Annotated in this window: 53 protein-coding genes and 2 pseudogenes (1 of these 55 running past the window's edge); 26 read left to right on the top strand and 29 right to left on the bottom strand. The window is 66.2% G+C overall.

The features are described from left to right. Positions 1-283: 283 nt before the first annotated feature. Positions 284-499, top strand: a pseudogene (locus WH5701_RS16555) (CPP1-like family protein); the annotation flags it as partial. 72 nt (positions 500-571) lie between these two features. Here the strand turns inward: WH5701_RS16555 and WH5701_RS02350 are convergent. The 6 genes and pseudogenes from WH5701_RS02350 to WH5701_RS02325 form a co-directional block, all read right to left on the bottom strand. Continuing rightward, positions 572-1,264, bottom strand: a pseudogene (locus WH5701_RS02350) (N-acetylmannosamine-6-phosphate 2-epimerase); the annotation flags it as partial. A gap of 10 nt (positions 1,265-1,274) precedes the next feature. Then, positions 1,275-2,588 (bottom strand): hypothetical protein, encoded by a 1,314-nt coding sequence (locus WH5701_RS02345; protein WP_156776497.1) that lies wholly within the window; start codon positions 2,586-2,588, stop codon positions 1,275-1,277. Continuing rightward, positions 2,585-3,457 carry an ABC transporter permease gene (locus tag WH5701_RS02340; RefSeq protein ID WP_006170292.1) on the bottom strand — a complete coding sequence of 291 codons (873 nt, stop codon included), beginning with the start codon at positions 3,455-3,457 and terminating at the stop codon, positions 2,585-2,587. The genes WH5701_RS02345 and WH5701_RS02340 overlap by 4 nt, the downstream gene beginning before the upstream one ends. Before the next feature lie 60 nt (positions 3,458-3,517). After that, complete coding sequence (locus WH5701_RS02335) at positions 3,518-4,525, bottom strand: daunorubicin resistance protein DrrA family ABC transporter ATP-binding protein (RefSeq protein WP_006170291.1); 1,008 nt, start codon at positions 4,523-4,525, stop codon at positions 3,518-3,520. 52 nt (positions 4,526-4,577) lie between these two features. Next, complete coding sequence (locus WH5701_RS02330; protein ID WP_006170290.1) at positions 4,578-5,576, bottom strand: heme o synthase; 999 nt, start codon at positions 5,574-5,576, stop codon at positions 4,578-4,580. After that, positions 5,569-6,573, bottom strand: a complete 1,005-nt coding sequence (locus WH5701_RS02325; protein WP_006170289.1) for a heme A synthase — start codon at positions 6,571-6,573, stop codon at positions 5,569-5,571. Before WH5701_RS02325 ends, WH5701_RS02330 begins: the two co-directional genes overlap by 8 nt. A 200-nt stretch (positions 6,574-6,773) precedes the next feature. Here WH5701_RS02325 and WH5701_RS02320 point away from each other — a divergent pair, with 200 nt between their 5' ends. The 4 genes from WH5701_RS02320 (at position 6,774) to WH5701_RS02305 (ending at position 10,696) form a co-directional block, all read left to right on the top strand. After that, positions 6,774-7,673, top strand: coding sequence for a cytochrome c oxidase subunit II (locus WH5701_RS02320; RefSeq protein WP_037979431.1), 900 nt, complete (start codon positions 6,774-6,776; stop codon positions 7,671-7,673). An 87-nt stretch (positions 7,674-7,760) separates the two neighbouring features. Then, positions 7,761-9,431, top strand: a complete 1,671-nt coding sequence (gene ctaD, locus WH5701_RS02315) for a cytochrome c oxidase subunit I (RefSeq protein WP_006170287.1) — start codon at positions 7,761-7,763, stop codon at positions 9,429-9,431. Positions 9,432-9,598: 167 nt separating this feature from the next. After that, positions 9,599-10,165, top strand: coding sequence for a cytochrome c oxidase subunit 3 (locus WH5701_RS02310; protein WP_006170286.1), 567 nt, complete (start codon positions 9,599-9,601; stop codon positions 10,163-10,165). Between the two features lie 96 nt (positions 10,166-10,261). Beyond that, positions 10,262-10,696 carry an AbrB family transcriptional regulator gene (locus WH5701_RS02305; protein ID WP_006170285.1) on the top strand — a complete coding sequence of 145 codons (435 nt, stop codon included), beginning with the start codon at positions 10,262-10,264 and terminating at the stop codon, positions 10,694-10,696. 27 nt (positions 10,697-10,723) lie between these two features. Here WH5701_RS02305 and WH5701_RS02300 read toward each other — a convergent pair whose 3' ends face one another. Both WH5701_RS02300 and WH5701_RS02295 read right to left on the bottom strand, forming a co-directional pair. Further along, positions 10,724-11,320, bottom strand: coding sequence for an HdeD family acid-resistance protein (locus tag WH5701_RS02300; RefSeq protein WP_006170284.1), 597 nt, complete (start codon positions 11,318-11,320; stop codon positions 10,724-10,726). 44 nt (positions 11,321-11,364) lie between these two features. Continuing rightward, the gene (locus WH5701_RS02295) at positions 11,365-12,015 is read right to left on the bottom strand and encodes a riboflavin synthase (protein WP_006170283.1); all 651 of its coding nucleotides are present in this window, start codon (positions 12,013-12,015) and stop codon (positions 11,365-11,367) included. Positions 12,016-12,070: 55 nt separating this feature from the next. On the opposite strand from WH5701_RS02295, the gene WH5701_RS02290 reads away from it, so the two are divergent. Both WH5701_RS02290 and WH5701_RS02285 read left to right on the top strand, forming a co-directional pair. Beyond that, the gene (locus tag WH5701_RS02290; RefSeq protein ID WP_006170282.1) at positions 12,071-12,679 is read left to right on the top strand and encodes a bifunctional nuclease family protein; all 609 of its coding nucleotides are present in this window, start codon (positions 12,071-12,073) and stop codon (positions 12,677-12,679) included. Next, positions 12,645-13,823, top strand: a complete 1,179-nt coding sequence (locus WH5701_RS02285; protein WP_232201765.1) for an aldo/keto reductase — start codon at positions 12,645-12,647, stop codon at positions 13,821-13,823. The genes WH5701_RS02290 and WH5701_RS02285 overlap by 35 nt, the downstream gene beginning before the upstream one ends. Here the strand turns inward: WH5701_RS02285 and WH5701_RS02280 are convergent. Genes WH5701_RS02280 through topA form a run of 5 tightly spaced genes read right to left on the bottom strand, consistent with a single transcriptional unit; the run spans position 13,820 to position 20,065 of the window. Next, positions 13,820-14,854, bottom strand: a complete 1,035-nt coding sequence (locus WH5701_RS02280; protein WP_232201764.1) for a twin-arginine translocation pathway signal — start codon at positions 14,852-14,854, stop codon at positions 13,820-13,822. The two genes, WH5701_RS02285 and WH5701_RS02280, sit on opposite strands and share 4 nt — an antisense overlap. Before the next feature lie 53 nt (positions 14,855-14,907). Further along, positions 14,908-16,062 carry a nicotinate-nucleotide--dimethylbenzimidazole phosphoribosyltransferase gene (locus tag WH5701_RS02275; RefSeq protein WP_006170279.1) on the bottom strand — a complete coding sequence of 385 codons (1,155 nt, stop codon included), beginning with the start codon at positions 16,060-16,062 and terminating at the stop codon, positions 14,908-14,910. 6 nt (positions 16,063-16,068) lie between these two features. Continuing rightward, entirely contained in the window at positions 16,069-16,728 is a 660-nt protein-coding gene (locus tag WH5701_RS02270) for a DUF2232 domain-containing protein (RefSeq protein ID WP_006170278.1), read from the bottom strand. 11 nt (positions 16,729-16,739) lie between these two features. Next, the gene (locus WH5701_RS02265; RefSeq protein ID WP_006170277.1) at positions 16,740-17,312 is read right to left on the bottom strand and encodes a hypothetical protein; all 573 of its coding nucleotides are present in this window, start codon (positions 17,310-17,312) and stop codon (positions 16,740-16,742) included. Then, entirely contained in the window at positions 17,312-20,065 is a 2,754-nt protein-coding gene (topA, locus tag WH5701_RS02260; RefSeq protein ID WP_006170276.1) for a type I DNA topoisomerase, read from the bottom strand. The genes WH5701_RS02265 and topA overlap by 1 nt, the downstream gene beginning before the upstream one ends. Positions 20,066-20,187: 122 nt before the next feature. Here topA and WH5701_RS02255 point away from each other — a divergent pair, with 122 nt between their 5' ends. Beyond that, on the top strand, positions 20,188-21,753 hold the full coding sequence (locus WH5701_RS02255; protein WP_006170275.1) for an NAD(P)H-quinone oxidoreductase subunit N: 1,566 nt from the start codon (positions 20,188-20,190) through the stop codon (positions 21,751-21,753). Further along, entirely contained in the window at positions 21,750-22,481 is a 732-nt protein-coding gene (locus tag WH5701_RS02250; RefSeq protein WP_006170274.1) for an ABC transporter ATP-binding protein, read from the top strand. The genes WH5701_RS02255 and WH5701_RS02250 overlap by 4 nt, the downstream gene beginning before the upstream one ends. Before the next feature lie 28 nt (positions 22,482-22,509). Here the strand turns inward: WH5701_RS02250 and WH5701_RS02245 are convergent, their stop codons facing one another. The 5 genes from WH5701_RS02245 to WH5701_RS02225 all read right to left on the bottom strand — a co-directional run bounded on the left by WH5701_RS02245 (position 22,510) and on the right by WH5701_RS02225 (position 26,908). Then, positions 22,510-23,691: a M23 family metallopeptidase gene (locus tag WH5701_RS02245; RefSeq protein WP_006170273.1), complete on the bottom strand. Its 1,182-nt coding sequence runs from the start codon at positions 23,689-23,691 to the stop codon at positions 22,510-22,512. A gap of 64 nt (positions 23,692-23,755) precedes the next feature. Further along, positions 23,756-24,514, bottom strand: a complete 759-nt coding sequence (locus tag WH5701_RS02240) for a biotin--[acetyl-CoA-carboxylase] ligase (RefSeq protein WP_006170272.1) — start codon at positions 24,512-24,514, stop codon at positions 23,756-23,758. Positions 24,515-24,521: 7 nt separating this feature from the next. Further along, entirely contained in the window at positions 24,522-25,751 is a 1,230-nt protein-coding gene (locus WH5701_RS02235; RefSeq protein WP_006170271.1) for an aminotransferase class I/II-fold pyridoxal phosphate-dependent enzyme, read from the bottom strand. Continuing rightward, positions 25,738-26,058 carry a co-chaperone YbbN gene (locus WH5701_RS02230; protein WP_006170270.1) on the bottom strand — a complete coding sequence of 107 codons (321 nt, stop codon included), beginning with the start codon at positions 26,056-26,058 and terminating at the stop codon, positions 25,738-25,740. Before WH5701_RS02230 ends, WH5701_RS02235 begins: the two co-directional genes overlap by 14 nt. A gap of 73 nt (positions 26,059-26,131) precedes the next feature. Continuing rightward, positions 26,132-26,908, bottom strand: coding sequence for a PspA/IM30 family protein (locus tag WH5701_RS02225; RefSeq protein ID WP_006170269.1), 777 nt, complete (start codon positions 26,906-26,908; stop codon positions 26,132-26,134). A 90-nt stretch (positions 26,909-26,998) separates the two neighbouring features. On the opposite strand from WH5701_RS02225, the gene WH5701_RS02220 reads away from it, so the two are divergent. After that, entirely contained in the window at positions 26,999-27,532 is a 534-nt protein-coding gene (locus WH5701_RS02220) for a DUF721 domain-containing protein (RefSeq protein ID WP_006170268.1), read from the top strand. Here the strand turns inward: WH5701_RS02220 and WH5701_RS02215 are convergent. The 3 genes from WH5701_RS02215 to WH5701_RS02205 form a co-directional block, all read right to left on the bottom strand. Continuing rightward, positions 27,526-29,322, bottom strand: coding sequence for a glycosyltransferase family 39 protein (locus WH5701_RS02215; RefSeq protein WP_006170267.1), 1,797 nt, complete (start codon positions 29,320-29,322; stop codon positions 27,526-27,528). The genes WH5701_RS02220 and WH5701_RS02215 overlap by 7 nt on opposite strands. A gap of 85 nt (positions 29,323-29,407) precedes the next feature. Beyond that, on the bottom strand, positions 29,408-30,499 hold the full coding sequence (locus tag WH5701_RS02210) for a glycosyltransferase (protein WP_006170266.1): 1,092 nt from the start codon (positions 30,497-30,499) through the stop codon (positions 29,408-29,410). Then, positions 30,496-31,461 (bottom strand): DMT family transporter, encoded by a 966-nt coding sequence (locus WH5701_RS02205; protein WP_006170265.1) that lies wholly within the window; start codon positions 31,459-31,461, stop codon positions 30,496-30,498. The genes WH5701_RS02210 and WH5701_RS02205 overlap by 4 nt, the downstream gene beginning before the upstream one ends. A gap of 53 nt (positions 31,462-31,514) precedes the next feature. Here WH5701_RS02205 and sppA point away from each other — a divergent pair, with 53 nt between their 5' ends. The 10 genes from sppA to WH5701_RS17930 all read left to right on the top strand — a co-directional run bounded on the left by sppA (position 31,515) and on the right by WH5701_RS17930 (position 37,997). Next, the gene (sppA, locus tag WH5701_RS02200; RefSeq protein ID WP_006170264.1) at positions 31,515-32,327 is read left to right on the top strand and encodes a signal peptide peptidase SppA; all 813 of its coding nucleotides are present in this window, start codon (positions 31,515-31,517) and stop codon (positions 32,325-32,327) included. Next, on the top strand, positions 32,324-32,704 hold the full coding sequence (aroH, locus tag WH5701_RS02195) for a chorismate mutase (protein WP_037980073.1): 381 nt from the start codon (positions 32,324-32,326) through the stop codon (positions 32,702-32,704). The genes sppA and aroH overlap by 4 nt, the downstream gene beginning before the upstream one ends. 105 nt (positions 32,705-32,809) lie before the next feature. Further along, positions 32,810-33,442 (top strand): DUF2808 domain-containing protein, encoded by a 633-nt coding sequence (locus tag WH5701_RS02190; protein WP_006170262.1) that lies wholly within the window; start codon positions 32,810-32,812, stop codon positions 33,440-33,442. A 53-nt stretch (positions 33,443-33,495) separates the two neighbouring features. Continuing rightward, positions 33,496-33,633, top strand: coding sequence for a 50S ribosomal protein L34 (gene rpmH / locus WH5701_RS16550; protein WP_006170261.1), 138 nt, complete (start codon positions 33,496-33,498; stop codon positions 33,631-33,633). Between the two features lie 25 nt (positions 33,634-33,658). After that, a complete protein-coding gene (locus WH5701_RS02185) occupies positions 33,659-34,048 on the top strand; it encodes a ribonuclease P protein component (protein ID WP_006170260.1) in 390 nt (129 codons plus the stop codon). After that, complete coding sequence (locus tag WH5701_RS02180) at positions 34,045-34,473, top strand: PH domain-containing protein (RefSeq protein ID WP_006170259.1); 429 nt, start codon at positions 34,045-34,047, stop codon at positions 34,471-34,473. Before WH5701_RS02185 ends, WH5701_RS02180 begins: the two co-directional genes overlap by 4 nt. A 120-nt stretch (positions 34,474-34,593) precedes the next feature. Next, a complete protein-coding gene (gene yidC, locus WH5701_RS02175) occupies positions 34,594-35,730 on the top strand; it encodes a membrane protein insertase YidC (RefSeq protein WP_006170258.1) in 1,137 nt (378 codons plus the stop codon). Further along, positions 35,730-36,269 (top strand): DUF177 domain-containing protein, encoded by a 540-nt coding sequence (locus WH5701_RS02170; protein WP_050751365.1) that lies wholly within the window; start codon positions 35,730-35,732, stop codon positions 36,267-36,269. The genes yidC and WH5701_RS02170 overlap by 1 nt, the downstream gene beginning before the upstream one ends. Further along, positions 36,266-37,768 (top strand): AAA family ATPase, encoded by a 1,503-nt coding sequence (locus WH5701_RS02165; protein ID WP_006170256.1) that lies wholly within the window; start codon positions 36,266-36,268, stop codon positions 37,766-37,768. Before WH5701_RS02170 ends, WH5701_RS02165 begins: the two co-directional genes overlap by 4 nt. Positions 37,769-37,838: 70 nt before the next feature. Continuing rightward, on the top strand, positions 37,839-37,997 hold the full coding sequence (locus WH5701_RS17930; protein ID WP_006170254.1) for a hypothetical protein: 159 nt from the start codon (positions 37,839-37,841) through the stop codon (positions 37,995-37,997). 28 nt (positions 37,998-38,025) lie between these two features. Here WH5701_RS17930 and WH5701_RS02160 read toward each other — a convergent pair whose 3' ends face one another. From WH5701_RS02160 to WH5701_RS02145, 4 genes are all read right to left on the bottom strand, one after another. Then, the gene (locus tag WH5701_RS02160) at positions 38,026-39,144 is read right to left on the bottom strand and encodes an acetate/propionate family kinase (RefSeq protein WP_006170253.1); all 1,119 of its coding nucleotides are present in this window, start codon (positions 39,142-39,144) and stop codon (positions 38,026-38,028) included. A 2-nt stretch (positions 39,145-39,146) separates the two neighbouring features. Next, the gene (locus WH5701_RS02155) at positions 39,147-41,570 is read right to left on the bottom strand and encodes a phosphoketolase (protein WP_006170251.1); all 2,424 of its coding nucleotides are present in this window, start codon (positions 41,568-41,570) and stop codon (positions 39,147-39,149) included. 224 nt (positions 41,571-41,794) lie between these two features. Then, positions 41,795-42,778 carry an IS5 family transposase gene (locus WH5701_RS02150; RefSeq protein ID WP_006170118.1) on the bottom strand — a complete coding sequence of 328 codons (984 nt, stop codon included), beginning with the start codon at positions 42,776-42,778 and terminating at the stop codon, positions 41,795-41,797. A 107-nt stretch (positions 42,779-42,885) separates the two neighbouring features. Further along, a complete protein-coding gene (locus WH5701_RS02145; protein ID WP_232201763.1) occupies positions 42,886-43,101 on the bottom strand; it encodes a hypothetical protein in 216 nt (71 codons plus the stop codon). Positions 43,102-43,291: 190 nt separating this feature from the next. Between WH5701_RS02145 and WH5701_RS02140 the strand changes: the two genes are divergently transcribed. The 5 genes from WH5701_RS02140 to WH5701_RS02120 all read left to right on the top strand — a co-directional run bounded on the left by WH5701_RS02140 (position 43,292) and on the right by WH5701_RS02120 (position 49,209). Beyond that, complete coding sequence (locus WH5701_RS02140) at positions 43,292-44,203, top strand: cation transporter (RefSeq protein ID WP_006170249.1); 912 nt, start codon at positions 43,292-43,294, stop codon at positions 44,201-44,203. Positions 44,204-44,477: 274 nt separating this feature from the next. Further along, positions 44,478-44,990 carry a hypothetical protein gene (locus tag WH5701_RS02135; protein ID WP_006170248.1) on the top strand — a complete coding sequence of 171 codons (513 nt, stop codon included), beginning with the start codon at positions 44,478-44,480 and terminating at the stop codon, positions 44,988-44,990. A 287-nt stretch (positions 44,991-45,277) separates the two neighbouring features. Then, entirely contained in the window at positions 45,278-45,877 is a 600-nt protein-coding gene (locus WH5701_RS17400; protein ID WP_156776496.1) for a hypothetical protein, read from the top strand. 254 nt (positions 45,878-46,131) lie between these two features. Next, positions 46,132-47,142: a 2-hydroxyacid dehydrogenase gene (locus WH5701_RS02125; RefSeq protein WP_037980059.1), complete on the top strand. Its 1,011-nt coding sequence runs from the start codon at positions 46,132-46,134 to the stop codon at positions 47,140-47,142. Between the two features lie 18 nt (positions 47,143-47,160). Next, complete coding sequence (locus WH5701_RS02120) at positions 47,161-49,209, top strand: glycogen-debranching protein (RefSeq protein ID WP_006170245.1); 2,049 nt, start codon at positions 47,161-47,163, stop codon at positions 49,207-49,209. On the opposite strand, the gene WH5701_RS02115 is transcribed toward WH5701_RS02120, so the two are convergent. Together WH5701_RS02115 and WH5701_RS02110 are read right to left on the bottom strand one after the other, a co-directional pair. Next, positions 49,210-50,721, bottom strand: a complete 1,512-nt coding sequence (locus tag WH5701_RS02115) for an inorganic phosphate transporter (protein ID WP_006170244.1) — start codon at positions 50,719-50,721, stop codon at positions 49,210-49,212. 81 nt (positions 50,722-50,802) lie between these two features. Further along, entirely contained in the window at positions 50,803-51,492 is a 690-nt protein-coding gene (locus WH5701_RS02110; RefSeq protein ID WP_198005116.1) for a DUF47 domain-containing protein, read from the bottom strand. 525 nt (positions 51,493-52,017) lie between these two features. On the opposite strand from WH5701_RS02110, the gene WH5701_RS02100 reads away from it, so the two are divergent. Further along, positions 52,018-52,938: a polyphosphate kinase 2 family protein gene (locus WH5701_RS02100; protein ID WP_006170240.1), complete on the top strand. Its 921-nt coding sequence runs from the start codon at positions 52,018-52,020 to the stop codon at positions 52,936-52,938. A 27-nt stretch (positions 52,939-52,965) separates the two neighbouring features. On the opposite strand, the gene WH5701_RS02095 is transcribed toward WH5701_RS02100, so the two are convergent. Together WH5701_RS02095 and WH5701_RS02090 are read right to left on the bottom strand one after the other, a co-directional pair. Beyond that, positions 52,966-54,831, bottom strand: coding sequence for a V-type ATP synthase subunit A (locus WH5701_RS02095; protein WP_006170239.1), 1,866 nt, complete (start codon positions 54,829-54,831; stop codon positions 52,966-52,968). Next, positions 54,831-55,093, bottom strand: the final stretch of a protein-coding gene (locus WH5701_RS02090; RefSeq protein ID WP_006170238.1) for a DUF2764 family protein. Its footprint extends 433 nt past the window's final position; the window shows 263 of its 696 coding nt (coding positions 434-696); the start codon falls outside the window, past its right edge — the gene reads right to left on this strand; it ends in the stop codon at positions 54,831-54,833. The genes WH5701_RS02095 and WH5701_RS02090 overlap by 1 nt, the downstream gene beginning before the upstream one ends.

Genomic DNA, 55,093 nt, shown 5'->3' with positions numbered 1-55,093 from the left:
GATTACGTCCGCTTTCTGCCCAGCCAGGAAGCCGTGGAAATCCGCGAAGGCAGCCACCTGCCCCCCCAGTTGCCCCTGCTCAAGAGCCGCCACTGGCTGGCGATCGACGAAGCCGAGGCCTGGCGTCTGGAGTTGCAGCAGGACGCGGGCTACCACTGCAGCGAGCCCCTGTTCTGAGCCGCAGCAGCAGGGCCGGCAGGTCTCAATCGCCCCCTGACGCACAGCCACACGCCTCGCGCCTCGATACGCTCGGGCCACGACCCAGCCCCACGCACCGGAGGCCATGACCAACGGTTCTGAACCCGCCCCCAGCGGCAGCCCCTACGAACGGCTTGGCGTCACCCCCGACGCCAGCTTCGATGAGGTGCAGATGGCCCGCCAGCGTCAGCTGGAGGCGGTCGCAGGCGACCCCCAGGCTCGCGCCAAGGTGGAGGCCGCCTACGACGCGGTGGTGATGGAGCGGCTGCGGGAGCGGCAGCAGGGCAAGGTGAGCAGCGGTGCGGTCACCGCCTCCAAGCGCGAGGAGATCAAGCCGGCGCCGGCGAGGGTTCCTTCGTGGCCTTCCCGCGGCCATACGCTCCACGTAGGCGGCCACTTGCAGATCCACCCCTGTGATGGCGGTGCCCACGACCACAGAGTCCGCTCCCGCCGCCAGAGCCCTGGCCGCCTGATCTGCGGAGGAGATTCCCCCTTCGCAGATCAGAGCGGTTTCAGGTGGCAACTGCTGGCGCAAAAGCGGTAGCAACTCCCAGGCCGGGGGGCGTTGATCAGCTGTGGATTCGGTGTAACCGAACAAGGTGGTTCCCACCCACTGACAGCCGCAAGCCGCCGCGCTCAGTCCATTCTCGAGGCTGTCGGCATCAGCCATCAGCGGGGCCCCCAGATCGCGCTGGGACCGCTCGATCAGACTGGCCAGATCCTCCCCGCCCGGGCGGAACCTGGCGGTTGCATCGATCGCCACGATGTCGGCCCCTGCCGCCCACACAGCCCGCACCTCCTCCCAGCCCGGAGTGATGTACACGGAGCTGTCGGGGTAGACCCGCTTCCAGAGGCCAACGATCAGGGCCCCGGGGCAGCGCTGCCGCACGGCACCGATGTGCTCTGGGCTCTCGAGGCGAACCCCGACAGCACCATTGGCCAGGCTGGCCTCCGCCATCGCGGCGATCACCGAGGGATCACGCATCGGAGATCCCTGGGGAGCCTGGACCGAAACGATCAGACGGCCCTGCAGCGCTCCTCGAAGAAGGCGCGGATCAACGACCATGGTCAGGGCCTCAGGAGGCCTGACGATGGTCGTCCTGCTCAAGAGTGTCCGGCAGCCAGGAACGCAGCGAGTCGAGGGCGGGATGACTGGGAGCGGGCGCGGGCGATGAAGTCGACGGCCGGTTCGCCCGAGCACCGCGGCCTGCGGCGCTGCCGGATTCGTTACGGCCCCGCCGCTGGGCCTGCCGGGTGGGCTGAGGCGGCTGCTGCAGCGCGAAGGGAGGCGGAGCGATCGGGCCCCGGGAAGCAGGCTGCTGGGCAGGGAAGGAATCCACCAGCGGGTCAGGAGGTGTAAAGGCCCCAGGGACAGCCTGGTACTCGCTCAGCCGCGGAGTCTGGGCTGAGGCAGCCGCAGGTTCCTGGGGCATCAAGGACTCCTCCTCCTCCTCGTTGCCAAAGGTGCTGACCACCTCCTCGACGCAGTCCTTGAACAGGCCGCGCAGGCGGGAGAAGGGATTGCGCCGAGGCCCAGCGGGCTTTTCAGGGGCCGCTTCCGCCGGAGTGGGATCAGCCGGAATGGCGAAAGCCTCGGTTGGAGCCTCCTCCTGGAGTTGAGTCTGGGATACAGACAGGGGTTTAGCCTCCACCGGCGGAAAGGCCTCCAGTTGCAGCTCCGCGGGCGGGGCCATCAGCGGCGGAACGATCGGGGGAGCCAGGGGCTTCTCCGCCAACTCCGACTGCATCGTGAAGATGGCCTGCACGTTGAAACTGGGCAGCGGTTCGAGGCCGGGAATCGGGCCGAAAGCTTCCGCCAGGGGGGGCAACGGCTCAGTGACCGAAGCAACTGCCGGCTCAGGAGCAGCCTCGTCAAAGGCGACAGGCTCAAAAGCAGCAGGTTCGACGACTGCCACGTCCTTGGGCTCAGGCTGAACGGTTTCCCCGTCGTCACCGGCTACCGCGGGCTCGGACTCAGGCTCAACCGGCTGGTCAAGGCCGGTCGGCACCAGCCACTCTGCGGGCAGGGGGACGGAATCCTCCAGCACGGGAGGGGTGAGCAACGGCTCCATCGCCGGGGAGATCGTGGCACCCCCTTCAGGCCTGGAACCATGGAGAGCTTCGGTGGCAACAACGGCCGCCGGGGTTGGACGCACCAGTTGTTCGCGCCACCAGAGCCGTGCCGTCTCATCGATAGCCTGGCCCTGGATCAGGCACTCCAGCGCTTCAACCCCATGGCGGTGGGCCCAGCGCAGGGAGTGGGCCGCGAGCAGGGCACCATCCCGCTGCTCCAGAGCCTGGAGCAGGTCCTGCGGAGAGAGCCTTGAGCTGCCATGGGACATCGGGTCAGCAGCAAGGAGGGGATGGGTGGTGGACACGGAGAGACTCAACTGAGTTTGCGATCCAACAGAGGCCGGATCAGGAGAAAGAGGCCGATGGCGAGGGCGGCGAGTATTCCCAGGCAGGTCAGGCCGGTGAGATCCCCGTAGGGAGCTTCGAGCACAACGGCCTGAAGGGAGAAGCTGCCGGCGTAGGCAGCGCGAATGGGTTCTATGGCGAAGGTAAGTGGATTCAGGGCCGCAAGCCAGCCCAGCCAGGTGGGCATGAAGGAAATCGGTGCCAGCGCGGTACTGGCGAACAGCAGAGGCAGGTTGGCGACGAAGATCACCGCGATCAACTCGATGTGCCCCGGCAGGGCGAAGGCCAGCCCCAGGCTGAGGGCGGTCACAGCAAAGACCAGCAGCAGCAGGGTCACCAACACCAGCAGCAAACCGGCGCCTCCCGGCCAGCCATATCCCAGCAGGGCTGCAGTGACCATGATTGCCAGGCTCTGGATCAGGCTGAGGCTGGTGATGTAGAGGACCGAGGCCAGCACGATCGAGCTGCGCGAGCGCAAGGGGGCCACCAGCAGCCGGTTGAGGAAGCCGAATTCCCGGTCGAACATCACCGGCAGGCCGGCGTTGAGGGCCGCACTGAAGGCGGTGAACACGATCACCCCTGCCCCCAGGAAGCGGCCGTAGCTCATGCCATCCGGCAGCAGGCCCTCCGGCGCCTTGGCGAAGAGCGCCCCGAACAGCACCAGCCAGATCAATGGCTGCAGCACGCCAGCCACCAGGGTGGAGGGGCGCCGAGCCAACTGAAGGAACAGCCGGCGGGTGAGGGCCAGCGTCTCCTGGCAGAGGTCCGCGAAGGCGGAACGCTGAGCCGGGACCTGATCGGGCGGTGCGGCGTTGAGCGTCAGGGGCGAGGCGCTGGTCATGGCCGGGGGACGGGAGAAGCGGGAGGGCAGGAGATCGGGCGGGACATCACGACAGGGAACTCAGCGCATGGCCTGTTTGCGCTCGGCCTTGGGATCACGGCTGCCGACCACCTCCAGTTCGGCATCCATCAACGTACGGCCGGTGGCCTGGAGGTAGACGTCGTCGAGGCTGGGACGGCTCTGGGACATGGAGAACACGGGCAGCTGAGCCTCACTCAGCTGACGACGCAGCTGATCGATCACGGCCTCCCCATCCACCACCAGGTTGAGGGAATGGCCCTGAGCGCGGTTCACCACCACCTGGCGCACGCCCGGGCAGCCCTGGAGCACCTGCTGAACCCGGGCTGACTCCGACTCATCACTGAATTCACGCACCCGCAGGGTGACGCGATCACCTCCAAGAGCGCGCTTGAGCTCGCTGGGGCTGCCCTCGGCGATCACCCGGCCCCCGTCGAGGATCGCCAGCCGGTCGGCGAGGGCATCGATCTCCTCCAGGTAATGGCTGCTGAGCAGCACCGTGGTGCCGGCGTCTCGCAGCTGCCTCAGCACCTGCCAGATCACGGCTCGGCTTTCGATGTCGAGCCCCACGGTGGGTTCATCCAGCACCAGCACCGAGGGCTGGTGTAGCAGGCCGCTGGCAAGATCCAGGCGGCGACGCATGCCTCCGGAATAGGTGCCGCAGCGACGGTCGATCCACCCACCCATGCCCAGCAGCTGGATCAGTTCGTCGATCCGCTGACGCAGGTGAGGCGTAGCCAGGTGATACAGGGCGCCCTGGAGGCGCAGCATCTCCCGACCAGTGAGGATCTTGTCGATGGCCACCTCCTGGGCCACGTAGCCCAGTCGCTCCCGCACCTGGCGGGGCTGCTGCAGAGCATCGAGCCCAGCCACGCGAACACCACCGGTATCCGGGGCCAGCAGGGTGCAGAGGATGCGCAGGGCCGTGGTCTTGCCAGCCCCGTTGGGTCCGAGCAGGCCATAGAGGCTGCCGGCCGGAACACGCAGGTTGAGGCCATCGAGGGCCGTGACCGGCCCGTACGTCTTGCTGATCTGATCCAGCTGGATCATGGCTTCTGGCTGCGCTGCTGACACTCCTGCCCGGCCAATGGACGCTTGCAATCTAGAAAGCGGGGGAGGGGAGATTGAGCTCAGCCAGCAATTCGCCGGTCTGGAGGCTGAAGATCTCAGCACCGGGAAGCCTGGCCAGCAGCAGCAGCAGGCAGATGCCGAAGAGATAGAGGATCGACCAGCGGAACAATCCCCGGGCCGGGGCCACCTCATCGGGATTGAGGCCCAGCGTGTGGGCCATCTGCAGCAGCCTGGCATTGAAGGGAATGACCAGCAGGCCGTAGAGCCAGCCACCAGTGGGGAGGGCCAGCACCCCCAGCAGGCTCACCAGCACGGTGGCCCGGGCGTAATGGCCGATGGCCTCGGCGGTCACCTCGGTTCCTTTCACCACCGGCAGCATCGGAATACCGACCGAGCGGTAGTCCTCCTTGAGCAGCAGGGCCAGCGCCCAGAAGTGGGCGGGTGTCCAGAGCATCACCAGCCCGAACAGCCACCAGCCGCCCAGGCCCACATGGCCGGTGGCCGCAGCGGCGCCCACCAGGGGGGGGATTGCTCCAGCCACGCCGCCGATGACGATGTTCTGGGTGGTGCGGGGCTTGAGCAGGGCGGTGTAGAGCAACACGTAGCTGCAGAGGCCCAGCAGGGAAAGCGCGGCAGCGAGGCAGTTGACGCCGCTCACCAGCAGTAGGGCAGCCGCACAGGTGAGGGAGACCGCCACGGCGAAGGCGGTGCCGGCCGAAAGCCGACCTGAGGGGAGGGCGCGGCCGCTGGTGCGCACCATGCGCCCATCGAGCTCCTGCTCCCAGAGGCAATTGAGCACTCCGGCGGCCGCGGAGGCCAGGGCGCCGCCGCCGAGGGTGCAGGCCAGGCGAGGTGCCGTCATCGGCCAGCCCTCAGAAAGGGCCATCCCCCCAAGGGTTGTGGCCAGGAGCAGGGGAATCAGCCTTGGTTTGGCGATTTCGAGCCAGGGGGGCAGCCGCACCTTGGAGCGGGAAGGAACCACCTGGTCGCGGCTGCTGAGCTGGGGGCTGAGGCTGGTGGCGCTAACCATGGCAGGACTCGAGGCGGGGGGTCTGGAGCTGAACGGGGGAGATCGCTGCGGAAAGGGAGATCGGCCGGTGGCGCATGGCCAGGGCACTGAGTACGGCCACCAGCAGGGCCGCCGTGAGCTGGTGGGCCACGGTGACCAACGGCACCGCGAGGGAGAGGCGAAGGGTGAGCACCCCGAGGGCGATCTGCAGGCACACCAAAAGCAGCGCCGCCAGGGCATAGGAACCTTGACGGGCCCGTTTCTGGCTCACCAGCAGATGGGCAATCGCCAGCACCACGACCGCAGCGGCCACCGGCGTGGCCAGGTGACGGTGCAAGGCCAGCCAGCTGCAGGCCACCCCTGACTTCAGGCAGCTGCCGGAGGCCCACTGGGTGGCCATCAGGGCACCGCTGACCGCCTGGACGAAGACCGCCAGAGCGGTGACGGCCGAGGCCAGCCACCAGCCATGCCGCCTCAGCCAGGCCAGAGGCGAAGCACCGAGCGGGTCGAGAACCTTGGCGGCGCCAGGCTGGGACATGACGGACTGGGACACGGCCGAGAGGGCCTGTCGTTCAGGTTCGGCCAGCCCTTGGTGGATGGCACTCACCAGGGCGACCAGCACCAGGGCGGTGGAGAGATGGGCCGTGACCACATCGAAACGGAGCAGCTGGGTGACCGTGAGAGCACCGAGCACCCCCTGGAGGGCCACCAGACCAAGGGCTGCGGCGCTGGCGGCAATCAGCCAGGCCGGACGCCGGCTGGCGGGACGCCTGAGCACCACCAGCTGAAGGGCCACGAGCGCCAGACCGACAAGAAAGGCATCCAGCCGGTGGAACCACTCCAGGAACACCTGCAGATTCATCTGACGACCCGGCAGAAAGGTGCCGTAGCAGAGGGGCCAGTCGGGGCAGGCCAGACCGGCTTCCATGACCCTGGTGGCGCCGCCGATGCCCACAAGAGCGATCAGCGCCACCACCAGATGGGAGGTCAGGAGAGTGGTGAGGCGGGCGGATTGCATGGGGGAAAGCTAGCGATCACGGCCGGTGATGCCGTTCGGTTGTGGGGAAGCACGCACGTGTCCGTGCAGGGCCGATCCGCAACGACTCGCCATCATGTGCTGAGTTCCGCACAGGTTTTCGCGGCACACCGAGAGCTTGGGGACGACCCCGAGCGCTGTGCCGGCGATCCCCATATGGTGGAGAGAGCTTTGTCCCAGTCGTGCCGATCCCGTCTGCCGTTCTCAGCCTCGTTGTGGGAATGGCCCTTGTGCTCAGTGGCCTCTGGATTGGCCAGAATGTCGAGCTGCTGCCGGTGGCAGCAAGCCTGAATGCTCCGATTTACGACCAACTCTTCAAGGTTCTCTTCAGCATTGGCAGCATCCTTTTCATCGGGATTTTTGGGCTGCTGGTGTTCAGTCTGATCCGTTTTCGCCGCCGCGAAGGTGAATCCGGAGACGGTGTGGCCGTGGAGGGCAATCTGCAGCTGGAAATTTTCTGGACCGCCATTCCAGCGATCGTGGTGCTGTTCGTGGGCATCTACAGCTACGACATCTATGACCGGATGGGCGGCATGGTTCCCCTCAGCGACCCCCACGCCATGCACGGGGCGATGATGGCTTCGAATGAGAACGATGGCAGCGGCAGTGCCGTGATCCAGGCCTCAGTTCTTGGCACTCCCCCCGAGCCATCCAAGCGGATCTGGGGGGGGATCGGTTCCGGCCAGGTGTCGCCTGGGGCAGCGCTCCCCGTGGAAGTCACCGCGCTCCAGTTCGCCTTCCTCTTCCATTATCCCCAGGGAGACATCACCAGCGGCGAGCTGCATGTGCAGAAAGACCAGCCGGTGGAGCTGCGCATGGAGGCCCGCGATGTGATCCATGCCTTCTGGGTGCCCGAATTTCGTCTCAAGCAGGACGTCATCCCCGGACAGCCCACCCTGTTGACGTTCACTCCGACCAAAACCGGCAGCTATCCGATCATCTGCGCTGAGCTCTGCGGCCCCTACCACGGCGGCATGCGCTCCACGGTGGTGGTGCATGAGCCCGATGAGTTCGCCACCTGGTTCGAGAAAAACAACACCGCAACCGTGGCCATAGCCCCAGGCTCCAACTCCACCGGCTGAGCGAGCAGCCGCACTGAGAGGGCCTGAGGCCCTCAGAATCCGGCCATCCAGCCCCTGAGTCTTCCCCAACGCACCCCGCTCGCCTCCATGACCATCGCTCTTCCGCCCCAGACCAGTTCGTCGCCGCCTGGGCTTCAGCCCGAGGGCTGGCTGCGTTACCTCAGCTTCAGCCTTGATCACAAGGTGATCGGCCTGCAATACATGGTGGCCGGCTTTTTCTTCTATCTCGTCGGCGGGGCGCTGGCCGGGATGATCCGGGTTGAGCTGGTGAGCCCGATCTCGGATTTCCTTGGCCGGGAAACCTACAACGAGGTGCTGACCCTCCATGGCACGGTGATGATTTTCCTCTGGATCGTGCCAGTGGTGAACGGTGCCTTCGGCAACTATCTGATCCCGTTCTATGTCGGTGCCCGCGACATGGCTTTCCCGCGGCTCAACGCTGTGGCCTTCTGGCTGATCCCGCCAGCCGGATTCCTGCTGATCGCCAGTTACTTCATCGGCGGCGCGGCCCAATCAGGTTGGACGGCTTATCCACCCTTGAGTCTGACCACACCGGCGGCCGGTCAGGTGGTCTGGATTCTGAGTGTGCTCCTGCTGGGAGGCAGTTCCATCTTCGGCGGCATCAACTTCATCGCCACGGTCCTGAAGATGCGTCGCCCGGGCCTCAAGATGATGCAGCTGCCGATGTACTGCTGGGCAATGCTCGGCACCAGCATTCTGGTGGTGCTCTCCACTCCGGTCCTGGCGGGCACCCTGGTGCTGCTCAGCTTCGACATCATTGCCCACACCGGTTTCTTCAACCCTGCTCTGGGCGGCAATGCGGTGGTGTATCAGCACCTGTTCTGGTTTTACTCCCACCCTGCCGTATACATCATGGTGCTGCCGGCCTTCGGGCTGGTGAGTGAAATCCTGCCGGTACACGCCCGCAAGCCCCTGTTCGGCTACACCACAATGGTGTATTCGATTCTGGCCATTGTCTTCCTGGGCTTGATCGTGTGGGCTCATCACATGTTCACCAGTGCCACACCGCCCTGGATGCGCCTGTTCTTCACCATCGCCACGGCCTTCATTGCCGTGCCCACCGGCATCAAGTTCTTCAACTGGCTGGCCACCCTCTGGGGAGGCAAGATCGCCCTGAACAGCGCGATGCTGTTCTCCTGCGCCTTCATCGTCCACTTCGTCTTCGGCGGTATCACCGGGGTGGCACTGGCCCAGGTCCCCTTCGACATCCACGTGCACGACACCTACTTTGTTGTGGGTCATTTCCACTACGTGGTGTATGGCGGAACCGTGTTCGTGATCTTCGGCTCGATCTACCACTGGTTCCCTAAATTCACAGGCCGGATGCTGAATGAGGATCTCGGTCGGTTCCACTTCCTGATCACCTTCATCGGCTTCAACCTCTGCTTTGCCCCCCAGCACTGGCTCGGTCTCAACGGCATGCCCCGCCGGGTGGCGGAATACGACCCCCAGTTCACTCTGGTGAATCAGATCAGCAGTGTCGGCGCCCTGCTGATGGCGCTCAGCACCCTGCCGTTCCTGATCAACGTGTTCTGGAGTGCCTTCTCAGGCCGAGTCGCTGGTGACAATCCCTGGAATGCCCTCACGCCGGAGTGGCTCACCAGTTCGCCGCCGCCGGTGGAGAACTGGAAAGGAGAAGCCCCCCTCGTGACACACCCCTACGGCTATGGGATTCCTCCTGGCCAGATCGATCTCGGGGCAGCCACCGGCCGCGAGCTCTGGTCCAGCGGTCAATGACCTTTCCATGGCTCGGTAGTCGCGATGACTCCCGGGCCAGCCTCGTTTCCAGTCGTCCCTGATTTCCTCCTCCATCGCCAGGAGCCGCCATGACAGCTTTCTCCCCAAGCTCGGATCAATCTCCCTCCGACACCCTTGCCGCGCCTCTGGCCGAGGGATCAGCGACGATGGCCCACGGCTCGGCCGAGGAGGGCCACCCCGACCACCGCATGTTCGGCCTGGCCACCTTCCTGGTGGCCGACGGAATGACCTTTGCCGGCTTCTTCGCCGCCTACCTGACCTTCAGGGCCGTGAATCCCTTGCCTGATGGTGCGGTTTACGAGCTGGAGCTGATCCTGCCCACGATCAACACCGTGCTGCTGGTGCTGAGCAGCTTCACCTTTCATCGCGCGGCCAAGCAGTTGCGCCACGACCAACTCGGGGCCTGCCGCCTCTGGTTGCTGATCACCGCCGGCCTTGGCCTGGCCTTCCTGGGCGGCCAGATGGTGGAGTACTTCTCCCTTCCCTTCGGCCTCACCGACAATCTCTACGCCAGCACCTTCTATGCCCTGACGGGATTTCATGGGCTGCACGTGTCGCTGGGGGCTCTGATGATCCTGATCGTCTGGTGGCAGGCCCGCACCCCTGGGCGATTCACGGCCGATCATCACTTCGGCGTAGAAGCCGCCGAGCTCTACTGGCACTTCGTCGATGGAATCTGGTTGATTCTCTACGGGATTCTCTACCTGCTCTGAAGGGAGGACCCTTGCCGAATCTGCATCCTCCTGGCCACAATCGGGGGTAAGACTGTCCCAACCATGCCGAATGTCATGCCGTCTCTCGGCAGAACCATGCTTCAGGGCAAAGAGTTGCTCGACAAGGCCCGCTCCCTGAGCAACTGCTCCGAAGATGAAATCGCCCGGGGATGCGGCTATGTGAGCCCGGGTGGACGGCTGCTCAAGAAGAGTTTCTACCGGGCCCTCGTGGAAGCCAAGGGCTACCGGCTGGGTGGAGCCGCGGCCAGTTCCGGAGCAGGGAAAGGTCGCCAGGCTGAGTTCCGCACCCGCGTGCATGGCAACGGCAACCTGCTGATCGGCCATGCCTACACCCGCCGCATGGGGCTGGAGCCCGGCCAGGAGTTCCACATCCAGATCCACCACGAAACGGGCTCGATCTGGCTCCTGCCCGTCGATGGCAACAGCAGTTCCAGCGAACCCGTGGATGGAGCCGGCGGCGATCCTGATGCCGGCCCAACCAGCGCTCCGCCCTCCCCTCCGCATCCCTGAAAGGCGTGGCGGCAACCGGGCCGGACTTCAGTCCTCATCTGGATGGAAGCTGGCGCCGAAGGCCAGCAGGTCGACACCGCTGAACAGGAAGCTGACCCCCACCAGGATCCCAAGCACCGAGAGCTGACCAGCCAGTTTCATCGAGAGGATCAGGGCGCCGAGCACCAGGGTGACCAGGCCGTTGAGCAATCCCCAGGCCCAGCCGGGTGCACCCCGGTGGCTGATCGCCACCAGTGCCGCCACCAGACCCTCCACCAGAAACACCACCCCCACCGCCAGGGACAGGACCGCCACCTGGTCGGCCACCTGGATCGGCCCGCCGCGGAACTGGGAGATCATCCAGCCGCCGGTGACCAGGAACAGGGTCGAGACCACCAGCCGCCAGAAGGTGTGACGGCGGCTGAGCTGACGTGCCCTGACCAGGTTGTCGATCCAGCCCACCAGCCCCCCCACCAGGAAGGCCAGGGCCACCATTGCCGTGATCCAGAAGGAGGCAACAACCGGGAACACCAGCGCCAGCACCCCCAGCACCACCATCAGCACCCCTTCGGCGATGGTGAAGGTGCGCAGGGCAGTCACCTGGCGCCGCTCGAGAGGACGCAGGGGTGGAAGCGGCGAAGTCATGGAGTCCTATTCAGCGGCTTGGTGGGCCAGGCTACGGCGAGTCTTCAGCCCCAGCCGTGCTCCGCCAGCCAGGCCCGATCCAGCGGTGGCTCTGATGCCCGACGCTGCGGCTCCTGCTGCAGCAAGCGTTCGGTGTACTTCGCCAGCAGATCCGCCTCCAGGTTGACCCGGTCGCCCACCTGCCGCTCCAGCAGCGTGGTGCTCCCCCAGGTGTGGGGGATCACGGCGATCCAGAAGCGCTCCCCGGCCAGGCTGCTGCCCGCCACCGTGAGACTGATGCCATCGACAGCCACGCTGGCCTTGTCGCAGACGTAGCGGCCATAGGCAGGATCCTCCCAGGCCAGCTCCAGCCGCCAGGCGCCCGCGTCCTGCGTCACCGCCAGCACCTTGCCAAGGCCATCGACGTGGCCGCTGACCAGGTGCCCCCCCAGGCGATCCGAAAGCCGCAGCGCCGGCTCCAGATTCACGGCCGCACCGGCTTCGGCCTTGGCGGCCAGGGTGCTGCGCCGCAGCGTCTCCTCACTGACATCGGCGCGGAAGGCATCCGCCATCAGCGCACTGACCGTGAGGCAGACCCCATCGACCGCAACGCTGTCACCGAGGGCCAGCGGATCCAGGCCGCTCAGTCCCTCGATGGTGACGCCGTGGGCATGGCGCCGCAGGCGGCCCACCGCCTGAACCAGACCGGTAAACATGGGGGGCTGCGGCGCTGCTGGCCATAATCGGACAAAGGGTCAGCGCTTCAGAACCATGGTGGAGATGCGCGTTGCCGGAATCGCCCTGGATGCGGCCAGCCGCAGTCCGATCGTGCTGCTGCGGGACCCGTCCGGCCGCCGGCAGGTGCCGATCTGGATCGACCAGGCCCAGGCCCAGAACATTCTCGCGGGCCTGGGGGGAACGACCCCGCCCAGGCCCCTCAGCCACGACCTGATGGCCGCGCTGATGGCCGTGGGCGGGGTCAGCCTGGAGAGGGTGATCATCCACTCGATCGAGGACGCCACCTTCCGGGCCGTGCTCAAGCTCACCGATTCCGACGGCGAGGCCAGCGAACTCGACTGCCGGCCCAGCGATGCGATCGCCCTGGCCCTGCGCACCGGCAGCGGCATCTGGATGCTGGAGGAGGTGGTGGCCGATGCCTCGATCCCGGTGGATTCCGAGGCCGATGCCGAGGAGAAAGCCGATTTCCGCCGCTTTCTCGACCAGGTGAGCCCCGCCGAGCTGATCCGCAATCTCAGCAGGGCCCAGCGCCAGGAGAGCCCTGACGTCGACGACGACGAGTCGGGCCCAGACACTGCAGGCAACGGTCCCACCAACGGCCCAATGGATGAACCGCCAGCCCCCTCCTCCAGCAACTCCTGAGGCCGGCGTGCCACCAGAGCGGCGCCCGTTCGGCACGGGCCCTGAGGTCTCCCTGTTCACCCTGGGCACGATGCGGGCCCTCGGCAGCCCCGAGCAGATGCTGGAGGTGCTGGAGGCTGCCCTAGATGTGGGGATCAACCACATTGAGACGGCCCCCTCCTACGGGCCGGCGGAGGTTTACCTGGGCCAGGCCCTGGCCCGGATCGGTGCCTGCCGCCCCAGTGAGCGCGGCGATCTGGTGCTCACCAGCAAGATCCTGCCCGGTGCCTCCCTCGAGAGCGGCCAGGCCCAGCTGCGCGCGAGCCTCGAGCGGCTCGGGGCAGGCCGCCTCGACAACCTCGCGGTGCATGGGATCAACAGGCCCGAGCACCTGGACTGGGCCCTCCATGGGGCGGGGGCCCGGCTGCTGGAGTGGGCCCTGGCGCAGGGGCTGGTGGGTCAGCTGGGGTTCAGCAGCCATGGCTCCACCCCCTTGATCGAGCAGGCCCTGGCCAGCGGGCGGTTCAGCTTCTGCAGCCTGCACCTGCATCTCTTCGATCAGGAGCGGCTGCCGCTGGCCCAGCGGGCCCTGGCCGGGGGCCTCGGGGTCTTGGCCATTTCACCGGCCGATAAGGGCGGGCGCCTCTACGACCCTCCCCCGGAGCTGATCGCCGACTGCGCGCCCCTGGAACCCCTGCGGCTGGCCTACCGATTCCTGCTGGCCCAGGGAATCAGCAGCCTGACCCTCGGGGCCGAGCGAAGGCAGGATCTGGAACTGGCCAGGCAACTCACGGCCGCTGCCGGCCCCCTGGAAAACGAGGAGCTCAGTGCCCTCGACCGCCTGGAGGCCAGCGGCCGCGCCCGCCTCGGCGCCGAGCGCTGCGGCCTATGCCGGGCCTGCCTGCCCTGTCCCAGCGGCGTACCGATCCCCGAGCTGCTGCGGCTGCGCAATCTGGCCCTGGGCCATGGCATGGAGGCCTTCGCCAGCGAGCGCTACAACCTGATCGGCAGGGCAGGCCACTGGTGGGAAGCGCTGGATGCCAGTGCCTGCCGATGCTGCGGCGCCTGTCTGCCCCGCTGTCCCCATGGGCTGGAGATCCCAGCCCTGCTGGCCGACACCCACCGGCGCCTGGCAGCGGCCCCGCGACGCCGGCTCTGGGGCTAGGAGCCGCTGCGGTCCCAGAGCGATTGCAACTGGCGACGCTGGTCCTCCGCCAGCGGCGGCAGGGAGGTGCAGCGCGCCAGCACGGCCGGCTGCGGATAGAGCAGGGCGGCCACCGCTGGCGGCCAGCTGGAGAGCGCAGCGGCCAGGAGCTCCCGGCGCAGTGGCGGCACCCAGCCGGCCGCCAGCAGGCGGTTGAGCAGGGGCATCTCCCGCGCCTGCAGCAACCAGCGCAGCGGCGGGACTTCCCGGGTCTGGGCCGGGCGCAGCAGCAGGTTCCACCAGAGGGCCGACCCGCTGGCAGGAAGCAGGGCGGTCAGGCGGGTGTCGCTGCGCAGCAGCGGCAGCACCCTCTGGCTGGGCAGCACGGCGGCCTCCACCCGGCCGGAGAGCAACAGGTTGAGGCCATCGCGATCATCGAAGGCGGCGGCCTGGCGGCGCAGCCGGCTGAGCTGATCGCCCAGGCGGAGGTCCCCGAGGCTGGCGCGATCGCCCGGAGGCAACCCCAGCTGACGCAGGGCCAGATCAATCACCAGCCGCGGCGAGGAGGGCAGCAGCAGCTCCCCCCGCAGGCTGGGATCCAGCAGCAGCGACCAGCCCTCAGCCGCCCGGGCCACCAGATCACGGCGGTTGCGCAGCACCAGCAACCAGGTGCCGAAGGCCCAGGGATAGGCCAGGGGTGCGGCTGGTTCAGGGCGAAACAGGCGGCTGAGCGGCTGGGCCTCGGGCGCCAGCCCCTCCCACAGCTCAGCAGCGGCTGGGGATCCCGCAGACACGAACGGCTGCCAGTCCGTGGCTTCCCTCGCATCCAGCCAGCCGTCCCCGAGCTGCACCAGGGCTGCTGCATGGGCCGAGAGAACCGCTGCGGGGCCATCCACGGGCATGGCCCGCCAGGGATCCGGAAGACGCTTCGCCCAGGCAGCGGGCAACTCCCCGCGCCCGTAGACCAGCTGAACAGCAGAATTCCTGCCGCAGCCCCCGACCAGGCCCAGGCCTGCCAGGGCGGAGAGCTGCAGCAGCCTGCGGCGGCTCATGGAGCAGCTGAGGGGGCGGGGATCGGCCTGCATGGCTGGACCCTAGGAGGCGATCAGGTGCTCTCCTCCAGCCTCTCCATGGCTTGATCACAGGCGGCAGCCAGGGCCCCTGTGGAGCGGCCGCTCAGCTCCCAGAGCAGGGCCAGACCGCCTGCCCCCACCCCCTCCTTGACGTACCCCCGCTCGTAATCGCGCAGGGCGGCGCTGCGGCAGTGGCCAAAGCGCAGGGAACTGGCAAAGGCCATCGGCCTCACCCCCCAGCGCTCCCCGAGGCGTTCCAGCAACAGGCTGAGGTCGCTGCCGGGTTCCTGGGCCACCCAGGCGGTGGTGGCGAGGGCCCCATATTCCGCCAGACAGGGGCGCTGGTGGGCCGGCGCCAGGGCCAGGGCCAGGGCCAGCACGGCGGCCATCTGGCTGCCACCGGCCAGCAGCACCGGCACCCGCCGGCCTGCGGCCCCGAGCAGCACCCCCGCCGCCAGAGCCTGCATCGGGTCGCCCACGGCAGCCAGCACCGCCTGGGGATCCAGCGCCAGCAGTGCTCCGGGAACCGGTCCAGCCGCCGCTGCCGCCAGCCCCCGAGCCGTGAGCTCGCGCTTGAGCGCATGGGCCGGCTGGCGCAGGCTGCCGCTCACCAGGCCCGCAGCCTCCACCCCCAGGCCGGTGAGCACTGCCTGGGCCGTGCTGGTGCCCCCAGGGACGCATTCGGCGATCAATACAGGGGCCGGCTCGCCGGTAGCGGTGTCGTGGCGGGCCGCCACCCAGCGGGCTGCCCAGCGCTGCCCCAGGCGCAGCAGCCGCTCCACCCGTTGCCGCGGCATCGCCGCACCGCTGCTGAGGCAGCGGGCCGGTGTGCCGCCCAGGCGCAGATGGGGCACCGCCGGGGCCACCGCACAGCCCAGGTCGGCCACCAGGGGCACCAGGGCCAGCTCCCGGCAGACCACATGGGAGATCAGGGCCGGGCTGACCCCGGCGGGGAGGGGTGGAAGGGCATGGGGCCGCAGCCCTGACGGGCCGAGCAGGAGCAGTTCGGCGTCGGCGGCCGCCGTACGACGACGCACCTCAGGGGTGGCCCCGGCTGCGGAGATGCCCGGCACCTCGGCGGTGTCGGTGCCGGCGAGCAGCAGCAGCACCTGGCTGGCGGGCCAGTCGCGCGCAAGGCGCTCGCACCAGCGGCGTGACTGGTCCGGGTCACCGCAGAGGCTGATCAAGGGGAATCAGAGGGGATCGAGCGCCACCAGGGAACGCAACTGGGGCGGCGGCTCACTGATCGGGGCCTGCAGCCGCGGAAAGATCCAGTACGCCACCGCATGCAGAGCGAGCACGTAGATCAGGTTCTGCACCAGCACCAGGACCAGGGCCATGAGCTGCACCTGCAGCAGGTCAGGGCCGACCCCCAGGTTGAGCAGGGAGCTGAGGCGCTCGAGCAGGCCGGCGGCGGCGGCGGTGATCAGCACCCAGAGGTTCTCCCCCAGCAGCAGCGAGAGCACGGCCACCCGCACCAGAAAGCCGGCACTGCCGATCAGCAGGCCCACGCTCCAGGTGAGCCACCAGCTGCGGCGCTCGGCCCAGCCCCATCCCAGCCACAGGGCCAGCAGTCCGTAGGGGAACAGCACCAGCGGGCCCCGGATCGGGCCCATCAGCGCCACCAGCAGCAGAGACGCCACCACCGCCCCCTCCCAACCGGGCCGCCAGCCCTGACGTACCTGCAACAGGGCCAGGGGGAGGGGCAGGGCGAGGCGAAACAGGGCTCCGCCCACGGGCAGGTAGTACAGACCTGCCCAGAGCAGGGCGGTGGCGGAGGCCAGATAGGCGGTTTCCACCAGCTGACGGGCCTGGCGGCGGCTGAGGCTGGTGTTGGGAGACGGCGGAGGCATCACAGCGGGACTCAGCGGGGGGCCGGGGCGGGGCTGGAAGCCGGGGCGGAAGGACTGGCACCAGCAGCGGCGGCGGCACGGCCTCCCTCGGAGGGCATCCGCTCGATCGTCTCCACTTCGAAGCTCACCCCGGCGGCCCGCAGGGCCTCGGTGACCACCTCGGCGGGGGCGGAGGGGTCAGCCCCGGGCAACTTGATGGTGATCCGGTAGGCGGCGGAACTGGCGGTGGACCTTGGGGGAGACCCTGAACCCTGGGCGCCTGCGGCTGGCTTGACCGGCTTGGAGGCAGAAGCTCCATCGGGCTTGGTGGCGGCAACCCCACCGGGCTTGGCCGCTCCGCTGGCCGCAGCCGTGGCCGCCGGCGGGGAGGGCGACGTGGACGGGGATGTCGCAGCGGCTTGTCCGGCAACTGGGCTGGGAGAAGCAGTTCCAGTGGCTGTACCTGCGGCGGCAGGCGTGGCCGGTGCGCCGAAACTGCCGGAGAGCCGCTCACCCAGCGGTGTGCCGCTGCAGCCGGCCAGGCAGGAGAGGAGGACAGCCGCCAGCCCAACCTGGCTCAGGCCACGGGCGAGGGGCCGGGCCATCAACTCTGGCCGGCCTGGATGATCCGCACCGCGCTGGCCCTGGGGCGACCGGTCTTGGTGGTGGAGGGGATCTTGGGCTTGGTGGCGGCGTCGGCTTTGGCTTTGGCCTTGGGCTGAGCTTTCGGCTTGGCCTTGGACGCGGTGGTGCTGGCTTTGCTGGCGGCGGCTTTCGTCGCAGCGGTCTTGCCGGTCTTGCCCTTGCCGCTGGCGGCCTTGGCAGCCAGCAACTCCACAGCCTGCTCGATGGTGATGGCCTCGGCGCCCATGCCCTCGGGCAGAGAGGCGTTGACCTTGCCCTGCTTCACATAGAGGCCGTAAGGGCCATCGAAGACCTGGATGGCTTCGCTCGCTCCCTCGGGGGTGCCCAGATCCTTCAGGGCGGTGCGCCCACCCCGACCACGCTTGGGCATGGCCAGGAGCTCCAGGGCCCGGGAGAGGCCCACCACCAGCACATCGTCCTCGGCCTTGAGCGAGCGGTAATCCTTTTCGCCCTTGCCCTTGTCGTGCACCACATAGGGGCCGAAGCGCCCCAGGCCCGCCTGCACCTTGCCGCCCTCGGGGTGCTCCCCCAGCAGCCTCGGCAGCCGCAGCAGGCCGAGGGCATCCTCAAGACTGAGCTCGTCAGGTTTGATGCCCTTGGGCAGGGAGGCCCGCTTCGGCTTGGGGATCTCATCGCTCGCCTGGCCCCGCTGCAGATAGGGGCCGTATTGACCGAAGAGCAGGTAGATGGCCTCGCCGGTTTCCGGGTCGACGCCGATGGACTCGGGACCTTCGCTCTTCTGGCGGAGGATCAGCTCAGCCTGCTCGCCGTCGAGTTCTGCCGGGGTGATCTCCTGGGGCAGGGTGGCCTTGATCAGCTCTTCGCTGCCGTCGTCGGCCACCTTTTTGGCCTCGAGGTAAGCACCGAAGCGGCCAATCCGCACCACACAGGGGAGACCCTCCAGCTCGATCGTGCGTGAGACGGTGGGGTCGATGTCGTCCTCCCGCTGCTGCACCTGGGTTTCCAGGCCCTTCTCCCCTTTGTAGAAGTCGGTGAGGTAGGGGAGCCACTCCAGCTTGCCGGTGGAGATCTCGTCCAGGCTCGACTCCATCCGAGCGGTGAAGCTGGTGTCCACCAGGTCGGGGAAATGGCCCTCCAGCAGAGCGGTCACGGCAAAGGCCGTGAAGCTGGGGGTCAGGGCATGGCCCGCGAGAGTGGCGTAGCCCCGATCGACGATGGTGCCGATGATGCTGGCGTAGGTGGAGGGGCGGCCGATGCCCTCCTTCTCCAGCATCTTCACCAGGGCAGCCTCGCTGTAGCGCGCCGGCGGCTGGGTCTGGTGGCCGAGGGCTTCGACCCCGGCGCAGGCTGGCCGATCATCGACGGCCAGGGAAGGCAGAAGCACCTCCTGGCCTTCGAGGGCGGCGTCTGGATCGTCGCTGCCCTCCACATAGGCCCGGAAGAACCCCGGAAAATCGATGCGCTTGCCGCTGGCGCGGAAGCTGGCTTCAGCCACCTGCAGCTCCACGCTCAGCATCGTCAGCCGCGCCTCGGCCATCTGGGAGGCCACCGTGCGCTTCCAGATCAGCTCGTAGAGGGCCAGATCCTTGCCATCCAGGCCAGTGTCCCTGGGGGTGCGGAAGGCATCGCCAGAGGGGCGGATCGCCTCGTGGGCCTCCTGGGCGTTGCGGGCCTTGGTGGTGAATTGGCGCGGAGCCGGGCTCAGATACTCGGTCCCGTACTTCTCGCTGACACAGGCGCGGGCGGCGTTGATCGCCTGATCGGAGAGATGCACCGAGTCGGTGCGCATGTAGGTGATGAAGCCGCGCTCGTAGAGCCCCTGGGCGGTGCGCATGGTGTCGCGGGCCGAGAGGCGCAATTTGCGGTTGGCCTCCTGCTGCAGGGTGCTGGTGGTGAAGGGCGGCACCGGCTTGCGCGTGGTGGGCTTGGCCTCCACCTCCGCCACCCGCCAGGGCTGGCTGAGCACCGCTTCGCGCAGGCTGCGGGCTTCCGATTCCTCCAGCAGGCGCACCTTGCTGCCGGCCTTGAGAGCACCGGTGGTTTCATCGAAGTCGGAGCCCCCGGCGATCTTCTCGCCGGCGACATGGGTGAGCCTGGCCTCGAAGCCACTGCCGTCATGCTCCAGGCGGGCCTTGAGATCCCAGTAGGAACCGCTGCGGAAGGCCCGGCGGGCCCGCTCCCGCTGCACCAGCAGCCGCACCGCCACCGACTGCACCCGACCGGCGGAGAGGCCCCAGGCCACCTTCTTCCAGAGCAGGGGCGAGAGGGTGTAGCCCACCAGCCGATCCAGGATGCGGCGAGTCTCCTGGGCATGGACCAGCTCCATATCCAGATCACGGGTCTCCTCAAGGGCGCGTCCGATCGCCTCCTTGGTGATCTCGTGAAACACCATCCGCTTGACGGGCACCTTGGGGTTGAGCAGCTGCTGCAGGTGCCAGCTGATGCTCTCCCCCTCCCGGTCCTCGTCGGTGGCCAGCAGCAGCTGATCGGCGCCCTTGAGGGCCTCCTTCAGCTCCTTGACCACCTTTTTCTTGTCCTTCGGAACCACGTAGAGCGGTTCGAACTGGTGGGCGGTGTTGACGCCGAGGTTGGCCCACTTCTCGCCCTTGTGGGCAGCCGGAATCTCACTGGCGTTGTTGGGCAGATCACGCACGTGTCCCATCGACGCCTCGACCCGGAAATCCTTCGGCAGGTAGCCGCGGATGGTGCGGGCCTTGGTGGGGCTCTCGACGATGACCAGCGTGTGCGCCACAGGCAGGCATAAACCGATCCCCTCTTTATCGCATCGGGGGGCCACCCTGCCGAACAAGGCCACAAACAAGCCCTGCCATCGCGGCTACAGTCCGCGTCATCACGCCCTGCCATAGACCAGTGATGACGGTGTTTTGCGCCCTGGCCGGTGGAGGAGCCCCGGTCATCACGGCCCTGCAGCTCAACGCCGGTGCCATCGCACCCGAGACCGCCGTGCTGGTGGCCCTGCTGGCCTGCCTGCTGGTCGATCTGGCCGGGGAGGAAGCCGCCAGCCGCTGGGTGCCGCCCATCTGTTACGGAGGCCTGAGCACTGCCCTGGTGCTGCTGGCCCTGCAGTGGAACGCACCCCTTGAGCCCTCGTTCCTTGGCTCCTTCCTGGCCGACAACCTGGCGATCGCCTTCCGCGGCGTCGTGGCCGCCTCCACCCTGCTTTCCCTGCTGATCAGCTGGCGCTATGTGGAGCGCAGCGGCACGCCCGTGGGTGAATATGCCGCGATTCTGCTGGCGGCCACCCTGGGGGCGATGTTCCTCTGCGGTGCGACCGATCTGGTGAGCATCTTCATCTCACTGGAAACCCTCTCGGTCTCCAGCTACCTGCTCTCCGGCTACATGAAGCGGGATGCCCGCTCCGGGGAAGCCGCTCTCAAGTACCTGCTCGTGGGTTCAGCCGCCGCGGCGGTGTTCCTCTACGGCGCCTCGCTCCTCTATGGCCTGACCGGCGGTGAAACCAGCCTGGAGGCGGTGGGCCTGGCCCTGCAGACCAGCGCCACTCCCGTCACGGCCCTGGCCCTGGTGTTCGTGCTGGCCACGGTGGCCTTCAAGATCGCGGCAGTGCCCTTCCACCAGTGGACTCCAGATGTTTATGAGGGCTCGCCGACCCCAGTGGTGGCGTTCCTCTCGGTGGGCTCAAAGGCGGCAGGTTTCGCCCTGGCCCTGAGGCTGCTGGTGGGCTGCTTCGAGAGCTTCGATGCCCAGTGGAAGGTGCTGTTCACGGTGCTGGCGATCCTGAGCATGACCCTGGGCAACGTGGTGGCCCTGGCCCAGACCTCGATGAAGCGGATGCTGGCCTACAGCTCGATTGGTCAGGCCGGATTCGTGATGATCGGACTGGTGTGTGGCACTGAGGACGGCTACGCCGCAATGGTGCTCTACATGGCGGCCTATCTGTTCATGAACCTGGGGGCTTTCGCCTGCATCATTCTCTTCTCCCTGCGCACCGGCAGCGACCGCATCTCCGATTACGCCGGTCTTTACCAGAAGGATCCCCTGATCACCCTTGGGCTGAGCCTCTGTCTGCTCTCCCTGGGCGGAATCCCGCCGATGCTCGGCTTTTTCGGCAAGATCTATCTCTTCTTCGCCGGCTGGGCCGACCAGCAATACCTGCTGGTCGTGGTTGGTCTGATCACCTCGGTGGTGTCGATCTACTACTACATCTCCGTGATCAAGATGATGGTGGTGAAGGAACCCCAGGAAGCCTCAGATGTGGTGAAGGCCTACCCGGAGATCAGCTGGAGCCTCGTTGGAATGCAGCCCCTGCGGGCCGCTCTGGTGGGCTGTGTTCTGGTGACCGCCGTCGGTGGAATCCTCTCCAATCCGTTGTTCACCTGGGCCAATGCGGCTGTGTCGGGCACACCGATGCTTCAGCACGCCATCGCGGCCAGTGAATCCGCCGCCGCCGCCCTGGGATGAGCGGCTTGAGCGCACCGGCCTCCTCAGTTCTCCCCAGCACCAACGCGTTGGCTCCGGGCGAACCGGTCGCTCGCCTGGAGCATGTCAGCAAGATTTACGGCTCCGGTGACACGGAGGTTCGTGCCCTGGACGACCTCTGCCTCACGGTCGATCCGGGCGATTACCTGGCGGTGATGGGCACCTCAGGTTCGGGCAAAAGCACGGCCATGAACATCATTGGCTGCCTGGATCGCCCCACTTCCGGCAGCTATCTGCTGCGGGGGATTCCGGTGGAGCAGCTCGATGACGATGCCCTGGCGGACCTGCGCAACCGCAGTCTCGGCTTCGTCTTCCAGCAGTTCCACCTGCTGCCGCACATGAGTGCGCTCGACAATGTGATTCTGCCGATGGTCTACGCCGGCATCCCCGCCAAGGAGCGTCGTGAACGGGCCGTGGCAGCCCTCGAGAGGGTCGGGCTTGCTCAGCGGCTGAACAACAAGCCCAACGAGCTCTCAGGAGGACAGCAACAACGGGTGGCGGTGGCCCGGGCGATCATCAACCAGCCGGCCCTTCTATTGGCTGATGAGCCCACGGGTGCTCTCGATTCCCACACCACCCAGGAGGTGCTGGAGATCTTCGACGATCTCCATCGTCAGGGGATGACGGTGGTGCTGGTGACCCACGAAGACGACGTGGCCTCGCGGGCCCAGCGGGTGGTGCATTTCCGCGACGGCCGCATCGCCGATTGATCCACCGCTCCAGAATCCACCACCAGATTCAGCCTGCCGCTTGGACCGGAGCCACGGGCCGCTCCAGGCTCTGCAGCAGCTGGCCCATCAGCAGGGCGATGGCATCGGGGCCACCGACCGCCGAGCCGCCGGGATCGAGCATGCCGGGGTCCACGGCCACCCAGCCGCCATTCTCCGGCAGCCGCAGTTCGAAATGGAGATGTGGGCCCGTGCTCAGGCCGGTGCTGCCCACACGTCCGATCACTGTCCCCTGCTTCACCTGTTCCCCCTCTTTGACGTAAAGCTCGGAGAGGTGCCCATAGAGGGTGCGGCGCAGGGGGTTCCTGTGCTCGATCTCCACCGCCAGCCCATAGCCACCGGCCACACCGCTGCTCACCACCCGCCCGGTGAGGGCAGACACCACGGGGGTACCTTCAGGAGCCGCCAGGTCCTTGCCGGCGTGCATCAGCCAGCTGCCCAGCACGGGGTGCAGGCGCCAGCCGAAGCCACTGGTGGTGACGGCCGAGCCGATCAGGGGGAAGAGCAGGCCCCGGTTGCCATTGCCCGCCAGGGGAGCAGGGCGGGGGGTCACACCGAAGACATCACTGAGACGGAAACTGCCGCCGGCACCCGAGAGCAGAGCCGAGACGGGCACGGTGATCGGAGGGAGAGGCAGGCCGTCACTGCCGAGGCGACCCATGCCGGCCATCAGAGCCCCGCTGGTCTTGCCGTCGTTGTCAAGGCGCTCAGCCTCCAGGGGATTGCGCCCGCGCCAGCGCACGGAGACGCCGGTGCGGCACTCCTGCTCGGAGAGAGCACCATTGCTGCAGGCCTGCTGGTGGGCAGGCAACTGACCAGGCCGCAGGGCGCTGGAGGATTGAACCCGGCTGCGCTCGGCAGGGGTGACGACCCCCTGGCGCACCAGCTCATCCAGCGACTGATCAAAGCGGCGGGGCCGGGCCTGGGGAACCTGGTCGAAGCTCGGCTTCAGCGCTGCCGGGGGATCGTTGGCCAGGCGAGGTGACAGGGCACGGGGAGCGGGAGCCTGGGGAGCCACAGCCGGCGGTGCCGGGGCCTGGGGTACGGCTGGCGCGGCAGGCTCCACCGGGGCCACCAGCTCTGCCGGAGGCTGCAACTGAGCCAGGCTCAGGGGGGCAGACGCCAACACCAGCGAGCCCAGCAGCAGGCGGGAGTGCCAGGAGTAGCGACGCAAACCGGAAATCAAGCTCATCAGCAGGAGTTTAAGGAACTCCGCCTGTGTTCAGCCGCACAACTGACCCCTGCCAGCGGGCCCCTCAGAAGCTGCGCCTGCTCACGATCCGCTCGCCAGCGCGACTCAGCACCAGACCGCCGTCCACGCTCAGGCCCTCCACCTGCCAGCGTTCCTGGCGAAAGGCCACACCCCCCTCGGGCACCAGCAGTCGGTGCTGCGCCAGGCGCAGCACCAGCTCAGGGCTGGTGCTGCGGAACACCGCCCACTCCAGAGCAGTGAGCACGCGGGCCGCCAGGGACGGCACCTCGCTGGCCGTGGTGCGTCGCCCGAGAGCCTCGCGCAGGCTGATGGCCCCAGGCGGCACCCGGTTGTGACCGTTGAGGCCGACCCCCACCCGGGCCAGACGAATCACGCCCCCCCTCAGGCTCAGGCGCGGCAGCAGACCCGCCAGCTTGTGCCCGTCCACGAGCAGATCATTCGGCCACTTGAGCTGCACAGTCAATCCGAGTGCTTCGAGCTGCAGGGCCAGGCCCACCGCCACCGCCAGCCCCAGCGCCGCACTTGTGGAGGGCTCCGCTGGCCAGGGCAGGGCCGCACTGAGCCACACCCCACCCGGCGGGGAGATCCAGGGCCGGCCCCGCTGGCCATGGCCGAAACGCTGGTGGCCGGCCAGCAGCGCCAGCGGTGGCTGACCGCCGGAGACCAGGTCCTGCTCCAGCCGCTGCTCGGTACTGCCGCAGCAGGGCCACCAGAGGAGCCGCCAGGGCAGCCGCGGCGCCGGCGGGGCCGGGACCAGCTGGGCGCCCGGATGGAGCCGTGCCGCCTGAATCCGGCCGATCACGGCGTCCTCAATGGCTGGGACTCAGGGGGCCATTGAGGCTTCGCAGCCACTCGCCAATCCTCTCGGCGCCCGCCTCCAGCTCCTCCACCGGGTGAACCAGCGCCAGCCGCATCCAGCCCTCACCGCTGGGGCCGAAGCCATTGCCGGGAGTCAGGGCCACGCCAGTGGCCTCCAGCAGGGCCGCGCAGAACGACTCCGAATCGAGACCCCGGGCCAGGGCCACCTCCGGAAGGCCCAGCCAGAGGTAGAGCGCCATCGAGGGCCGCTGCAGCGCCCAGCCCTGGGCCTCGAGGGCCGACGCCATGCGGTCGCGGCGCAGCCGATACACCTTCCGCAGCTGCGCCGGCCACTCAGGCGCCTGCTCCAGGGCGGCGATCGCCCCGGCCTGCAGAGCCAGCGACTGGTTGAAATCGACCACACCCTTGAGCTGGCGCAGGGCGGTGATGAGGGGCTCGGCGCCGATGGCAAAGGCCAGGCGAAAGCCACCCAGACACCAGCTTTTGGAAAAGGAAAAGAATTCGATGCCGCAGCTGCGCCAGTGGGGATTGCGCAACAGCGCCGGCGCCTCGCCTTCCAGGGCCAGATCCACATAGGGGTTGTCGTGGGCAAGCACGAAGCCATGGCGCTGGGCCCGTGCGACGGCCTGGTCCAGCCACGCCTGCTCCCCAACCGTGGCCGTGGGGTTGTGGGGAAAGCCGAGCACCATCAGCCTCAGCTGATCCCAGGCGACCAGAGAGATCGCCTCGAAGGGGGGCCGCCAGCCCTGATCGGCGCGCAGGGGCAGCAACTCGGTGCAGGCCGAGGCCAGGAGCAGCCCGCCGCGGTGAGAGGGGTAATAGGGATCCAGCAGCAGAGCCGGCTCGCCGGGGTTCAGCACCGCCAGGGGCAGGTGGGCCGTGCCCTCCTGGGACCCCACCAGCAGCAGCACCTCACGCTCGGGGTCAACCGTCACGCCGAAGCGGCGCTGGGCCCAGGCCGCCACCGCCTCCCGGAACGGCAGGGTGGCACCGTGGAGGCAGTAGGAGGCACTGCTGGGCTGTTGCAGAGCTGAGGCCATGGCCTCGAGCGCCACCGGGGGCGGGGCCAGGTCGGTGGAGCCGAGGGAGAGATCCAGCAGCGGCGGCCTCCCGGCGGGCAATTCCGGATTCAGCAGGCCCTCGCCATAGGCGATCTTGCGACGGTCGTTGCGGGCGAAAACCCCCTGACCCAGGCGGGTGACCCGTTCAGAGATGGGCATCCAGGAAGGCCTTGAGCTGGGGTTTGGCCATGGCGCCCTCATGGCGGGCGAGTTCCTGACCCTCACGGAACAAGATGAGAGTGGGAAGGCCCTGGATCTTCTGGCTGTCGCGGGCGGCGGGGTTGGGGTCGGCTTCGAGCTTGCCCACCAGAAGTCTGTCGCCGTATTCAGCCGCGGCCCAGTCCATCAGAGGAGCCATCAGCCGGCAGGGGCCGCACCAGGAGGCCCACACATCGACCAGAACCGTGCCTGAGGCGGCGAGCACGTCAGCCTCGAAGTTGGCATCGGTGAAAACAGCAACGGCCACGGACCCAGTTCAGCTGCAGGGATTGTATGGAGCCGGGCTGGGTCGTCTGGTGGATCGCCTCCCCCCGCGGGGCTCAGAGCTTGTCGATCGAGCGCTTCAGCTCTTCGAGTTCGGCGTCCACTTGTGCCGCCTGAACGGGCTCCAGCTTGGGCGTTTCGGCGCTGACGGGCAGCAGCGGCTCAGCGGCGGCACCCCCCTCGAGGCGGTTGCGCAGGGCGGCCAGTTCATCATCCACATCGCTGCCCCCCTGAAGGGCCGCGAACTGGCTCTCGAGATCGGCGCCAGCAAGTTCCGCAGCAGCCTGGCTGCGGGCTTCAAGAGCCTGCACCTTCTCCTCCATCTGCTCGAAGGCGGCCATCGAGGAGTTGGTGCCGAGGTTGCCGACAGCGCTCTGCAGCTGCTCCTGGGCCTGGGCCGCCTGGGCGCGGGCCTTGAGCATGTCCTTCTTGGTCTTGGCCTCGGCGATCTTGCCCTCGAGGGCCGTGAGGCTGCGTTTGAGGGTGTCGACCTGGCCGGCCTGGCCGTTGAGCTGGTTGTTGAGTGCGGTGGCCGTGTCCTGGTACGTCTTGCGACGGCTGAGTGCCTCGCGGGCGAGATCTTCCTCACCCTTCTTCAGGGCCAGCTCAGCGCGCTCATACCAGGTGCGGCTCTGGGACTCGGCCTGCTCGGCCTGATTCTGGATCCGCTTCTGGCTGGCGATGGCGGTGGCCACGGCCTGGCGCAGTTTCACCAGGTCGGACTGCATGTCCGCCACGGATTGATCGAGAATCTTGGCGGGATCCTCGGCCTTGCTGACCAGATCGTTGAGGTTGGCCCGCAGCAGGCGGCTGAGCCGGTCGAAGAAGCCCATGGGTCGAGGCGGGGGCAAACCGGAGGGTAGCCGCTGTGGCCCGCCGCACCACGGACGGTTGCCCGCACCCTCACTCCCTAGCCTGAGGCCATGGCCAAGGCTTCGCGGGATCAGGTGCGCCGGATCGGCAACGTGAGCGTGCTGATGCCGGCACCACCCGCACCGATCGTGGCGGTGGGCTCGTGCCTGGAGCAGATGCAGCAGGAGTGGCGTCGGGCCGGAAGTCTGGCCGCCCTCTGGCAGGCCTGGCCTCGGATCGCCGGCGACCAGCTCGCCCCCCACTGCCGCCCCCTCAGCCTCCAGGGCGGCGTGCTCACGGTCGGTGCACAGCATCCCCAGTGGTTGCAGGCCCTGCGCTACAACCGCCACCAGCTGCTGGGCGCCCTGCGCGGGTCCGGTTTTCCCATCCGCGACCTGCGCTTCCGTCAGCACCAGGCCACGGCCACCGGACTCCCTGGCAGTGAGGACATCGCCCGGGTCTGGGCAGCCCATCCCAGCCGGGTGGACGTGCACGGGCTGGGGATCTGCACGGCCTGTGGCAGCCCTGCCCCCGCCGGCGAACTGGCCCGCTGGGGCCACTGCGGCCTCTGCCGCCGCAAGCCGGAGGAGGCCGAAGGTCAGTAACGCTCCGGCACCGGCCGCTGCCAGGTGGGAGTCAGTCCGCCGGCCCGCAACTGGGCGGCCCGCCGCTGGAGCCGGGCCCGATCGAGCCGCCAGAGCCGGTAGAGCCCCGAGCGGCCCAGCTCGTCGGGAGCCAGGCCCTGCCAGTGAGGTTCCTGTGCCGTGCCCTGATCAATCACCACCAACACGGTGGGTTGAGCCTCAGGGGAGCTGGGGCTCAACCCCTGACGATGTTCCTTCTCCAGCCGGTCGGCCAGGTTCACCAGCGCAGTGGGGGAGATGCCCTCGTAGAGCACCACCTGGCGGGTGTAGTAATGCAGCGACGGCTTGAGGATGCCCACCATCGCCAGGGGCTCAGAGCCCCGGCGCGCCAGCCGCACCTGCTCGGCCACCGTCCGCACGGGCAGCCCCCTCACCCCGTCCCCGAGACTCCACATCGGCAGAACTGCCAGCAGCTGGAAGAGCACCAGGGGCAGCTGGGCGGGCACCAGCCCCCAGGGCCGCGGCATCGGCTTCCAGCAAAGCCAGATCCCGGCCAGGGTGGCCAGGGCGAAGCAGGCCGCCGCCCGCAGCACCAGCCCGCTGGCCAGCAACTCCGCTGGGAGGGTTGGCATCTCCGGATCGTTGATCAGGGGAATCCAGCGGGGCGAAAGCGTCAGCACCAAAGTGAGCAAGGCCATCAGCGCCACGGAGGCCCCCAGGGCCCAGCGGCTGGCCCGCCCGCCCTCGGCGGCGGTGAGGGCGATCAGCAGACCCGCGGCCGGCGTGGCCGGCAACCAGTAACTGGGCAGCTTCGTCGCAGCCAGGGTGAAGAAGATCAGCACCGCCAGCAGCCAGCAGGCTGCGTAACTGGCCAGGGAGCCGGCGGGCTCGGGCCGGGAGGCGCGCTGGGCCAGCAGCGGAGCGCTCCAGCGGCGCCACCAGCGGCCCAGGGCCCTGAGCAGCCCCAGCAGCAGCAGGGGGGTGAAGGGAAGGCCGGCCACCAGCAGCACCGGAGCGAAGTACCACCAGGGCTGCAGGTGCTGGTTCACCACGGTGGTGAAGCGCTGCACATTGTGGTAGCCGAAGAAGCTGGTCCAGAACGCCTCGCCCTCCAGCGCCAGAGCCGCCAGATACCAGGGCAGGGCCACCAGAGCCGTGAGCGCCAGGCCAGGCAGGGGCCGCAGCCGTCGCCAGAGCGCCCCCAGGCGGCGCTGGCTGAGCCCGAACCCCAGCAGGGTCAGACCCGCCAGGACCAGGGCCACCGGCCCTTTGGCCAGCACCGCCAGGCCGAGCACCATCCAGGCGGGCCAGACCGCTCGGCGGGGCTCAGCCCAGCCCTGCCAGAACAGCAGCAGCGACACGGCCAGACAGCCGGTGAGAAGGGCATCGCTGACAGCGATCCGCCCCCAGAGCAGAATCAACGGCGAGAGGGCGAAGGCCAGGGCCGCCCCCAGGGCGGTGCAGGCGGAGCGCAGCCCCCCACTCGACTGGGGCCAGCGCAGCAGGGTGTATCCCAGGCTGAGCATCACGGCGATCACCGCCAGGGCCGAGGGCAGGCGGGCGGCCCAGGTGCCCAGGGGGTTCCACTGTTCCTGGCCGGGGATCCCGTAGCCCAGCCCCATCAGCCAGTAGATCAGCGGCGGCTTGTCGTAGCGGGGCAGCCCATTGACGTGGGGAATCAGCCATTGGCCGGTTTCGGCCATGGCCCGGGCGGAAGCGGCGAACAGGGGAGGTGTCTCATCCACCAGCCCCGTGGCACCGAGCTGCCAGACAAACAAGGCGATGCCCAGCACCAGGATCAGGCCCAGCACCGCCCAGCGGCCAGCAGCGGGTTGGCCCCCATCCGGGGAACGGGAAGGGGGCGGGGACACGGGTGGCGCCTGAGTCGCTGCGAACTTAGGCCGGGCGCAGACCCACCTGGATCCAGGTCTCGATCCGCTCGGCGAAGGCCTCCCTGGAGGCGTGGCGCTCCACCCAGCGGCGGCAGGAGGAGCGCTCCAGCCCCGCAGCAGCACGAGCCGCCAGGGTCAGGGCAGCCACGTCGTCGGGGGGCACCAGCAGCCCGGTGCCCCCCGGCACGATCAGCTCCCCGGGGCCGCCACGGGCGTAGGCCACCACGGGCACGCCGCAGGCCATCGCCTCGACCACCACGTTGCCGTAGGCCTCATTCCACTTGGGCGTGTTCAGCAGCAGCCGGCAGCGGCCCAGTTCCCGCTGCAGCGCAGGGGTGGGCAGGAAGCCTCGCCAGTCGATGGTGCCGGGGGGCACCGAAGCCTCCACAGCGGCGGCGTAGGCCGGGTCTTCACGCACCCCCCAGACCAGCAGCCGCTCACCCAGGCTGGCCGCCACCGCCGCGGCGTCCTCCAACCCCTTCTCCGGGGCAATGCGCCCGGCCCAGCCCAGGAGTGGCTCTGGATCCGGGCGCTCGCGGAAGCTGTAAGCCGACAGGTCGAAGCCATTGCCCACCACCAGCGGCGGGGCGGGCAGGCGGAAATCGCTGGCCTGGGCTCTGGTGTGAAACGCCAGCCGGCGCTGGTCGCTCCGGGCCACCGCCTCGATCACCTCATCCATCACCGTCGCCACCGAGCCCATGCTCACCAGGTGAAACAGCGGGGTGGGCAGCCAGGGGGTGAGCCAGAAGGGCAGCCAGTCGTAGGCCAGGTTCAGCACCGCATCGAACTCCGCATGGCGGGCCTGAACCTGCTGCCAGAGGGCCGGCAGCAGCCCGGCAGCGGGAATCTGAACGGGGGCATCACGGCGCTGGTGCTGCCAGCTGGGCTGATCGACGCCGGCCGCCGTCCAGAGCCGGGCAGCCAGGCAGCCGCTGGAGAGCCGCGACCCGTCGGCAGCCAACACCGTGAGCTGGTGGCCGCGGCCAAGCAGTCCGGCCACCAGGCTCTCGAGGGTGAGCTCCACGCCGCCGCCGCCACCGGAGCCAAGCGTTCCGACCGGCGTGCTCACCACGAGCAGGCGCCAGGGGGGGGTCATGGCGACAAACCCGGCGGTTCGGGCAGAGCCGGGCGCCAGAGCCGCTGGCGTTGGTTGATCAGCAGCACCGAACCGAGCGCGAGCACTGAGCCGAACCACTGCAGCGGCCGCAACCGTTCCTCCAGCAGCAACAGGCCGCAGAGCAGGGCGAACACGGGGGTCAGGAAGGTCAGCGCGGTGAAGCCGGTGAGATCGCCGCGGCTGGCGAACCAGAAGAACAACCCGTAGGCCAGGGCGCTGCCCAGCAGGCTGGCATAGGCCATCAGCCCCCACTCCAGGGGACTCCAGGCCGGCCAGAAGGGCAGCGCGGCGGCATCCAGCCGGGTTACCCCCACGGAACCGATCAGCAGGGGCACTCCGCCGATCAGCATGTGCCAGCCGGTGACGGCCACCGGATCACTGGCGCGGCTGGCGTATCGGCAGAGCACGGTGCCCACCGCCATGGCCACCGCCGCCCCCAGCATCCAGGTCTCTCCATGGCTCCAGGGATGCAGCCCCAGGGCCTCCGGTCCATCCAGCCACCAGTGCCTCAGCAGCGGCGCAGGCAGGCCCAGACAGGCGATGCCGGCCAGGCCCAGCAGGAGACCCGACCAGCCCACAGGATTGATGGCCTCACCGAAGAGGCTGCGGGCCAGCAGGGCCACCAGCAGGGGCTGGGAATCGATCAGGACAGAGCCCAGACCGGCACCGGTGCTCTCCAGCCCCCGGGCCAGCAGCCCCTGGAACAGGGTGCCGTCCACCAGGGCGAAGGCCAGCAGCCAGGGGCGATCGGAGGCGGCCACCTTCAGGGGTCGCCCCTGCAGCCTTGCCACCACCAGGACCGCCAGGGCTGCGGGCAACAGCCGCATCCAGGCGATCGTGAGCGGGCCGGCCGTTTCGAGCAGGGGTTTCATCGCTGCCATCGCCGTGCCCCAGAGGGCGAAGGGCAGCAGCATCAACAGCCAACGCAGCGCAGGTGTCATCGAAGCAGTCGGCGGTGACCTTTTTAAGATCCAGCGAATCCGATCTGCATCGCATGCCCTGGCCCTGGCGCCGCAAGTCCCGTAAGAGCATGGCGAGGATCGCGATCGAGGGGGCGATCTCAGGCCCGACCCGGGAGCGGGTGGTCAAGGCTCTCCGCCAGGTGGAGGAGAGGGAATTCCCGGCGCTGCTGCTGCGCATCGACAGCCCCGGCGGCACGGTGGGCGACAGCCAGGAGATCCATGCGGCCATCGGCCGCCTGCGCAGCAAGGGCTGCCGCGTGGTGGCCAGCTTCGGCAACATCTCCGCCTCCGGAGGCGTGTATGTGGGGGTGGCTGCCGAGAAGATCGTGGCCAACCCCGGCACGATCACGGGCTCGATCGGCGTGATCCTGCGCGGCAACAACATTTCGAAGCTGCTGGAACGCATCGGCATCAGCTTCGAGACCGTCAAAAGCGGGTTGTACAAGGACATCCTCTCGCCGGACCGGGCCCTGACCGCTGATGAACGGGCGCTGCTGCAGGGGCTGATCGACTCGAGCTACAGCCAGTTCGTCGAGGCGGTGGCCACGGGCCGCGGACTGAACGAGAGCGAGGTGCGCGGATTCGCTGACGGGCGGGTGTTCAGCGGTGCCCAGGCCATTGCCCTGGGGCTGATCGACGAACTCGGCGACGAAGAGCATGCCCGCAGGCTGGCGGCACGGCTGGCCGGTCTGGATGAGACGAAGACCCAGCCGGTGATCTTCGGCAAGCCCCCGAAACGGCTGGCGGGCCTGATCCCCGGCCTCAACCTGTTGGGAGGTCTGCAGCAGGCTCTCAGCATGGAGCTGGCCTGGTGCGGTCAACCACTGTGGCTCTGGCGGCCATGAGCGAGGAACGGGAGCTGCGGGCGCTGCGGGGCGCCACCACCGCCACGGCCAACACCGCAGCTGCCATTGAGGAGGCGGTGAGCGAACTGCTCGCCAGCCTGATCGACGGCAACGGGCTCAGTGGTGCATGGGTGCTGTCGGTGACCTTTTCGGTCACCGCCGATCTCGATGCCGGCTTCCCCGCAGCGGTCGCCCGGCGGCAGCCCGGCTGGGACGGGGTCGCCCTGCTCGACTGTCAGCAGATGGCCGTGGCCGGAGACCTTCCCCGCTGCATCCGTCTGCTGGCCCACGCCTGGATGGAGCCAGGCCGACCACCCCTCCACCCCTACCTGAGGGGGGCTGCCCGGCTGAGGCCGGACAGATCCGGTCACAACTGACAGCTGCGCCGCTGCCCCCCCGCGGGGCTGGCCCCGCTGGCGCCGGCCGAGAATCCAGAGAACACCCGGGCCCGCCTTGCGCTGGCCGCCCCTCATCCGCTCTCCATGACCCTCCCGACCCTGCAACAACGGCTGCGCCGTCTGACGGCCACCTTGCCGAGCCGCGCCGGCCTGCTGATGGCTGCCGTGGGGGTGGGCCTGGGGGCCGTGGTGGCGGGCGCTGGCGCCGGCATCGCCCCGGCGGTCAGCCTTGCCCAGGGCACTCCCAGCCTGCTGGAGTTTCGCTGGGATAACAACAAGGACTACCGCCGGCTCTACTACTTCATGACCGACACCTCGCGGTTGAAGCGCTCGGAGTATTACCTGATTCTCAGGCCGAAGGATCGCAAGACGGCCATGCTCAAGCTCACGATTGACGTTCCCAACAACTTCGACGCCAAGATCGACCCGAAAGACATCAAGCTCTGCGTGATGCAAGAAGGCGGGATGCTCTCACGCACCCGTTGCAAGGAAACGATTCCTGCCGTCATTGAAGTGAATGCCAGCGGCAAGTCGATCGAAATCTTCCCGGAGCGGCCCGTACCGGTTGATGGCACCATCGGCGTTTACATGTCGCTCTTCAATCCGTTCAACATCGGCATGTACCAGTTCAATGCCCTGGCCCAGGCTCCGGGTGATGTGCCCTTTGGCGGCTACCTGGGCAGCTGGCTGATCCAGATCGACCCGGGGATCGATTGACCCCCGGCTGTTAAGTTGATTGATCGATAACTGGCCAGAAGCCGAGACGCACCATGACCAAGCGCACCCTGGAAGGAACGAGCCGTAAGCGCAAACGGGTGTCTGGGTTCCGCGTGCGGATGCGGTCCCACACCGGCCGCCGCGTGATTCGCACCCGCCGTCGCCGCGGCCGTGCTCGCCTGGCCGTCTGAGGCCTGAAGGGAGCCTTCTCGCCCCATGGCCCTGCCCAGGGATCTGCGCCTGCGGGGCGACAAAGCCTTTGATCACCTGTATCGCAAGGGCCGCCGCTTCCATGGCACCTACCTCGTGCTGCGCTCTGTGGTCGGTGAGCCCTCACTGCTGCGCCCCCCTCTGAGTCAGGCGCCATTCCAAGGTTGCCGCTGCGCCGTGGTGGTGAGCACCAAGGTGAGCAAGCGGTCGGTACGGCGCAATCGGCTCAGGCGGCTGCTGCACGGCTGGCTGTGCGAGCAGTGCGGCCATTGGCCCGCTGACTCCAACGGTCTATGGCTACTGCTCAGCCTCAAGCCAGGCTGCCTCGAGGCCAGTCACGAGGCCTTGCTGGGAGAATGTTCCGAGCTGTTCCGCAAGGCAGGCCTGAGTCCATGACCGTTGAGGTGACCGAAACCACGTTCTACGAGGGGGGACCGGCCCGCGGAGATCTGCTGTTCAACCTGCTCTTCGGCCTCACTCTGATCGGCATTCCCTTCGCCGTCGGAGCGATCGTGCGGGCCCTCTGGCTGCGCTTCCGCATCACCAGCCGACGGATTTCAGTCAGCGGTGGCTGGCTGGGCCGCGACCGGACTCAGGTGGTCTACAGCCAGGTGCGGGAGGTGCGCTCGGTGCCCCGCGGCTTCGGCGCCTGGGGCGACATGGTGCTGGTGCTGACCGACGGGGCCAAACTTGAGATGCGATCCCTGCCCCGCTTCCGCGAAACCGAGGCCTACATCCTCGAGCAGATGGCCCGTCGCGGCGGCGCCAAGGTCCCAGCCGACACCAAAGGATTCGCCGACCCCCAGGCTGCCAGTGCCTGAACCCCAGGCCCAGGCCTCCTACCCGAGACCTGCGGGCGGGATTTGCCCGCATCGGCGCCACTCTGATCGGCTGCTCGGGCACACTGTGCCAAACCCTCACCCTTCCGCCGCCTCCCCGCTGTGATCGGCTACATCTCCGACAACCTGCTGCTGCCCATCCTCGACTTCTTCTATGGGCTGGTGCCGAGTTACGGGCTGGCGATCATCGCCCTCACCGTGGTGATCCGGCTGGCCCTCTTCCCCCTGAGTGCAGGCTCGATCCGCAGTGCCCGGCGCATGCGCATCGCCCAGCCCGTGATGCAGAAGCGTCAGGCGGAGATCAAAAGCCGCTACGCCAGCAACCCCCAGAAACAGCAGGAGGAACTGGGCAAGCTGATGAAGGAGTTCGGCAGCCCCCTGGCCGGCTGTCTGCCGCTGCTGGTGCAGATGCCAATCCTCTTCGCCCTGTTCGCCACCCTGCGCGGTTCACCCTTCGCCGATGTGCCCTACACCCTCAATCTCAAGGTGTTGCCGGCCGATCAGATCGCGGCTGTGGAGATCAAACCGTTCAACAGCGCCAGCCACTCGATCTTCATCACCGAAACCAGCCATGTGCCTGTGGTCGCCAGCCTCGAGGCCGGCACCAAGCTCGGCATCGGCGACTCAGCCCAGGTCAACCTGCACACCAAGGACGGGCAGCCCTTCAGCAGCGTCCTCGAAGGGGTGGAGAACGGCGCCAAGTTCGCCCCGGCCTGGAGCGTGAGCAAAGGCGAGGGTGTGGTGCGGGTGAGTGAGTCCGGGCTGATCGAGGCGATCGCCCCTGGTGATGCCACGGTGGAAGCCACCGTGCCTGGCCTGGCGGCCCGCAGCGGATTCCTGTTCATCAAGGCCCTCGGCCAGGTGGGCTTCTACACCGACGGGGCGGTCAACTGGGACATCGCCATCCTGGTGGGAGCCTTCGGCGCCAGCCTGTTCATCTCCCAGATCCTCTCTGGGGCCGGCATGCCGCCGAACCCGCAGCAATCGACAGCCAACAAGATCACTCCGGTGATGATCACCGGCATGTTCCTGTTCTTCCCCCTGCCCGCGGGGGTGCTGCTCTACATGGTGGTGGCCAACATCTTCCAGGCCCTGCAGACCTTTCTGCTCAGCCGGGAGGCCCTGCCTGAGAACCTGCAGGACATCCTCGATCAGCAACTGAGCCAGCAGACGGTGGCGGTGGCCGCCAGCAGCGGCGGGGCTGAGCGCTTGCCCTTCGAGCCCAAGGGCAAGAAGTGATGACGCGGCGTCCCTCGCCGTTGCCTGAACCATCCCTGCTGCGGCCCGTGCCCCTGCAGGAGCTCCGCCTGCTCCAGGAACCACGGCTATGGGCTGTCGAGCAGCAGCTGGACGATCTCGAGAGCCTCACCCCGGTGCGGGGCTGGTTGAGTGTCCGCCACGCCGAGCCGGTGCTTGAAGTGGAGGGGGAGGCCGAAACCATCGTCACCCTCTGCTGCGACTGCTGCCTGAGCGACTACAACCACGCCCTGCACTTCCGGGGGGAGGAACGCCTCTGGCTCGGAGAGGCCGATCAACTGGGCGATGACCTCGCTGACTGCGAGCTGATCGAGAGCCTCGATCCGCGCGGCGACTTCGATCCTGCCCGCTGGCTGTTCGAGCAACTCAGCCTGCAGCTTCCCCTGCAGAACCGCTGTGGCCCCGACTGCCCAGGACCGGCGCTGCTGGAGCACCCTGAGGCCAGCCTGGAATCCTCCTCCACGACCGACGGGGGAGACCCCATCGATCCACGCTGGTCGGCCCTGCGCCAGTGGCGATGAGCGAGGAGTGGGCCGATCAGCTTGATCTGTTGATCCGAGCCCGTGCGCCGATCCTCTGGATCCGCAGCCCCGAGGAGGAGCGCATCGCCACCCTTCTTCAGCGTGCTGCTCAACGCCTCGGCCAGCGCACCCTGTTGCGTTGGGATTTCGTCGAAGGGCTCCAGGGTCTGCCGAACCGCGAGGGCGAGGCCACGCGCAATCCGATGGGAGCACTGGAGGCGATCGAGAGCCTGCCCCCGGATCAGGCGGCGATCCTGCTGCTGCTCGATTTCCACCGCTACTGCGACGACCCGGGCATCGGCCGCCGGCTGCGCAACCTGTCCACCAGCCTGCGCCAGAAACCCCGCACCCTGGTGATCACCGCCCCGGAATGGCAGGTGCCTCGGGAGCTGGAGGAATGTCTCACCATCCTCGACCTGCCCCTGCCCAATGCTGGTGAGATCCGCTCGCTGCTGGAGAGCATCGGCCAGGCCTGCGGCCACCCCCTGAGCCCCGGGGTGCTCGAGCAGCTCACCCACTGCTGCAGCGGCCTGAGTGAACAGCGCATCCGTCAGGTGGCGGCGCGGGCCCTGGCCCGGCGCGGCCAGCTGGGAGAACCGGATCTGGCGGAGGTGCTGGAGGAGAAGCGCCAGGCCATTGCCCGCAGCGAACTGCTGGAGTACTGCCCCACCGAGGCCAGCCCCGCCGACATCGGCGGGCTGGAGGCGCTCAAGCACTGGCTGGAGCAGCGGCGGCTGGCCTTCAGCGACGAGGCCGCCGCCTATGGCCTGCCCCTGCCGCGAGGCGTGCTGCTGGTGGGCCCCCAGGGCACCGGCAAATCCCTCACCGCCAAGGCGATCGCCCACAGCTGGGCCATGCCGCTGCTGCGCCTGGATGTGGGGCGGCTGTTCGCCGGCCTGGTGGGCGCCAGTGAGGCCCGCACCCGCGACATGATCCGCCGCGCCGAAGCCATGGCCCCCTGCGTGCTCTGGATCGACGAGATCGACAAGGGCTTCGGCGGCGACAGCCGCAGCGATGGCGGCACCAGCCAGCGGGTGCTGGCCAGCCTGCTCACCTGGATGGCGGAGAAGCGCTCGGCGGTGTTCGTGGTGGCCACCGCCAACGGGGTGGAGAGCCTGCCACCGGAGCTGATGCGCAAGGGCCGCTTCGATGAGATCTTCCTGCTGGATCTGCCCGATGCCGCCGAGCGGCGCACGATTCTCGACCTGCAGCTGCGCCGCCGCCGCCCCGACCACCGCATTCCCCTGGATGTGGTGGTGGACCGCACAGCCGGATTCTCGGGGGCCGAACTGGAGCAGACGGTGGTGGAGGCCATGCACCTGGCCTTTGCGTCCCATCGGGAGTTCGGCGAGGCGGATCTGATCGCCGCCGCCAGCGACCTGGTGCCCCTCTCGCGCACGGCCAGGGAGCAGCTTGATGCCCTCAAGCAGTGGGCCAGCACCGGTCGGGCCCGGCCGGCTTCCTGGTTGCGGCCTGTAACGAACCCCGACGCCCCGTAACAAAACCCCGGATCCGTCCTGGCGATCCCGGAAACGCTCCCTACGGTTCCGCTCAGTCGTAGCCATCCGCGTGGATCGTCCCTCCGCCGCCACTCAAATCGTCGTCGCCTGTCTTGGAGCCGGCGTCGTCACCAGTTTCGCGGTGGCCCAGGGACAGAACCCCCTCACGGCCCTGGGGATCACCCTCTTCTCTGCCCTCGCCGCCGTGATGGTCGGTCAGGTGCTCTAGCCGCGGCTGCGCTGGCCCCATGGCCGGATCACGGGGCCGCCTGCATCCGGGCCAGGCAACTGCGGGCGATCACCCCCTCCTCATCGGCCGGGATGCGCAGCAGCTCGAAAGGCCTCAGCCAGGCCAGGGCGTCCTCCAGGTCCGCCAGCAGGGCGTCGTCGTGTTCGCCGATGCCGCCGGTCAGGGCGATCACATCCACTCCCCCCAGGCATGCGGCCATCGCCCCGATGCCGCAGAGCAGACTCTGACGGAACACGGCCAGGGCCAGGGTGGCGCCGTCATGGCCAGCCTCCGCGGCCCGCCTCAGCTCACGCATGTCGCCACTCAGGCCGGAGAGCCCGAGCAGCCCGCTCTCGCTCTGGAGGGACTGCTCCAGCCGGGCGGGTGAAAGACCTTGCCGCAGCAGATGCAGCAACAGACCCGGATCCACCGAGCCGCTGCGGGTGGCCATCACCAGCCCTTCCAGGGGCGTGAACCCCATGGTGGTGGCCAGGCTTCGGCCAGCTCTAATGGCACAGAGCGAGCAGCCGGCTCCCAGATGGCAGCTGATCAGACGAAGAGGCCCAGCGGCTGCCGGCTCACGGCCTGTGCAGCGGTGGCTGACCGTTTCACTGACATGCTGATGGCTCAGACCGTGGAAGCCGAACCGGCGCAGACCCTGCTCCCTCCAGGCCTGCGGCAGGGCATAGGTGCTGGCTTCCGGTGGCAGGGTGCTGTGGAAGGCCGTATCGAAGCAGGCCCACTGGGGCAGGTGGGGACGCCAGCGGATCAACCAGCGCATCAACCTCAGGGCCGGACCGTTGTGCAGCGGTGCCAGGCTCACCAGCTCCTCCAGCACACCGAGCACGTCTGGATCGAGCCGGGTGGGGGCGGTGAAACGCTCACCGCCATGAACGACCCGATGGGCCGCCAGGAGCAGGTCACTGTCCTGACCCGCCAGAGCTGGGGGCAGCCAGTGATCCAGCACCTGTTCCATGGACCCGCTGCCCTGGCCGTCGCCGGAGTGGGGGTCGGGGCACCAGGAGCGTTGCTCGCGCCAGAGGCAGTCTCCGTCCCGGCTGAACAGCGCCGCCTTGAGGCTGGAGCTGCCCGCGTTCAGGACCAGAACGGCCGCCTGCCCGCGAGCGGCTGGCACCGGGTGGCCCACTCCTAGCTCTCGAGCGGAAGAGTCCAGCGCCAGTCGGTCACCTCCGGCGAGTCCTGGCCGTGGGTGTGGGCGTACTCACGGTGGCGATGGATGGCATCCTTCATCCGTTCCTTCACGTGGGCGACCCTGTAGCCGAGCGCGGGCACACGATCGATCACATCCATCACCAGATTGAAGCGGTCGATCTGGTTGTTCATCGCCAGCTCCAGCGGCGTGTTGATGTTGCCCTTTTCCTTGTAGCCCCGCACGTGCAGGTTCGCATGGTTGGTGCGTCGGTAGGTGAGCCGGTGGATCAGCCAGGGATAGCCGTGGAAATTGAAGATCACCGGTTTGTCGGTGGTGAACAGGGTGTCGAAATCACGGTCGGAGAGGCCGTGGGGATGCTCGCTCGGCTGGGTCAGGGCAAACAGCTTCACCACATTGAGCACACGGATCTTGAGCTGGGGAATCTCCCTCCGCAGGATCTCCACCGCCGCCAGGGTCTCCTTGGAGGGGATGTCGCCGGCGCAGGCCATCACCACATCTGGTTCATCGGGGTCGGTGCCGCAGTCGTCGTTGCTGGCCCAGGACACGATGCCGATGCCCTTGCTCACATGGGCGCGGGCCTGCTCGAGGGTCATGTACTGCAGATGCTTCTGCTTGTCGGAGACGATGATGTTGCAGACGTTGGTCTCCATCAGCGCCTCCTCGGCCACCGCCAGCAGGCAGTTGGCATCCGGCGGCAGATAGACGCGCACCACCTCGCCGCTCTTGTTGCCGGCCAGATCGATGAAGCCGGGATCCTGGTGGGTGAAGCCGTTGTGGTCCTGGCGCCAGACGGTGGAGGAGATCAGACAGTTCCAGGGGCCGATGGGTGCCCGCCACGGTGCGTGGTGGATGCAGGATTCCAGCCACTTGGCGTGCTGATTGAACATCGAGGCGATCACATGGGCGAAGGCCTCGTAGGTGTGGAAGAAGCCGTAGCGGCCGGTGAGCAGGTAGCCCTCCATCATTCCCACCAGGGTGTGCTCGCTGAGCATCTCCACCACCCGGCCGCTGCGGGCCAGCTCGCTGCCCCCCGCGTCCTCCGGCAGCAGCTCCTCCATCCAGACCTTCTTGCTCACCTCGTAGATGGCCTGCAGGCGGTTGGAAGCGGTCTCATCGGGGCCGAACACCCGCATCGAATCGGGGTTCGTGCCGATGATGTCGCGCAGCAGGGCCCCAAGGGGGGCGGTGTTCTCGTGCTCCGATTGCCCTGGACGCTCCACCGGCACGGCGTAGCTCTCGATCGGCGGCAGCCGCAGCTTGCGGCGCAGCAGGCCGCCGTTGGCGTGGGGGCTGGAGCCCATCCGCCGCGGTCCCTGGGGCGAGAGAGCCTGGAGCTCGGAGCGGAGGGTTCCGTCGGCGTCAAACAGCTCTTCGGGGCGATAGCTGCGCAGCCAGGCCTCAAGCATCGCCAATTGCTCGGGGTCCTTGTTCGGGGCCGGCAGCGGCACCTGGTGGGACCGCCAGAACCCCTCCAGCTTCTTGCCGTGGAGTTCCGCAGGACCGGTCCAGCCCTTGGGGGAGCGCAGCACGATCATCGGCCAGGCGGGACGCACCGCCTCGCCGCTGCGGCGGGCCTCGGCCCGGATCTGCAGGATGCGGGCCACCGCCTCGTCCATGGCCGACGCCATGGCCCGGTGCATGGCCATGGGCTCATGGCCCTCCACGAACAGCGGCTCCCAGCCGTAGCCCCGCATCAGGCTGGCCAGTTCCTCCCGCGGAATCCGTGCCAGCAGGGTGGGGTTGGCGATCTTGTAGCCGTTGAGGTGCAGCACCGGCAGCACCGCCCCGTCGCCGATCGGGTTGAGGAACTTGTTGATGTGCCAGGAGGTGGCCAAGGGGCCGGTCTCGGCCTCGCCGTCGCCCACGCAGGCCAGGGCGATCAGGTCGGGGTTGTCGAACACCGCCCCGCAGGCATGGGAGAGCACGTAGCCGAGTTCGCCGCCCTCGTGGATCGAACCGGGGGTTTCCGGGGTGCAGTGGCTGCCGATGTGGCCAGGGAAGGAGAACTGCTTGAAGAAGCGCTGCATCCCTTCGGTGTCCCGACTCTTGTCGGGATACACCTCGCTGTAGCTGCCGTCGAGGTACGTCGGACCCAGTACGCCGGGCGCGCCGTGGCCCGGACCCGACAGGTAGATCATGTCGAGGTCGTGGCGACGGATCACCCGGTTGGCATGGGCCCACAGGAAGGCCTGGCCCGGCGATGACCCCCAGTGCCCCAGCAGCCTCGCCTTGATGTGCTCATGGCGCAGGGGTTCGGCCAGGAGGGGGTTGGCGCGCAGGTAGATCATCCCCACCGCCAGATAGTTGGCGGCGCGCCACCAGGCGTCGAGGAGAGTGAGCTCCTGATCGGAATCGGCGGGGGTGGCCGCCGGATCTGAGGACTGGGTGGTGGACACCATGCCTTCACTCTCCACTGGTTGTTGGTCAGAACCTAAGGAACCTCTGATCAAGACGCCTTAATCCGAATAATCTAGTCTCATTCTCATCAATGAGACGATACTGAGCAGATTTAGCCCACTTTTCGCTCAGAGAAGCCCTTGAAAAGACTTCAGGCAGTTCCCACCATTCGTTTTGGCTTGATTTCTGGATGATTATCGGTCTTTAGACACACTATACCCTTGCTTTACGCTGAATCAGGTATCCGTTCCCGTACCATCCAGAGGTTTGCCAGGGCAAAGAGCAACTTCAGCTTGAGGTCGTTCTTGCGGATACCTCTGTAGAAGACCTTCCGGAAGCCGAACTGACATTTGATGATTCGAAAGGGATGTTCCACTTTGGCGCGGAAGTGGGCTTTCGCCGTCTCAATCAGATCAAGAAGCCTGCCCTCAGGTGTCTCTGGAAGCACTCTGCGCTGGCCGGGCTTCATCGCAATCCTGAACTCAGCCTCGCAGTCCTGGAAGTCGTTTCGTTTCTCGATGCCGATGTGGCCGGCATCGCCGTAGATGAGGCGTTCATCCCCATGGAGCCGTTCAGCTGCTGTGTTCAGCTCATGAACATTGGCGGCGGTGCTCTCAACAGAGTGGACCAGGCCAGATGCGGCATCAACTCCGATGTGGCAGCGCATTCCAAAGAACCACTGCTTGCCCTTGGCCACTGAGTGCATGTCAGGATCCCTCTCCTTGGCCTTGTTCTTGGTGGAGCTGGGGGCATTGATTATCGTGGCATCAAGGATCGTTCCTTCCCTCAGCATCACTCCTCTCTCGCTAAGCATCTGGTTCACACCCTCAAGAATCTGCTCCGCGATCCGGTGCTCTTCCAGCAGATGGCGAAAGTTGAGAATCGTCGTCTCATCAGGGATCCGGCCATCCATCGTCTCGATCCCTGCGAAGCGGCGGAAGCAGGGCGTATCGATCAGCATCTCCTCCATCAATGGATCTGAAAGCGTGAACCACTGCTGCAGCAGATGGATCCGCAGCATCACCTCCAAAGGAATCGGCGGACGACCTCCTTTGCTGGAGGGCTTGTGATACACGGGCTCAATCAAGGCCAGAAACGCTTCCCAGGGAACCGTGGCCTCCATCTCATCCAAGAAGCGCTGGCGGCGCGTCCTCTTTTTGGCGTAGATCTGCTCGTAGTCCGTGAAGCCCAGCTGGAGAGGGTCGGCCATCCGTTCCAGTCTCAGTCTTGGATCTGGACTGATTTTAGCGGGTTTTTCAGGGGTTCCCTAAGTCGCCGGCGTCAAGAATCCGTTAAGTGCTTTGGGTCGACGACCCCTCAGGAGCCATCACTCCAGCAGACCCCGCACGGGGCTGAGGATGCGATCGCTCTCGATCCCAGGCCAGAGCGGCTGCCGTGGGAGGTACGGCGGTTCGGGGATTCCACCACCAGCACGAAGGGGGAGCAGCCGATCGTCCAGCCGTATTCGGCTGGGTGAACGACACGCAGCCGTCGCGGGTGGTGGCGCTCGATCCCCTGGGACAGTGACGTCAAACGCAAGAGCCGTGAATCCACGATTGGTAACTGGTGCTCGATCAATGCCCCGCAGCAGTTCATCACAGCCTCGGTATTCACTCCCTTGAAGATCTGATTGGTGTCCATGAAAATGGGCAACTCAGATCCTCCTTTGGCTGAGAACCGAAGTACTGTTCTCCATTCATGAACAGAGCACTCCAGGCTCGGTATGGTCAATCAAGAATCGCGGTCTCTGCAGTTCGCGGTCGGAATCAACCTGATCATGGCCCTGACAGGAGCGATCGCATCCTGGATCTGCAGTGCACAGGCACTGGCCCTGGATGGCCTGGTATCAGGCTTGAATGCGCTGATGATTCTCGTGGCGGCACGATTGAGCAGCCAGCTGCTGCGGCCGCCTAACCGCCGGTATCCCTTCGGCTACTGGGCACTGGAAACCCTGTACACCGGGAGTCGATCACTCCTGCTGCTGGGAATCCTACTGTTCGCCTCGATCAGCTCCATCGACCGGATTCTGGGCCATCTCCAGGGCACGAAAGTCGTCGCGCCCTGGATTGGAGGAATCGTGCTGTACTCCCTTGTGATGGTGGCTCTCGGTCTGTTGATCGCCTGGAATCATCACCAGCACTGGCGGCGCGGCGGCAGGCAAAGCCAGCTGCTGGCCATGGAACGGCGAGCCACTCTGGTGGGTGCAGCCCTCAGTGCCGGCCTGGGAATCGCCTTTGCCATCACTCCCCTTCTGCTTGAAACGCCACTGGCGGGGATGGTGCCGGTGAGTGATGCCTGGATCGTTCTGCTGTTGTGTGGGTTGTTGGTGGTGAGACCGCTGCGGAGCCTCAGGCATGCGCTGCGTGAGCTGGGTGGCGTTGCCGCCAGTTCCACGGTCCGGCAGGCAGTTCACGCCATGGCCAGGCAGGAACTGGAATCGCAGGACATCCGGCTGGTTGACGACGCCGTGTTCAGCTCAGGTCGTGCCGTTCTGGGAGTGCTGTACATCGATCCCCAAACGGCCCTGTCGGCCCTGGATGTGGATCTGTTGCGGGATCGGCTGGAGCGGACGTGCCGTCAACGATTTGAGAATCTTGCCCTAGAGCTTGTGCTGACCTGCCGAGATCCTCTTTGAGGCGAGGCACTGAGAAGGCCCCAGTGCTGTTCTGGTCAATGGAGCCGCTGCATGGCACACGATCAGGATCCTGAGGACAAGGAGAATCCCCGGCACGAAGAGAACCGGAAGTATTGCCTGGACAAATCAAACCAATGGCAGATTTCTCCGGAATTCACTCCACTTCACACTTCGCCGAGGCAGGCCGTGAAGATATGCTTCATTGCCTTCGGATCCACCACAAAGGCGCCTCTCTCTGCGAGGCTGCAGTACAAAGATTAAGTAAGCACCAGTGATGCCACTTCCCGCAAGGCGATTCTTCGCGCTGCTGCTTGCAGGGGCATCGTTTCTGGCCTCTCCTGCCACGGCCCAAAGCATCCCGCCAGACCAGAAACCCCTGTACGAACTTGAGACCGATTGCTCCATCAAGCAGGGTCCCATTCAGAAATGCCTGGTCGATGTCTACGATCAGGGCACCATCACCTACTACCGCCACCGCATCGGCAATCAGGTTGAGCTGATCAGAATCTCCGACGATCCCGAAAACCGGATCGAGCGCTTCAACCCACAGACGAAGACGTGGAAATCCGTTGCCTCGGCCTCAGCGCAGTTTTCGACGAATACGGTCTGCTTCAACGGACGTGAATTCTGTGTGGTCAATCCCAATTTCCTGAGCAGCCTCTATGAGCAGCGCCCCGGTGAATACCGGGAGCGTGATCTGGTCAAGGTCCTGTTCGACGCCGACGGCCGGGTGAAAACCTCCTGTTTTGATGACGGCTGCGGCCAGGCCATCGGAGCGGGTCTATGACACTCAAGCGTCCCTCCAGCCTTGCTCTGGCCGCCACGTCGCTGCTGCTGAGTGTGGTGGTTGGAACACCTTGCGGTGCGGAGGTGATCCATCCTCAGTCGCAACACTGGAGCCAGAGCGTTGCTGTCGGTGTCGACGTCCTTCCGGCGTCTGACCTGAACGAGACCATCGCCAGACGAGGAGGCGCAGGTGGAGGTGGCCGTCGCGGAGGAGGAGGTGGCCGTCGCGGGGGCGGAATGAGGTTGTCTCCGGGTGGCCGCGGGCGAACGGGCTTCGGCAGGCAGGGAGTGAATCGTGGCAGCTTCAGGCCCAGCGGCGGCTGGAGCCGAAGCACACGGGGCGTCAGAGGGATCAACTCCGGTCGACGGAACAACCTGAACCGGACCATTCGCAACATCAACCGGGGCAGGCCCGGGACTGTCTGGCGCGGCGGACGCTCGTCCGATCTCTGGCGGCGGGCGGTTCGTCCCAACCGGATTGATCGGCGCACACCCGGGTGGGCGCGACGGGGCTGGCGACGTGCCCGTCCCTGGGGCTGGGGCTGGTATGGACGCTCGCGCAGACCTGCCTGGGGATGGTGGGATTCCAGGGCAGTGGGCTGGGGTCTCGGTGCTCTGGCGGCCACGTCGGTGATCAACAACCTGGTCGACGTGGCTACTGAGTCTGGGAACCCAACGGTGATCGTTCCCGAAACGGACATCGGCCTTCGCTACGAGAGCGTTGAGCCGGTCGGGGCCTCAGCAACCAAGTTCTGGGCAGAGCGAGAGGGCACGATTTATCAGCTCACGGCGGACTGCGAGCAGGGCCTGCTGGATGGGGAGCCGCCAGGAACCCCCGAGGAAGCCCAGTTGCTCAATGCCTCCTGCCAGGTGACGTTTGGGGAATGAACCTCGCAACAGTTCAGGCTGACGACGCCACGCGCAGCCGCCGTTATCAAGGTGGGGCTTGTGTCACCGTGGATGTTTTCGCAACATCAGCGTTCGCTACAACCCTGCATTCGACCTTCGCACTGGTCAATCGTGGAGACCCCCATTGATCCTGCACGCTGTGAGATGCTCTGCTGTCTTTGACTGAGTTCAGGCCTGTGCGGGAAGCTGGCTAGATTACCAAGAGTCTTTGAACGCCAGTGCAGGAGAGCAGCATGGGACCCGCTGGCTGTTCCGCAGCAATCTTTGACACCAAGCCTTACGACCGCATTCACCTACCTGCTGCAGCGGGCGCAGACATTCACCTGCGTTTTCTCTCCTTTCGTCTCAGTGCCGAGACCGCAGGCGCCGCCCGTGGTGACCGCGCCGTCTGCGTGTTCGTCAATGACGTCGTTGACAGGGAGTGCCTGAAGCAGCTTTCCGCCCAGGGCACGGAACTGCTTGCCTTGCGCTGCACCGGGTTCAACAATGTCGATCTCGCCGCAGCCCGTGAACTTGGGATCACTGTCACCCGGGTTCCCATCTATTCGCCTTACGCCGTAGCGGAACATGCCGTGGCCTTGCTGCTTGCTCTCAACCGCAGGGTCCACCGCGCCTTCAATCGCGTCAGAGAACTGAATTTCTCTCTGCAGGGGCTGGTTGGGTTTGATCTGAACGCCAAAACTGCGGGAATTGTAGGAACCGGCAAGATCGGCCGCATCGTTGCTCGCATCCTGCGCGGCTTCGGCATGGTGGTTGTCGCCTACGACCCCTACCCCGATGCAGCATGGGCAGCCCGTGAAGGCATCACCTACGTGGATCCGTTCACTCTGGCAAGTCTCAGCGATGTCATTTCCCTCCACATTCCGCTGACTCCGGAAACGCACCATATCATTCGCCGCGAAACAATCGACTGCATGAAACCTGGTGTGATCCTGGTGAATGTGAGTCGAGGGGCACTCATCGATACCGCAGCCCTGATCGAAGCCCTGAAGTCCGGCCGTCTCGGTGGCGTTGCACTTGACGTCTATGAAGAGGAGGAAGGGGTATTCTTCGAAGATCTTTCCGGAACCGTGCTACAGGACGATCTTCTGGCACGAATGCTGACTTTCCCAAATGTGCTGATCACGGCCCATCAGGCCTTTCTCACCCATGAAGCCCTGATGGACATTGCGCGCACCACAGGAGCAAACCTACGGGCTCTTGTGACAGGAGATCCCTTCGTGGAGGGCTCCGTGCTCACTTGATTCCTGCAGACCGATCCCATGCACGATTCCACCCAGGGTCGCAGCCACCCGATCGGCGCCACGCTGGAGCATGGTGGTGCCAACTTCAGCCTGTTTTCCAGAACGGCATCAGCCGTTGACCTTCTGCTGTTCGACGGGGTGAACGAGACCCACCCATCACGGGTGGTCACCCTTGATCCCCAGACGAATCGCACCTACCACTATTGGCATGGCTTCGTGCCGGGTGTGGAGCCTGGTCAGCTGTATGGCTACCGGGTCCATGGTCCCTGGGACCCTTCGCGCGGCTTGTACTTCGATCCCTCCCGGGTGTTGCTCGATCCCTATGGAAGGGCTGTGGCAGTCCCGGAGGGCTCCGAAGCCATGAAAAGTGTGGTCGTCGATCCGGGAGCCTACGACTGGCAGGATGACCAGCCTCTACGCCATCCCTGTGCCCGCACGATCATCTATGAGATGCATGTGCGGGGATTCACGGCCCATCCAAATTCGGGCGTTTCAGCGGAGCGGCGGGGAACCTATGCCGGTCTGATCGAGAAGATCCCCTATCTCCAGGATCTCGGCATCACAGCTGTGGAGCTGTTGCCGGTGTTCGCCTTCGATCGCCAGGCCGCCCCATCCGGCCATGTGAACTACTGGGGTTACCAACCCCTGGGATTCTTCGCGCCCCATCCGGGCTACAGCTGCGGGGAAGACCCCCTGGAGGCTGTCGATGAATTCCGGGACATGGTCAAGGCCCTGCATCATGCGGGGATTGAGGTGATTCTCGATGTGGTCTTCAACCACACGGCAGAAGGAGGAGTGAACGGGCCCACCTTCTGCTTCCGAGGCATCGACAATCCCAATTACTACCTCCTCAGGGACGGGGGCAGTCAATACGCCGATTTTTCAGGGTGTGGCAACACCCTGAACGCCAACCATCCTGTCGTGCGACGGATGATTGTCGACAGCCTGCGGTACTGGGTTGGGGAGATGCATGTGGATGGCTTTCGTTTTGATCTTGCTTCCATCCTCTCGCGCGATTCTGCGGGGAATGTGCTTCCCAATCCCCCCGTTCTCTGGGACATTGAGTCGGATCCGCTGCTGGCGGGAACCAAGCTGATCGCTGAAGCCTGGGACGCAGCAGGGCTCTATCAGGTGGGCAGTTTCGTCGGCGACAGCTGGCGTGAATGGAATGGCCGCTTTCGCGACGACGCCCGTGACTTCTTTCGCGCTGCGCCTGGTTCGCTGGGCAGGTTCGCTGATCGCCTCATCGGCAGCCCCCAGATCTACGGACATAAAGAGCGCGAAGCGGAGCAGAGCATCAATTTCGTGACCTGTCACGATGGATTCACCCTCAACGATCTGGTTTCCTACAACGGCAAGCACAACGAAGCCAACGGAGAGAACAACCGTGACGGGACCGATGACAACCGGAGCTGGAACTGTGGGGTGGAAGGACCCAGCGATGACTCTGCCGTGGAAGACCTGCGCAACCGGCAGATCCGGAACTTCTTCGCCGTCACCCTGCTCTCGCTGGGAGTCCCCATGCTGCTGATGGGCGATGAGGTCAGGCGTACCCAGCATGGCAACAACAACGCCTACGGTCTCGACGACTCCAGCAACTGGTTCGACTGGGCCCTTCTCCAGCGGCATGGCGACCTGCATCGCTTCGTCAAGCTGCTGATCGCTCGCCGCCTGCAGCGAGATCTTCGCTCGGAGCGGGAGCGCACCAGCCTGAACACGCTCATTCGCCGGGCCTCAAAAGCGTGGCATGGCACCCGGCTGAACCATCCCGACTGGGGCGATCAATCCCACAGCATCTCCCTGACTGTGAAGCTGCTGCAGGACAAGGCCTGGCTCCACCTGATCCTCAATGCCTACTGGCAACCCCTCGAGTTCGCCCTGCCCATGATCACACCGGATGGATCCAGCCCCTGGCACCGCTGGATCGATACCTCTAGGCCCTCCCCCAGCGACATCGTGCCGTGGGAGGAGGCAGCGGAATGCCCTGCGGGCCCCTACCGTGCCATGGAGCATTCGGTTGTTGTGCTCATCGCTGGGGCGGGAGTCGGACCGGAGCAAGGAGGCTGATCAGGGGTGATCCGAGCTTTCGCCACTGACAAGAAAAAGCTTCGCCAGGGTGCGCATCTGCTGCTGAAGTTGCTTGTTCTGGTGCTCATTGCCAGGTCTGTCGACCCCCATCCTCCACGCAGAACTCTGCTGGGCCAGCGCCTCCTCCAGCTGCCAACGATGGCGGAACGAACGACCCTCTAGGCCAGCGATCGCAGCCCTTTGATCGGGGCTCAGGAAGGCGGGGTCAAGGTCCTTCAGCCTGCTGGAATCGACCGTCGTGGGATCGATCTCTGCTGACGCGATGGCCAACTGTTCCTCCGACGGACTCAATCGGACCTGTCTGCGAAGTTCCTTGCGGAAGCGAACCGCCTGGCCGATCGGCTTGACCTGAACGGGCAGGTCGGAGATGGGAATCCCCTGAGAGGCCAGCCGCTGGAGCACCGGTGGCGTGATCTGAAAAAAGACTTCCTTGTACACCTGCGCTCCAAAGACGTTCTGCACGACGAAGAGCATGCAGAGTCCGACCACCGCGGCGATCAGCGGGGTGGTGACCCAGCCGGAAGCGATCCTGACCAGGACACCCCAGCGCACCTGACGCAGGCCCTTGATCCCCTGCAGGCAGCCGATCCCGATCACGGCTCCGATCACGGCCTGGGAACTGGAAACAGGAATCAGGGGTATTGCTGGTAGTCCAACGTTCACCAACTGGTTGGAGAGCGCGCTGGAGGAGAAGATGAACAGCACGAGGGAATTCGACACCACCACAACAAGGGCACCCATGGGGGAGAGGGTCATCAGACTGCCTCCCACAGTCATCATCACCCGCCTTGAAAAGGTATAGACACCAACGGCAATCGCGATGGCGCCGAGCAGGAATAACTGCTGAAGGCCTGAAAACTCCCAGCCATTCTCGAATCTGATGTCTCTGAAGGGTGACGAATCCACGAACACACCCATCACATTGCCGATGTTGTTCGCCCCCAGGCTGTACGAGCCGAAGATGCCCCCCAGGAGAAGGCCGAAGCGCACATTGGCATCGAGGCGCAGCAGGTGGGGCTTCAGCCGACCGATCCATCGGACGGCGAGGAAGTACAACAACGCTGAGAACAGTCCAGCGAGAATGGGGCAGAAGACCCATGTGCCGACGATCTTGGCCAGTTGCCCCGGATCGGTGATCGACCCACTGAACCAGTTCCAACCCACAATGGCCCCAACCACGGCCTGGGTGGTGGAGACCGGTAGCCCCAGTCGGGTCATCCAGTAGACCGTGACCGCCGCTGCCAGCGCTGTGGTGAACGAACCGGCCAGGGCATTCACAGAACCCAGGGCCTCGAGGCCACCGGAGGCGCCGGCACCGGCCGAGACGGCCCCGATGATCACGAAGACGCTGCAGAGAAAGGCCGCGGTCGAAAACCGCACCATGCGGCTGCCTACGGCAGAACCGAACACATTGGAGGCATCATTGGCTCCCAGCGACCAGCCAAGAAAGAGTCCGCTGGAGAGGAAAAAGAGACTGGCAATCAATTCCATGATTGCCCCCGTGTGATGGATTCCACTATTGGTGCCTCTGGCTGTCTGAACGGGACGAGCGGGAGCGGATGATGCAGGGAATCAAAGGATCCGCTTGATCGCATAAATGGAAAGGTCGTCGCTGATCTCTTCCGCCATTTCGGAGATGGCGGCGATGATGTCAATCGAATCACGGGCATGCATCATCCGCTCCAAGGGCATGGCAGAGCTGAAGATTCTTGTCTTGAGCCGGAGCGCCACCTTGCCTGCCTCTGCGGAAAACACTCTGATTTCGTAGATGTGATCGCGCACTGCCGGCGGATTTCTAAAGAACGCGCGAGATGCAATGATCGTGGACTGAATGGATTTAACAACAAAGCCGATCAAGGCCTCAATTTCGACCTTGTCCTCTGCAGAAATCGAAGTCGTGGCATGCTCGATCATGAACTCCTGAAACGACTTGGTGAGGACCCTGAGCAATCCATAGAGATTGCTCAGCAAGCTCAGGACATTGCCGCGGAAGTCCGGGATGAGCATTTCTGTGTATAACGTGCTCACCACGGAACGGCGCAGCTCATTGCAGCGCTCCTGAAGACCCAGCACCTGCTGCAGTTTCTCTTCACAAGCCGCTGTCAGGCCCTGATCGATCAGTACCAGCAGACCGTTTTCGAAATAGATCGATCCTTCCGCGACCTTGTCGAGAAATTCATCAATCTGCGCTTCAAGAAACTTGGTTTTTCCGAACAGCGGTGGGGTTTCCTGCGACACGCGAAGCCAGCGAGGATGGGACATGGTTCCCATCTTGCACCCAGCCATCCAGGGCGCCGTGGCTGCGGACGATCACCCCGTCCTCCTCAGTGGCCACCCGCAGAAGGGGGTTGTCCCGCAGCTGGATCAACCCCACCGCCGGATGGTTGGCTGCGCTCCACCAGGCGTTCAGGACCTGGAGATCCTGATCGCGATCCACATCGATCCGTGCTGTTCCTTGCCTGTCATCCACAGGCTCCCATGCTGGCGGTTGTCTGCCAAAGGCGCAGGACGCCGCCTGCACAGCCCTGACAGGGAGCAGCCGCCGGGCCTCCCGGTGGCCCTCTAGGCAGGCGCGCCCGCCTACGTAGTTGACACCGGGCAGCGCGACCAGCCTGCTCCTCCCTGATCAACCGGCAGAAGGCCCTCAAGGTAAGCCTGTTGAGGCGTGCAGGAGACCATCACGACCCAACCTCAACGGCAGTCACCGTTCCCTCCAACGTTTTTCGACGGAAGGAGGATGCACCAGCCCGCCGACCCCGATGCTGAGGGTAGTCGTATCCAGTCGTCATGAGCAAGATCTTCAACAGTGAACAGCAAGACCTCATTGGCCGCGCGAAGAAGTTCTCGAAACCCTTTCGCATTGATGATGGAGAGAAGTTTCACCTGAAACAGGTTGATCCTGGCAACACTCTTCAGTTTGGCAAAGAGCACAAGTCTCAAGCCAAAGAAGACCTTGACATGGGCGTGCAATTGCTTGCTCAGTTTCAGGACCTTCTCTATGCCCAGGATCGCTGGGCCCTGCTACTGATCTTCCAGGCGATGGATGCAGCCGGGAAAGACGGCACCATCAAGCATGTGATGAGTGGGGTGAATCCTCAGGGCTGCCAGGTGAGCTCTTTCAAAGCTCCTTCAGCCGTGGATCTCGACCATGACTACCTTTGGCGCAGCAACGTCATGTTGCCCGAGCGGGGAAGGATTGGCATTTTCAACCGCAGCTACTATGAAGAGACCCTCGTGGTTCGTGTTCACCCTGAAATGCTCGCCAGGCAGACCCTGCCAAAGGCATTGCTCGGCAAAGACATCTGGAAGGATCGCTTCCGCGACATCAGGAACTACGAGCGCTATCTCACCAACAACGGCATCGTGGTTCGAAAGTTTTTCCTGCACGTCTCCAAGGAAGAGCAGAAGAAACGCTTCCTCCAACGGCTTGAGAATCCAGACAAGAACTGGAAGTTTTCCGCCAATGACATCCGTGAGCGCGCCTACTGGGATGACTACATGAACGCCTATGAAGACACCATTCGCCACACAGCGACAGAGCGCGCACCCTGGTACGTTGTGCCTGCTGACAATAAATGGTTCACCCGCGTGGTGGTTGCGGCGGCCGTTGTTGAAGCCCTGGATTCATTGGGCCTGCACTACCCGGAAGTTAGCGATGCGGCACGCAAAGATCTGGAAAAGGCAAAAGAAGATCTTTTGAATGAGTAAGCTCAAGCCGAACAGAATCCCTGCTCTCTAGGCCTTGGTTGTCGAATCTGCCACGGGATGCTTCTCCGGAAGAGGCTGCTGCCGCTGGCTCGCCGCTGCGGCCAGGTCGTCGATCTGCTTGCGGAAGGCGGCGTAGGTGGGTGATTCTTCCGCGGCATAGTTGAGGTTCCTGTACAGACCGGTCAGACGGGTGAAGTAGTCCCTGACGGCCGTCTTGTCTTCGAAGTGGTAGCTGCGGTTAATCAGCGCGCAGACCAGCTCGAAGGAGCGCTTCTGCCGATCGATCGGGCAGCTGGCGTCCACGTCATCGAAGGCGTCCTGCTGCAGGTACACCATGTCGAGGAACTGGGCCTTCTGGCAGAGGATGAAGTCCTCGAGGGTGACACCCTCCTCGCCGGTGACCTGGATCATCTGGTTGACGGCATCGCCGCGGCGGAGAAGATCATTCATTGCCTTCACCCGATCGACCCAGTCGGGAGCCACATGGCTGGCGAACCACCCCTCCAGCTGGCCGAAATAGCGCGACCAGGAGAGCAGGATGTCCACCGCCGGATAGCAGCGCTTGTAGGCCCGCTCTGCGCTCAGGCCGAGAAAGGCCTTCACCGTGCTGAGGGTCGACTGGGTGACGGGCTCCTCGAAGTTGCCGCCGGCGGGCGACACCGTGCCGATCATCGTGAGACTGCCGACGCTTCCGTCGTTGGTGCGGATGATGCCGGCGCGCTCATACACCCCCTTGATGGCGGAATCCAGGTAGGCGGGGAAGGCATCCTCACCGGGGATCTCCTCGAGACGGCCGGAGGTCTCGCGCATGGCCTGGGCCCAGCGGGAGGTGGAATCGGCGATCAGCAGCACATTGCAGCCCATCTGGCGGTAGTACTCGCCGAGGGTGAGACCGGTGTAGATGGAGGCCTCCCGGGCCGCCACGGGCATCGAGGAGGTGTTGCAGATGATGATCGTGCGATCCATCAGGGATCCCCCTGTCTTGGGATCGGTGAGCTTCGGGAATTCGGTGATGGTCTCCACCACTTCACCCGCCCGCTCGCCGCAGGCCACCACCAGCACCACATCCACATCCGAGTGGCGGGAGATCAGGTTCTGCAGCACGGTCTTGCCAGCACCGAACGGGCCGGGAATGCAGCCGGTGCCGCCACGGGCAATGGGCAGGAAGGTGTCGACGATCCGCTGGGTGGTGATCATCGGCTCCTCGGGATAGAGCCGTTCGCAATAGCGGTTCTGCAGCAGGAGCTCCGGCAGGGCCCGCCGCACCGGCCAGTCCTGCGCCAGGGTGAGGGAGCGGCTGTGGCCACTGGTGTCGGTGACGCGGGCCACCACCGTGTCCACTGTGAACGAACCCTGCTGGATCCAGTCCAGGGTGACCGTGCCGGACTGGTTGAAGGGCACCATGATCTTGTGGGTGAAGCGCCCCTCCTGCACGGTGCCGATCACATCGCCGGCCCGCAGGGTTTCGCCCATCCGGGCCGTGGGCTGAAACGACCAGGTCTTCTCGGTGTCGAGGGGGGCCACCGCAGCCCCGCGGGGCAGAAAGGTGCCGTAGCCGGCGGCGAGGCCAGCCAGGGGGTTCTGCAGACCGTCGTACACCTGAGTGAGCAGCCCAGGGCCCAGCTTCACCGAGAGCAGCTCGCCCGTCTGCTCCACGGGATCCCCGATCCCCACCCCCCGGGTGCTCTCGAACACCTGGGCATCGGCGGTGCTGCCATGCACGCGCAGCACCTCGGCCTTGAGCCGCTCCTGTCGCTCCCCTTCCCTGTGCTTCGGAAGGATGTAGAGCACCTCGTTCTTGAGGATCGGCCGCGGCGCCGTGGTCGCCATGGCAATGGTCACCAGGTCGTCCTGAACAGCGACCACGCGGGCGGAGTTGAAGGAATCGGTCATCAGGAGGCGGCAGGGATTTCGGTGACGGGGCCGAGACCGGCGGAAACAAGCTGGCGGAAGCGAACCGTGGCGGCCTGGGCGTCGAAACTGCACCAGCGCTCCACCAGACTCCAGCGGGCCAGGTAGATCATCACGGCTTCGAAATCGAAGTGGTGCCCGAGGGCCACACGGTCGATGTCCTTCCAGATCACCGAGAAATGGAGCCGCTCGAGATTGATCAGATCGTCGGCCTCCAGCAGGCGCACGGTCTCGACGATCCAGG

The organism is Synechococcus sp. WH 5701, assembly GCF_000153045.1.
Taxonomy (GTDB): domain Bacteria; phylum Cyanobacteriota; class Cyanobacteriia; order PCC-6307; family Cyanobiaceae; genus Regnicoccus_A; species Regnicoccus_A antarcticus.
This window is presented reverse-complemented; position numbering and strand designations above follow the sequence as displayed.

Excerpts from the sequence above, each read along its gene's own strand:
- WH5701_RS02290 (WP_006170282.1), top strand. The coding sequence starts at position 12,071 with ATGGTGGAGATGCGCGTTGCCGGAATCGCCCTGGATGCGGCCAGCCGC.
- WH5701_RS02325 (WP_006170289.1), bottom strand. The coding sequence starts at position 6,573 with ATGCAATCCGCCCGCCTCACCACTCTCCTGACCTCCCATCTGGTGGTG.
- WH5701_RS02205 (WP_006170265.1), bottom strand. The coding sequence starts at position 31,461 with ATGACACCTGCGCTGCGTTGGCTGTTGATGCTGCTGCCCTTCGCCCTC.
- WH5701_RS02245 (WP_006170273.1), bottom strand. The coding sequence starts at position 23,691 with ATGAGCTTGATTTCCGGTTTGCGTCGCTACTCCTGGCACTCCCGCCTG.
- sppA (WP_006170264.1), top strand. The coding sequence starts at position 31,515 with ATGCCCTGGCCCTGGCGCCGCAAGTCCCGTAAGAGCATGGCGAGGATC.
- WH5701_RS02300 (WP_006170284.1), bottom strand. The coding sequence starts at position 11,320 with ATGACTTCGCCGCTTCCACCCCTGCGTCCTCTCGAGCGGCGCCAGGTG.
- WH5701_RS02180 (WP_006170259.1), top strand. The coding sequence starts at position 34,045 with ATGACCGTTGAGGTGACCGAAACCACGTTCTACGAGGGGGGACCGGCC.
- WH5701_RS02255 (WP_006170275.1), top strand. The coding sequence starts at position 20,188 with ATGACGGTGTTTTGCGCCCTGGCCGGTGGAGGAGCCCCGGTCATCACG.
- WH5701_RS02270 (WP_006170278.1), bottom strand. The coding sequence starts at position 16,728 with ATGCCTCCGCCGTCTCCCAACACCAGCCTCAGCCGCCGCCAGGCCCGT.
- WH5701_RS02220 (WP_006170268.1), top strand. The coding sequence starts at position 26,999 with ATGGCCAAGGCTTCGCGGGATCAGGTGCGCCGGATCGGCAACGTGAGC.
- WH5701_RS02210 (WP_006170266.1), bottom strand. The coding sequence starts at position 30,499 with ATGACCCCCCCCTGGCGCCTGCTCGTGGTGAGCACGCCGGTCGGAACG.
- WH5701_RS02295 (WP_006170283.1), bottom strand. The coding sequence starts at position 12,015 with ATGTTTACCGGTCTGGTTCAGGCGGTGGGCCGCCTGCGGCGCCATGCC.
- WH5701_RS02310 (WP_006170286.1), top strand. The coding sequence starts at position 9,599 with ATGGCCCACGGCTCGGCCGAGGAGGGCCACCCCGACCACCGCATGTTC.
- WH5701_RS02140 (WP_006170249.1), top strand. The coding sequence starts at position 43,292 with ATGGTCAATCAAGAATCGCGGTCTCTGCAGTTCGCGGTCGGAATCAAC.
- WH5701_RS02235 (WP_006170271.1), bottom strand. The coding sequence starts at position 25,751 with ATGCCCATCTCTGAACGGGTCACCCGCCTGGGTCAGGGGGTTTTCGCC.
- WH5701_RS02110 (WP_198005116.1), bottom strand. The coding sequence starts at position 51,492 with ATGTCCCATCCTCGCTGGCTTCGCGTGTCGCAGGAAACCCCACCGCTG.
- WH5701_RS02190 (WP_006170262.1), top strand. The coding sequence starts at position 32,810 with ATGACCCTCCCGACCCTGCAACAACGGCTGCGCCGTCTGACGGCCACC.
- WH5701_RS02340 (WP_006170292.1), bottom strand. The coding sequence starts at position 3,457 with ATGACCAGCGCCTCGCCCCTGACGCTCAACGCCGCACCGCCCGATCAG.
- WH5701_RS02265 (WP_006170277.1), bottom strand. The coding sequence starts at position 17,312 with ATGGCCCGGCCCCTCGCCCGTGGCCTGAGCCAGGTTGGGCTGGCGGCT.
- WH5701_RS02335 (WP_006170291.1), bottom strand. The coding sequence starts at position 4,525 with ATGATCCAGCTGGATCAGATCAGCAAGACGTACGGGCCGGTCACGGCC.
- aroH (WP_037980073.1), top strand. The coding sequence starts at position 32,324 with ATGAGCGAGGAACGGGAGCTGCGGGCGCTGCGGGGCGCCACCACCGCC.
- WH5701_RS02095 (WP_006170239.1), bottom strand. The coding sequence starts at position 54,831 with ATGACCGATTCCTTCAACTCCGCCCGCGTGGTCGCTGTTCAGGACGAC.
- WH5701_RS02150 (WP_006170118.1), bottom strand. The coding sequence starts at position 42,778 with ATGGCCGACCCTCTCCAGCTGGGCTTCACGGACTACGAGCAGATCTAC.
- WH5701_RS02135 (WP_006170248.1), top strand. The coding sequence starts at position 44,478 with ATGCCACTTCCCGCAAGGCGATTCTTCGCGCTGCTGCTTGCAGGGGCA.
- rpmH (WP_006170261.1), top strand. The coding sequence starts at position 33,496 with ATGACCAAGCGCACCCTGGAAGGAACGAGCCGTAAGCGCAAACGGGTG.
- WH5701_RS02330 (WP_006170290.1), bottom strand. The coding sequence starts at position 5,576 with ATGGTTAGCGCCACCAGCCTCAGCCCCCAGCTCAGCAGCCGCGACCAG.
- WH5701_RS02185 (WP_006170260.1), top strand. The coding sequence starts at position 33,659 with ATGGCCCTGCCCAGGGATCTGCGCCTGCGGGGCGACAAAGCCTTTGAT.
- WH5701_RS02225 (WP_006170269.1), bottom strand. The coding sequence starts at position 26,908 with ATGGGCTTCTTCGACCGGCTCAGCCGCCTGCTGCGGGCCAACCTCAAC.
- ctaD (WP_006170287.1), top strand. The coding sequence starts at position 7,761 with ATGACCATCGCTCTTCCGCCCCAGACCAGTTCGTCGCCGCCTGGGCTT.
- WH5701_RS02155 (WP_006170251.1), bottom strand. The coding sequence starts at position 41,570 with ATGGTGTCCACCACCCAGTCCTCAGATCCGGCGGCCACCCCCGCCGAT.
- WH5701_RS02250 (WP_006170274.1), top strand. The coding sequence starts at position 21,750 with ATGAGCGGCTTGAGCGCACCGGCCTCCTCAGTTCTCCCCAGCACCAAC.
- WH5701_RS02285 (WP_232201765.1), top strand. The coding sequence starts at position 12,645 with ATGAACCGCCAGCCCCCTCCTCCAGCAACTCCTGAGGCCGGCGTGCCA.
- WH5701_RS02170 (WP_050751365.1), top strand. The coding sequence starts at position 35,730 with ATGACGCGGCGTCCCTCGCCGTTGCCTGAACCATCCCTGCTGCGGCCC.
- WH5701_RS02125 (WP_037980059.1), top strand. The coding sequence starts at position 46,132 with ATGGGACCCGCTGGCTGTTCCGCAGCAATCTTTGACACCAAGCCTTAC.
- WH5701_RS02115 (WP_006170244.1), bottom strand. The coding sequence starts at position 50,721 with ATGGAATTGATTGCCAGTCTCTTTTTCCTCTCCAGCGGACTCTTTCTT.
- WH5701_RS02305 (WP_006170285.1), top strand. The coding sequence starts at position 10,262 with ATGCTTCAGGGCAAAGAGTTGCTCGACAAGGCCCGCTCCCTGAGCAAC.
- WH5701_RS02280 (WP_232201764.1), bottom strand. The coding sequence starts at position 14,854 with ATGAGCCGCCGCAGGCTGCTGCAGCTCTCCGCCCTGGCAGGCCTGGGC.
- WH5701_RS02120 (WP_006170245.1), top strand. The coding sequence starts at position 47,161 with ATGCACGATTCCACCCAGGGTCGCAGCCACCCGATCGGCGCCACGCTG.
- WH5701_RS02100 (WP_006170240.1), top strand. The coding sequence starts at position 52,018 with ATGAGCAAGATCTTCAACAGTGAACAGCAAGACCTCATTGGCCGCGCG.
- WH5701_RS02165 (WP_006170256.1), top strand. The coding sequence starts at position 36,266 with ATGAGCGAGGAGTGGGCCGATCAGCTTGATCTGTTGATCCGAGCCCGT.